52 protein-coding genes (1 of these 52 only partly in view) are annotated in these 56,416 nt (G+C 70.6%); 28 read left to right on the top strand and 24 right to left on the bottom strand.

Features of this window, described 5'->3' with window-relative positions:
* Positions 1 to 40 precede the first annotated feature (40 nt).
* From pgl to tkt, 5 genes are read right to left on the bottom strand one after another with little or no spacing between them, the layout of a single operon-like run.
* Entirely contained in the window at positions 41 to 823 is a 783-nt protein-coding gene (gene pgl / locus WJM95_RS07140) for a 6-phosphogluconolactonase (RefSeq protein WP_339128674.1), read from the bottom strand.
* Positions 820 to 1,881 (bottom strand): glucose-6-phosphate dehydrogenase assembly protein OpcA, encoded by a 1,062-nt coding sequence (gene opcA / locus WJM95_RS07135; protein ID WP_339128673.1) that lies wholly within the window; start codon positions 1,879 to 1,881, stop codon positions 820 to 822. Before opcA ends, pgl begins: the two co-directional genes overlap by 4 nt.
* Positions 1,878 to 3,401 carry a glucose-6-phosphate dehydrogenase gene (gene zwf, locus WJM95_RS07130; protein ID WP_339128672.1) on the bottom strand — a complete coding sequence of 508 codons (1,524 nt, stop codon included), beginning with the start codon at positions 3,399 to 3,401 and terminating at the stop codon, positions 1,878 to 1,880. Before zwf ends, opcA begins: the two co-directional genes overlap by 4 nt.
* 4 nt (positions 3,402 to 3,405) lie before the next feature.
* A complete protein-coding gene (gene tal / locus WJM95_RS07125) occupies positions 3,406 to 4,524 on the bottom strand; it encodes a transaldolase (RefSeq protein WP_339128671.1) in 1,119 nt (372 codons plus the stop codon).
* Positions 4,525 to 4,558: 34 nt separating this feature from the next.
* Positions 4,559 to 6,646: a transketolase gene (gene tkt, locus WJM95_RS07120; protein ID WP_339128670.1), complete on the bottom strand. Its 2,088-nt coding sequence runs from the start codon at positions 6,644 to 6,646 to the stop codon at positions 4,559 to 4,561.
* Positions 6,647 to 6,999: 353 nt separating this feature from the next.
* Between tkt and WJM95_RS07115 the strand changes: the two genes are divergently transcribed.
* The 3 genes from WJM95_RS07115 (at position 7,000) to WJM95_RS07105 (ending at position 9,636) form a co-directional block, all read left to right on the top strand.
* Positions 7,000 to 7,953 (top strand): heme o synthase, encoded by a 954-nt coding sequence (locus tag WJM95_RS07115; RefSeq protein ID WP_339135402.1) that lies wholly within the window; start codon positions 7,000 to 7,002, stop codon positions 7,951 to 7,953.
* Between the two features lie 92 nt (positions 7,954 to 8,045).
* Positions 8,046 to 8,402 carry a hypothetical protein gene (locus WJM95_RS07110; RefSeq protein ID WP_339128669.1) on the top strand — a complete coding sequence of 119 codons (357 nt, stop codon included), beginning with the start codon at positions 8,046 to 8,048 and terminating at the stop codon, positions 8,400 to 8,402.
* A 127-nt stretch (positions 8,403 to 8,529) separates the two neighbouring features.
* Complete coding sequence (locus WJM95_RS07105; protein WP_339128668.1) at positions 8,530 to 9,636, top strand: amidohydrolase family protein; 1,107 nt, start codon at positions 8,530 to 8,532, stop codon at positions 9,634 to 9,636.
* Between the two features lie 52 nt (positions 9,637 to 9,688).
* Here WJM95_RS07105 and WJM95_RS07100 read toward each other — a convergent pair whose 3' ends face one another.
* The 4 genes from WJM95_RS07100 to WJM95_RS07085 form a co-directional block, all read right to left on the bottom strand.
* A complete protein-coding gene (locus WJM95_RS07100) occupies positions 9,689 to 10,696 on the bottom strand; it encodes a COX15/CtaA family protein (RefSeq protein WP_339128666.1) in 1,008 nt (335 codons plus the stop codon).
* A 58-nt stretch (positions 10,697 to 10,754) separates the two neighbouring features.
* Positions 10,755 to 11,570: an ABC transporter permease gene (locus tag WJM95_RS07095; RefSeq protein ID WP_339128664.1), complete on the bottom strand. Its 816-nt coding sequence runs from the start codon at positions 11,568 to 11,570 to the stop codon at positions 10,755 to 10,757.
* A 273-nt stretch (positions 11,571 to 11,843) separates the two neighbouring features.
* A complete protein-coding gene (locus tag WJM95_RS07090) occupies positions 11,844 to 12,767 on the bottom strand; it encodes an ABC transporter ATP-binding protein (protein WP_339128663.1) in 924 nt (307 codons plus the stop codon).
* A gap of 11 nt (positions 12,768 to 12,778) precedes the next feature.
* The gene (locus WJM95_RS07085; protein ID WP_339128662.1) at positions 12,779 to 13,621 is read right to left on the bottom strand and encodes an AAC(3) family N-acetyltransferase; all 843 of its coding nucleotides are present in this window, start codon (positions 13,619 to 13,621) and stop codon (positions 12,779 to 12,781) included.
* Between the two features lie 161 nt (positions 13,622 to 13,782).
* Between WJM95_RS07085 and WJM95_RS07080 the strand changes: the two genes are divergently transcribed.
* The 8 genes from WJM95_RS07080 to WJM95_RS07045 all read left to right on the top strand — a co-directional run bounded on the left by WJM95_RS07080 (position 13,783) and on the right by WJM95_RS07045 (position 20,455).
* On the top strand, positions 13,783 to 14,526 hold the full coding sequence (locus tag WJM95_RS07080) for a metalloregulator ArsR/SmtB family transcription factor (RefSeq protein ID WP_339128661.1): 744 nt from the start codon (positions 13,783 to 13,785) through the stop codon (positions 14,524 to 14,526).
* A complete protein-coding gene (gene sufB / locus WJM95_RS07075) occupies positions 14,523 to 15,944 on the top strand; it encodes a Fe-S cluster assembly protein SufB (protein ID WP_037625848.1) in 1,422 nt (473 codons plus the stop codon). The genes WJM95_RS07080 and sufB overlap by 4 nt, the downstream gene beginning before the upstream one ends.
* A 57-nt stretch (positions 15,945 to 16,001) precedes the next feature.
* Positions 16,002 to 17,183, top strand: coding sequence for a Fe-S cluster assembly protein SufD (gene sufD / locus WJM95_RS07070; RefSeq protein ID WP_339128659.1), 1,182 nt, complete (start codon positions 16,002 to 16,004; stop codon positions 17,181 to 17,183).
* A complete protein-coding gene (locus WJM95_RS07065) occupies positions 17,183 to 17,506 on the top strand; it encodes a bifunctional 3-phenylpropionate/cinnamic acid dioxygenase ferredoxin subunit (RefSeq protein WP_339128658.1) in 324 nt (107 codons plus the stop codon). Before sufD ends, WJM95_RS07065 begins: the two co-directional genes overlap by 1 nt.
* 8 nt (positions 17,507 to 17,514) lie before the next feature.
* A complete protein-coding gene (gene sufC, locus WJM95_RS07060) occupies positions 17,515 to 18,288 on the top strand; it encodes a Fe-S cluster assembly ATPase SufC (RefSeq protein WP_339128656.1) in 774 nt (257 codons plus the stop codon).
* Positions 18,285 to 19,541 carry a cysteine desulfurase gene (locus tag WJM95_RS07055; protein ID WP_339128654.1) on the top strand — a complete coding sequence of 419 codons (1,257 nt, stop codon included), beginning with the start codon at positions 18,285 to 18,287 and terminating at the stop codon, positions 19,539 to 19,541. Before sufC ends, WJM95_RS07055 begins: the two co-directional genes overlap by 4 nt.
* Before the next feature lie 15 nt (positions 19,542 to 19,556).
* Positions 19,557 to 20,021, top strand: a complete 465-nt coding sequence (gene sufU, locus WJM95_RS07050) for a Fe-S cluster assembly sulfur transfer protein SufU (RefSeq protein WP_151470345.1) — start codon at positions 19,557 to 19,559, stop codon at positions 20,019 to 20,021.
* Between the two features lie 113 nt (positions 20,022 to 20,134).
* On the top strand, positions 20,135 to 20,455 hold the full coding sequence (locus WJM95_RS07045; protein WP_339135400.1) for a metal-sulfur cluster assembly factor: 321 nt from the start codon (positions 20,135 to 20,137) through the stop codon (positions 20,453 to 20,455).
* Between the two features lie 93 nt (positions 20,456 to 20,548).
* Here WJM95_RS07045 and WJM95_RS07040 read toward each other — a convergent pair whose 3' ends face one another.
* Positions 20,549 to 21,508, bottom strand: a complete 960-nt coding sequence (locus WJM95_RS07040) for an AbfB domain-containing protein (RefSeq protein ID WP_339128650.1) — start codon at positions 21,506 to 21,508, stop codon at positions 20,549 to 20,551.
* A 388-nt stretch (positions 21,509 to 21,896) separates the two neighbouring features.
* Here WJM95_RS07040 and WJM95_RS07035 point away from each other — a divergent pair, with 388 nt between their 5' ends.
* A complete protein-coding gene (locus tag WJM95_RS07035) occupies positions 21,897 to 22,262 on the top strand; it encodes a VOC family protein (RefSeq protein ID WP_339128649.1) in 366 nt (121 codons plus the stop codon).
* Here WJM95_RS07035 and WJM95_RS07030 read toward each other — a convergent pair.
* Positions 22,251 to 23,348 carry a hypothetical protein gene (locus WJM95_RS07030; protein ID WP_339128648.1) on the bottom strand — a complete coding sequence of 366 codons (1,098 nt, stop codon included), beginning with the start codon at positions 23,346 to 23,348 and terminating at the stop codon, positions 22,251 to 22,253. The two genes, WJM95_RS07035 and WJM95_RS07030, sit on opposite strands and share 12 nt — an antisense overlap.
* Positions 23,349 to 23,529: 181 nt before the next feature.
* Between WJM95_RS07030 and WJM95_RS07025 the strand changes: the two genes are divergently transcribed.
* From WJM95_RS07025 to WJM95_RS07005, 5 genes are all read left to right on the top strand, one after another.
* Positions 23,530 to 23,850 carry a multidrug efflux SMR transporter gene (locus tag WJM95_RS07025; protein WP_326788478.1) on the top strand — a complete coding sequence of 107 codons (321 nt, stop codon included), beginning with the start codon at positions 23,530 to 23,532 and terminating at the stop codon, positions 23,848 to 23,850.
* A gap of 31 nt (positions 23,851 to 23,881) precedes the next feature.
* Positions 23,882 to 24,457, top strand: coding sequence for a TetR family transcriptional regulator (locus tag WJM95_RS07020; RefSeq protein ID WP_339128647.1), 576 nt, complete (start codon positions 23,882 to 23,884; stop codon positions 24,455 to 24,457).
* A gap of 236 nt (positions 24,458 to 24,693) precedes the next feature.
* Positions 24,694 to 25,683, top strand: coding sequence for a 2,3,4,5-tetrahydropyridine-2,6-dicarboxylate N-succinyltransferase (dapD, locus tag WJM95_RS07015; RefSeq protein ID WP_339128646.1), 990 nt, complete (start codon positions 24,694 to 24,696; stop codon positions 25,681 to 25,683).
* A 646-nt stretch (positions 25,684 to 26,329) separates the two neighbouring features.
* Positions 26,330 to 27,265 carry a hypothetical protein gene (locus tag WJM95_RS07010; RefSeq protein ID WP_339128644.1) on the top strand — a complete coding sequence of 312 codons (936 nt, stop codon included), beginning with the start codon at positions 26,330 to 26,332 and terminating at the stop codon, positions 27,263 to 27,265.
* Positions 27,266 to 28,416: 1,151 nt separating this feature from the next.
* Positions 28,417 to 28,620, top strand: a complete 204-nt coding sequence (locus WJM95_RS07005) for a hypothetical protein (protein ID WP_339128643.1) — start codon at positions 28,417 to 28,419, stop codon at positions 28,618 to 28,620.
* A 1,493-nt stretch (positions 28,621 to 30,113) separates the two neighbouring features.
* On the opposite strand, the gene WJM95_RS07000 is transcribed toward WJM95_RS07005, so the two are convergent.
* Positions 30,114 to 30,611 (bottom strand): hypothetical protein, encoded by a 498-nt coding sequence (locus WJM95_RS07000; protein ID WP_339128641.1) that lies wholly within the window; start codon positions 30,609 to 30,611, stop codon positions 30,114 to 30,116.
* 137 nt (positions 30,612 to 30,748) lie between these two features.
* Here WJM95_RS07000 and WJM95_RS06995 point away from each other — a divergent pair, with 137 nt between their 5' ends.
* Positions 30,749 to 31,318 (top strand): SigE family RNA polymerase sigma factor, encoded by a 570-nt coding sequence (locus WJM95_RS06995; RefSeq protein WP_339128640.1) that lies wholly within the window; start codon positions 30,749 to 30,751, stop codon positions 31,316 to 31,318.
* Positions 31,315 to 32,553, top strand: coding sequence for a WD40 repeat domain-containing protein (locus WJM95_RS06990; RefSeq protein WP_339128639.1), 1,239 nt, complete (start codon positions 31,315 to 31,317; stop codon positions 32,551 to 32,553). The genes WJM95_RS06995 and WJM95_RS06990 overlap by 4 nt, the downstream gene beginning before the upstream one ends.
* Before the next feature lie 57 nt (positions 32,554 to 32,610).
* Here WJM95_RS06990 and dapA read toward each other — a convergent pair whose 3' ends face one another.
* Entirely contained in the window at positions 32,611 to 33,585 is a 975-nt protein-coding gene (gene dapA / locus WJM95_RS06985) for a 4-hydroxy-tetrahydrodipicolinate synthase (RefSeq protein WP_339128638.1), read from the bottom strand.
* 174 nt (positions 33,586 to 33,759) lie between these two features.
* Between dapA and WJM95_RS06980 the strand changes: the two genes are divergently transcribed.
* Positions 33,760 to 33,894 (top strand): hypothetical protein, encoded by a 135-nt coding sequence (locus WJM95_RS06980; RefSeq protein ID WP_339128636.1) that lies wholly within the window; start codon positions 33,760 to 33,762, stop codon positions 33,892 to 33,894.
* A complete protein-coding gene (locus WJM95_RS06975) occupies positions 33,891 to 34,553 on the top strand; it encodes a hypothetical protein (protein WP_339128635.1) in 663 nt (220 codons plus the stop codon). Before WJM95_RS06980 ends, WJM95_RS06975 begins: the two co-directional genes overlap by 4 nt.
* 192 nt (positions 34,554 to 34,745) lie before the next feature.
* Here the strand turns inward: WJM95_RS06975 and WJM95_RS06970 are convergent, their stop codons facing one another.
* Positions 34,746 to 35,888, bottom strand: coding sequence for a YihY/virulence factor BrkB family protein (locus WJM95_RS06970; protein ID WP_339128634.1), 1,143 nt, complete (start codon positions 35,886 to 35,888; stop codon positions 34,746 to 34,748).
* Positions 35,889 to 36,069: 181 nt separating this feature from the next.
* Between WJM95_RS06970 and WJM95_RS06965 the strand changes: the two genes are divergently transcribed.
* Together WJM95_RS06965 and WJM95_RS06960 are read left to right on the top strand one after the other, a co-directional pair.
* Positions 36,070 to 36,867: a winged helix-turn-helix domain-containing protein gene (locus WJM95_RS06965; protein WP_339128632.1), complete on the top strand. Its 798-nt coding sequence runs from the start codon at positions 36,070 to 36,072 to the stop codon at positions 36,865 to 36,867.
* A 19-nt stretch (positions 36,868 to 36,886) separates the two neighbouring features.
* A complete protein-coding gene (locus WJM95_RS06960) occupies positions 36,887 to 37,618 on the top strand; it encodes an SRPBCC domain-containing protein (protein ID WP_339128631.1) in 732 nt (243 codons plus the stop codon).
* A 61-nt stretch (positions 37,619 to 37,679) separates the two neighbouring features.
* Here WJM95_RS06960 and WJM95_RS06955 read toward each other — a convergent pair whose 3' ends face one another.
* Positions 37,680 to 39,506 (bottom strand): endonuclease/exonuclease/phosphatase family protein, encoded by a 1,827-nt coding sequence (locus WJM95_RS06955; protein ID WP_339128630.1) that lies wholly within the window; start codon positions 39,504 to 39,506, stop codon positions 37,680 to 37,682.
* 365 nt (positions 39,507 to 39,871) lie between these two features.
* Here WJM95_RS06955 and WJM95_RS06950 point away from each other — a divergent pair, with 365 nt between their 5' ends.
* The 3 genes from WJM95_RS06950 (at position 39,872) to WJM95_RS06940 (ending at position 45,075) form a co-directional block, all read left to right on the top strand.
* The gene (locus WJM95_RS06950) at positions 39,872 to 41,296 is read left to right on the top strand and encodes a hypothetical protein (protein ID WP_339128628.1); all 1,425 of its coding nucleotides are present in this window, start codon (positions 39,872 to 39,874) and stop codon (positions 41,294 to 41,296) included.
* 212 nt (positions 41,297 to 41,508) lie between these two features.
* The gene (locus tag WJM95_RS06945; RefSeq protein ID WP_339128627.1) at positions 41,509 to 42,966 is read left to right on the top strand and encodes an alkaline phosphatase PhoX; all 1,458 of its coding nucleotides are present in this window, start codon (positions 41,509 to 41,511) and stop codon (positions 42,964 to 42,966) included.
* Between the two features lie 516 nt (positions 42,967 to 43,482).
* Positions 43,483 to 45,075, top strand: coding sequence for a TROVE domain-containing protein (locus tag WJM95_RS06940; RefSeq protein ID WP_339128626.1), 1,593 nt, complete (start codon positions 43,483 to 43,485; stop codon positions 45,073 to 45,075).
* Between the two features lie 379 nt (positions 45,076 to 45,454).
* Here the strand turns inward: WJM95_RS06940 and WJM95_RS06935 are convergent, their stop codons facing one another.
* The 7 genes from WJM95_RS06935 to WJM95_RS06905 form a co-directional block, all read right to left on the bottom strand.
* Positions 45,455 to 46,642 (bottom strand): TerD family protein, encoded by a 1,188-nt coding sequence (locus WJM95_RS06935; protein ID WP_339135398.1) that lies wholly within the window; start codon positions 46,640 to 46,642, stop codon positions 45,455 to 45,457.
* Positions 46,643 to 46,767: 125 nt separating this feature from the next.
* Positions 46,768 to 47,757, bottom strand: a complete 990-nt coding sequence (locus WJM95_RS06930; protein WP_339128625.1) for a zinc-dependent alcohol dehydrogenase family protein — start codon at positions 47,755 to 47,757, stop codon at positions 46,768 to 46,770.
* The gene (locus WJM95_RS06925; RefSeq protein WP_339128624.1) at positions 47,754 to 48,605 is read right to left on the bottom strand and encodes a carbohydrate ABC transporter permease; all 852 of its coding nucleotides are present in this window, start codon (positions 48,603 to 48,605) and stop codon (positions 47,754 to 47,756) included. Before WJM95_RS06925 ends, WJM95_RS06930 begins: the two co-directional genes overlap by 4 nt.
* The gene (locus tag WJM95_RS06920) at positions 48,602 to 49,540 is read right to left on the bottom strand and encodes a sugar ABC transporter permease (protein ID WP_339128623.1); all 939 of its coding nucleotides are present in this window, start codon (positions 49,538 to 49,540) and stop codon (positions 48,602 to 48,604) included. Before WJM95_RS06920 ends, WJM95_RS06925 begins: the two co-directional genes overlap by 4 nt.
* Positions 49,537 to 50,907, bottom strand: coding sequence for a sugar ABC transporter substrate-binding protein (locus WJM95_RS06915; RefSeq protein ID WP_339128622.1), 1,371 nt, complete (start codon positions 50,905 to 50,907; stop codon positions 49,537 to 49,539). The genes WJM95_RS06920 and WJM95_RS06915 overlap by 4 nt, the downstream gene beginning before the upstream one ends.
* A gap of 124 nt (positions 50,908 to 51,031) precedes the next feature.
* The gene (locus WJM95_RS06910; protein WP_339128621.1) at positions 51,032 to 51,802 is read right to left on the bottom strand and encodes a DeoR/GlpR family DNA-binding transcription regulator; all 771 of its coding nucleotides are present in this window, start codon (positions 51,800 to 51,802) and stop codon (positions 51,032 to 51,034) included.
* Positions 51,803 to 52,062: 260 nt separating this feature from the next.
* Positions 52,063 to 52,872, bottom strand: coding sequence for an NAD(P)-dependent oxidoreductase (locus WJM95_RS06905; RefSeq protein WP_339128620.1), 810 nt, complete (start codon positions 52,870 to 52,872; stop codon positions 52,063 to 52,065).
* Positions 52,873 to 53,143: 271 nt separating this feature from the next.
* Between WJM95_RS06905 and WJM95_RS06900 the strand changes: the two genes are divergently transcribed.
* Together WJM95_RS06900 and WJM95_RS06895 are read left to right on the top strand one after the other, a co-directional pair.
* On the top strand, positions 53,144 to 54,085 hold the full coding sequence (locus WJM95_RS06900) for a 5-dehydro-4-deoxyglucarate dehydratase (protein WP_339128619.1): 942 nt from the start codon (positions 53,144 to 53,146) through the stop codon (positions 54,083 to 54,085).
* The gene (locus WJM95_RS06895) at positions 54,082 to 55,260 is read left to right on the top strand and encodes a hypothetical protein (RefSeq protein WP_339128618.1); all 1,179 of its coding nucleotides are present in this window, start codon (positions 54,082 to 54,084) and stop codon (positions 55,258 to 55,260) included. The genes WJM95_RS06900 and WJM95_RS06895 overlap by 4 nt, the downstream gene beginning before the upstream one ends.
* Before the next feature lie 132 nt (positions 55,261 to 55,392).
* Here WJM95_RS06895 and WJM95_RS06890 read toward each other — a convergent pair whose 3' ends face one another.
* Complete coding sequence (locus WJM95_RS06890) at positions 55,393 to 56,064, bottom strand: hypothetical protein (protein WP_339128616.1); 672 nt, start codon at positions 56,062 to 56,064, stop codon at positions 55,393 to 55,395.
* 266 nt (positions 56,065 to 56,330) lie between these two features.
* Positions 56,331 to 56,416 carry the 3' end of a serine hydrolase domain-containing protein gene (locus WJM95_RS06885; protein WP_339128614.1) on the bottom strand. Its footprint extends 1,096 nt past the window's final position, so the window shows 86 of its 1,182 coding nt (coding positions 1,097-1,182); its start codon lies beyond the right edge, outside the window; it ends in the stop codon at positions 56,331 to 56,333.

Below are 56,416 nucleotides of genomic sequence, written 5' to 3'. Positions count from 1 at the left end.
GACCCTGCCGCCCCGTTCGGCGTTTCCGTGGTTCAGCCGCTCACGCGGACGCCGGTGGATACAGCGACCGCGGGAGCTGGGACGCGGCCGCGGCGTCCAGCAGCCACAGCGTGCGGGAGCGGCCGTACGCTCCCGCGGCCGGGGCCTGGATCTCGCCCGCGCCCGACAGGGCGATCGCGGCCGCCTCCGCCTTGTCCTCGCCGGCCGCGAGCAGCCACACCTCGCGGGCGGCGCGGATCGCGGGCAGGGTCAGCGAGATCCGGGTCGGCGGCGGCTTGGGCGCGCCGTGCACGCCCACCACCGTCCGCTCCGTCTCCCGCACCGCGGGCAGCTCCGGGAAGAGCGAGGCCACGTGCGTGTCCGGGCCGACGCCCAGCATCAGCACGTCGAAGGCCGGGACCGGACCGTGGTTCTCGGGCCCGGCGGCCTTCGCGAGCTCCGCCGCGTACGACTCCGCCGCCGCCTCGACGTCGGCGCCGTAGGGACCGTCGGACGCGGGCATGGTGTGCACCCGCTCCGGGTCCAGCGGCACCGCGTCGAGCAGGGCCGCGCGGGCCTGCGTGTCGTTGCGGTCGGGGTCACCCTCGGGGAGGTAGCGCTCGTCGCCCCACCACAGGTCCAGACGCGCCCAGTCGACGGCGTCCCGGGCGGGCGCGGACGCGAGCGCCGCGAGGAGCCCGTTTCCGTTGCGCCCGCCGGTGAGCACGATCGACGCGTAGCCGCGCGAGGCCTGCGCGTCCACGATCTTCGTGATCAGCCGCGCCGCCGCGGCCTCGGCCATCAGTTCCTTGTCGCGGTGGACGACGAGCTGCGGAGTGTTCACTCGGCGGCCGCCTTGTCCGCCGCCTTCTTGGCGAGCGTCTCGGCCACTCCGGCGGGGGAGTCCTTGGCGACAGGGGCCGCCTTCGTGGCGGTCGCGGTACCGCCCGACGCCCTGGAACCGCCGGTGTCCGCCGGGGCGTTCAGCCGGTCGACGCCGAAGCGCAGTGCCGAGGCGTAGGTGTCGTCCGGGTCCAGGCGGCGCAGCTCCTCCGCCATCAGCTCGGCCGTCTCCCGGCGCTTGAGCGCCACCGCGCGGTCGGGCTGCCCCTGGATGGACAGCGTGGCGAGGGTGCCGTCCGCGCGGTCCAGGACGATCGGGCCGCAGCTCGTGTCCAGCCGGACCGCGGTGAGACCGGGGCCCGAGGACAGCGACCGCTTGACCGGGACCTCCAGCCGGTCCGCGAGCCACATCGCGAGCAGCTCGCAGCTCGGGTTGAACTCCTCGCCCTCCACCTCGACCGCGTCCACGTCGCAGGTGACCTGGTCCAGGGCCGCGGCCAGCATCGAACGCCAGGGCGTGATGCGGGTCCACGACAGGTCCGTGTCGCCCGGGGTGTAGGCCTCGGCGCGGGCGTTGAGCTCCCGTACCGGGGCCTCGGCGGCGTAGGTGTCGGTCACCCGGCGCTGCGCGAGCGCGCCGAGCGGGTCCTTCGCCGGGTCGAGCGGCGCGTTGACCGGCCACCAGACGACGACGGGGGCGTCCGGCAGCAGCAGCGGCAGGACGACCGACTGGGCGTGGTTGATCACCTCGCCGTACAGGCGCAGCACCACCGTCTCGCCGGTGCCCGCCTCCGCCCCGAGCCGCACCTCGGCGTCGAGCCGCGACGTCGTGCGGTCGCGGGGGGAGCGGGAGACGCGCTTGATGACCACGAGGGTGCGCGAGGGGTGCTCGCGCGAGGCCTCGTTGGCGGCCTTCAGGGCGTCGTAGGCGTTCTCCTCGTCGGTGACGATGACGAGGGTGAGCACCATGCCGACGGCGGGTGTGCCGATGGCGCGGCGGCCCTGGACGAGCGCCTTGTTGACCTTGCTGGCCGTGGTGTCCGTGAGATCGGTCTTCATGGGCGACGCCAGCTCCGTCCGTCTCGTTCGAGCATCTCGTCGGCCTCGACGGGTCCCCAGGTGCCCGAGGGGTACTGCGCGGGCTTGCCGTGCTTGTCCCAGTACTGCTCGATCGGGTCGAGGATCTTCCAGGACAGCTCGACCTCCTCCGTGCGCGGGAAGAGGTTCGAGTCACCGAGCAGCACGTCGAGGATCAGACGCTCGTACGCCTCAGGGCTCGACTCCGTGAAGGACTCGCCGTACGCGAAGTCCATCGAGACGTCCCGGATCTCCATGGAGGTGCCGGGCACCTTGGAGCCGAAGCGGACCGTGACGCCCTCGTCGGGCTGGACACGGAAGACGATCGCGTTCTGGCCCAGCTCCTCCGTCGCCGTGTGGTCGAAGGGGGAGTGCGGGGCGCGCTGGAAGACGACCGCGATCTCGGTGACGCGGCGGCCGAGCCGCTTGCCGGTGCGCAGGTAGAACGGGACGCCCGCCCAGCGGCGGTTGTCCACCTCCACCTTGATCGCGGCGAAGGTGTCGGTCTTCGACTTGGGGTCGATACCGTCCTCCTGGAGGTAGCCGACGACCTTCTCGCCGCCCTGCCACCCCGCCGCGTACTGGCCGCGGACCGTGCTCTTGCCCAGGTCCTTCGGCAGCCTGGTCGCGCCGAGCACCTTGGTCTTCTCCGCCGCGAGCGCGTCCGCGTCGAAGGAGGAGGGCTCCTCCATGGCGGTCAGCGCCATCAGCTGGAGCAGGTGGTTCTGGATGACGTCACGGGCTGCGCCGATGCCGTCGTAGTAGCCGGCGCGGCCGCCGATGCCGATGTCCTCGGCCATCGTGATCTGCACGTGGTCGACGAACGACCGGTTCCAGATCGGCTCGAACATCGTGTTGGCGAAGCGCAGCGCCAGGATGTTCTGGACGGTCTCCTTGCCCAGATAGTGGTCGATGCGGAAGACCTGGTCCGGGGCGAAGACCTCGTGCACGATCGCGTTGAGCTCCTCGGCCGACTTGAGGTCGTGGCCGAAGGGCTTCTCGATGACCGCGCGACGCCAGGAGCCGCCCGACTGCTCCGCCAGCTTGTGCTTCTTCAGCTGCTGGATGACCACCGGGAACGCGGACGGCGGCACGGACAGGTAGAAGGCGAAGTTGCCGCCCGTGCCCTGTGCCTTGTCCAGTTCCTCGATGGTGGAGCGCAGCCGGTCGAAGGCGTCGTCGTCGTCGAAGGTGCCCTGGACGAAGCGCATGCCCTGGACGAGCTGCTGCCAGACCTCCTCGCGGAAGGGGGTGCGGGAGTGCTCCTTGACCGCGTCGTGGACCTCCTGGGCGAAGTCCTCGTGGGCCCACTCGCGGCGGGCGAACCCGACGAGGGAGAAGCCCGGCGGGAGCAGACCCCGGTTGGCGAGGTCGTACACCGCGGGCATCAGCTTTTTACGTGACAAATCGCCCGTGACGCCGAAGATGACCAGGCCCGACGGCCCCGCGATACGCGGGAGCCGTCGGTCTGCGGGGTCACGCAGCGGGTTGCTGCTCGACAAGGTTTCAGCCCTCCGAAGGGGCGAGGCGCCGGAGCTCCGCCTCGGTCGACTTGAGCAGGTCGTTCCAGGCGGACTCGAACTTCTCGACGCCCTCGTCCTCAAGGAGCTGGACCACGTCGTCGTAGGAGATCCCGAGCTTCTCGACGGCGTCGAGCTCGGCACGGGACTGCTCGTACGTACCGGCGATGGTGTTGCCGGTGATCTGTCCGTGGTCCTCGGTGGCCTCCAGCGTGGCCTCCGGCATGGTGTTCACGGTGTTCGGCGCGACCAGCTCGTCGACGTACAGGGTGTCCTTGTACGCGGGGTCCTTGACGCCGGTCGATGCCCACAGCGGACGCTGCTTGTTGGCCTGCGCCCGGTCCAGGACCGCCCAGCGGTCGGTCGAGAAGACCTCCTCGTACGCCTGGTACGCGAGCCGGGCGTTGGCGACGCCCGCCTTGCCGCGGGCGGCCTTGGCCTCGGGGGTGCCCTGGGCGTCGAGCCGCTTGTCGATCTCGGTGTCCACGCGGGACACGAAGAAGGACGCCACGGAGTGGATCTTCGAGAGGTCCAGGCCGCGCTCCTTGGCCTTCTCCAGGCCGGCGAGGAACGCCTCCATGACCTCGCGGTAGCGCTCCAGCGAGAAGATCAGCGTGACGTTGACGCTGATGCCGAGGCCGATGACCTCGGTGATCGCTGGCAGACCCGCCCTGGTGGCCGGGATCTTGATGAGCGTGTTGGGGCGGTCCACCAGCCAGGCCAGCTGCTTGGCCTCGGCGATCGTCGCCGTGGTGTTGTGCGCCAGACGGGGGTCGACCTCGATGGAGACCCGGCCGTCCTGGCCGCCGGAGGCGTCGAAGACGGGGCGCAGGATGTCGGCGGCGTCGCGGACGTCCGCCGTGGTGATCATGCGCAGGGCTTCTTCGACGGTGACCTTGCGGGCGGCGAGCTCGGTGACCTGCTGCTCGTAGCCGTCGCCGCTGCTGATCGCCTTCTGGAAGATCGACGGGTTGGTGGTGACGCCCACGACGTGCTGCTGGTCGATCAGCTCGGCAAGGTTGCCGGACGTGATCCGCTTGCGCGACAGGTCGTCCAGCCAGATCGCGACGCCTTCCTCGGAGAGGCGCTTGAGTGCGTCTGTCATGGAAATTGCATCTCCTACGTGTCGTATGTCGGCGTCAGCGCTGGGCTGCGGCGATCGATTCCCGGGCGGCTTCCGCGACGTTCTCGGCAGTGAAACCGAATTCGCGGAAGAGCACCTTGCCGTCGGCCGAAGCACCGAAGTGCTCCAGCGAAACAATGCGTCCGGCGTCCCCGACGAATCGGTGCCAGGTGAGACCGATTCCGGCCTCGACCGAGACACGGGCCTTCACCGAGGGCGGCAGGACGCTGTCCCGGTACCCCTGGTCCTGCTCGTCGAACCACTCCACGCACGGCATGGAGACGACCCGGGTGGGGATGCCCGCGGCCTGGAGCTGCTCGCGCGCCTCGACGACCACGTGCACCTCGGAGCCGGTGCCCATCAGGATGACCTCGGGCGCGCCGCCCTCGGCCTCGAACAGCACGTACCCGCCCTTGGCGGCGTCCTCGTTCGCCTCGTACGTCGGTACACCCTGACGGGTGAGCGCGAGGCCGTGCGGGGCGCCCTTGCCGTACACCTTGGTGTAGCGCTTGAGGATCTCGCGCCAGGCGATGGCCGTCTCGTTGGCGTCCGCGGGACGGACGACGTTCAGGCCGGGGATGGCGCGCAGCGAGGCGAGGTGCTCGACCGGCTGGTGGGTCGGACCGTCCTCGCCGAGGCCGATCGAGTCGTGCGTCCACACGTACGTCACCGGCAGGTGCATCAGGGCCGACAGACGGACCGAGTTGCGCATGTAGTCGGAGAACACCAGGAAGGTGCCGCCGTAGATGCGGGTGTTGCCGTGCAGCGCGATGCCGTTCATCTCCGCGGCCATGGAGTGCTCGCGGATGCCGAAGTGGATCGTGCGGCCGTACGGGTTCGCCTCGGGCAGCGGGTTGTCCGCCGGGAGGAACGAGCTGGTCTTGTCGATCGTGGTGTTGTTCGAGCCGGCGAGGTCGGCGGAGCCGCCCCACAGCTCGGGGATGACCGCGCCGAGGGCCTGGAGGACCTTGCCGGACGCGGCGCGGGTGGCGACACCCGTGCCCGCCTCGAAGACCGGGAGCTTCTCCTCCCAGCCGCTCGGCAGCTCGGTCGCCGCGATGCGGTCGTACTCCGCCGCGCGCTCCGGGTTGGCGGTACGCCAGGCGGCGTAGCCCTTCTCCCACTCGGCCTTGGCCTGGGCGCCGCGGTCCAGCGCCTGACGGGTGTGGGCCAGCACCTCGGCGGCGACGTCGAAGGACTTCTCCGGGTCGAAGCCGAGGACGCGCTTGGTGGCCGCGACCTCGTCGTCGCCGAGCGCCGAGCCGTGGGCGGCCTCGGTGTTCTGCGCGTTCGGGGCGGGCCAGGCGATGATCGAGCGCATCGCGATGAAGGACGGCTTGTCCGTCACCTTCTTCGCGGCCTCGATCGCGTTGTAGATGGCGTGCGGGTCGAGGTCGCCGTCCGGCTTCGGGGCGATCCGCTGCACGTGCCAGCCGTACGCCTCGTAGCGCTTGACCGTGTCCTCGGAGACCGCGGTCTCGGTGTCGCCCTCGATCGAGATGTGGTTGTCGTCCCACAGCAGGATCAGGTTGCCGAGCTCCTGGTGGCCCGCCATGGAGGAGGCCTCGGCGGAGATGCCCTCCTGGAGGCAGCCGTCACCGGCGATCGCGTAGATGAAGTGGTCGAACGGGGACTCGCCCTTCGGCGCGTCGGGGTCGAACAGGCCGCGCTCGTAGCGGGCGGCCATCGCCATGCCCACCGCGTTGGCGACACCCTGGCCGAGCGGGCCGGTCGTGGTCTCCACGCCCGGCGTGTGACCGTACTCCGGGTGTCCGGGTGTCCTGCTGCCCCAGGTCCTGAAGGACTCCAGGTCGTCCAGCTCCAGGCCGAAGCCGGCCAGGTAGAGCTGGGTGTAGAGGGTCAGGGACGAGTGGCCGGCGGACAGCACGAAGCGGTCGCGTCCAACCCAGTCGGTGTCCGCCGGGTCGTGCCGCATCACCTTCTGGAAGAGGGTGTAGGCGGCGGGCGCCAGGCTCATGGCCGTACCGGGATGGCCGTTGCCGACCTTCTGTACGGCATCGGCGGCCAGGACGCGGGCGGTGTCCACGGCCCGCTGGTCCAGCTCGGTCCACTCGAGGTCTGTGGTGGTCGGCTTGGTGCTCACCCTGGGTCAGGGCTCCTCTCCACATGTCACACATGTCGAATTGCCGGTGCACTGGGCGCCCCGGCCGTTGTCGAGCCTACCCCCGTGAGTACGCGCGTTTTTTCGAGTCATTCCAGACTGCCGGGACTCATCGGGATCCGCCTCCCGACTGGGCCGTTCCGTGTTCGGCACATGAATACGGAGCCGCTCGTCCGAGTGCTCAATCGAGTCTCGATCAGCTCTTCCGGCCGCACTGCCCAACACGGGCGCACCCCCGCGAATGCCGGGGTCTGGGCAACGTCTACAGTGGCGTGGTACGCGCGGGCCTTTACGGGGAATTCATCCCGGGGCTCGCTGGGATGTCTCTGTCAGGGGTGTGCGTGACGGCCGTCGAATCCCGTCCAGCGGGTGTTCTCGGGACGAGCAGCAGCCGGGGCCAGCGGCCGTTCGGGGCCCGACTCAAGGCGTTCGTGGCGCTGACCAAGCCGCGGATCATCGAGCTGCTGCTGATCACCACCGTTCCGGTGATGTTCCTGGCCCAGCAGGGTGTGCCCGATCTGAAGCTGGTGCTCCTCACCTGCCTCGGCGGCTATCTGTCCGCGGGCGGCGCCAACGCGCTGAACATGTACATCGACCGCGACATCGACGCCCTCATGGAGCGGACCTCCCAGCGTCCTCTCGTCACCGGCATGGTCAGCCCCCGTGAGTGCCTCGCCTTCGGCATCACGCTGGCGGTCGTGTCGACCCTGCTGTTCGGTCTCGCCGTCAACTGGCTGTCGGCCTGGCTGTCGCTCGGGGCGCTCCTCTTCTACGTCGTCGTCTACACGATGATCCTCAAACGGCGTACCTCGCAGAACATCGTCTGGGGCGGCATCGCGGGCTGTCTGCCCGTGCTCATCGGCTGGTCGTCCGTCACGGACTCCATGTCCTGGGCGCCGGTCATCCTCTTCCTCGTCATGTTCTTCTGGACGCCGCCTCACTACTGGCCGCTGTCCATGAAGGTGAAGGACGACTACGCGCGCGTCGGCGTGCCGATGCTGCCGGTCGTCGCGAGCAACAAGGTGGTCGCCCGCCAGATCGTCCTCTACAGCTGGGTGATGGTCGCGGTCTCGCTGCTGCTGACCCCGCTCGGCTACACCGGCTGGTTCTACACCGTGGTCGCGCTGGCCGCGGGCGGCTTCTGGCTCTGGGAGGCGCACGGCCTCCAGAACCGCGCCAAGGCCGAGGTGACGGGCGGCAAGCTGAAGGAGATGCGGCTGTTCCACTGGTCGATCACCTACGTGTCGATCCTCTTCGTGGCCGTCGCGGTGGACCCCTTCCTGCGCTAGACCGTACGAAAGCCCTGACGGGAGGGGTGCGTGGTCAAGGCCACGCACCCCTCCCGTCGCCGTTCGATCTACTCGTCGGTAGCATCCTGGCCATGGCAGACACCGAGCAGATCGACGAGACCCCCGGCACCGTCCAGGACCCCGGGGCCGACCGCGCAGCGGCCAAGCTCGCGCGGCGGATCACCGCCTTCTCCAAGGCGCACGGCGGCGCCGAGGCCCAGGTCGCGTACATCGGACAGCGCGGCGCCCGTATCGTCCTCGTCGGCGAGGACGGCGGCTGGGGCGACCTCGTGGCGACGAGCTACGAGATCGCCGAGAACGCCGTGAAGAAGGCGGGGATCACCGTCCACGAGACCTTCGACGGCGAGTTCGCGGCCAAGGTGAAGACCGGCCCGTACGAGTGGAAGCGCATGGCCGGCATCCAGCTCGGCGGTCCCTCGAACGACTGACACGCCACCCCTCGCACGGACGGCCGACAATCGTCGGCTGTTCGCACGGGGTGCGCGCGACCAACACCTGACACCCGGCTCAGCCGTTAGGACCTGAAAAGCAACGGTCCATTCGCGGGGAGTCCGGATGATCGAAACGCCGTCCCTCGTGGACCAGTACTGCCACGGCGTACTGCGGACGGAGCTGGGCCTCGGCACGTTCGAGGCCCACCTCTCCAGAACCGGGGGCCCGCCGGCCGCGGGCACCACCTTCTTCGACACCCAGACCGGTTTCGCCGTACGGCGCTGGTGCCCGCCCCTGCTGGGACTCGAACCGCACTGCACGCCCGCCCGCTATCTGGCCCGGCGCCGTGAACTGGGCGTCCTGGAGTCGGGGCGAAGACTCCTGCGCGGCAGCGGCGTCACCACGTACCTCGTCGACACGGGGCTGCCCGGCGATCTGACCGGGCCAGGGGAGATGGCCTCCACCGGAGCCGCCAGCGCGCACGAGATCGTCCGGCTGGAGCCGCTCGCCGAACAGGTGGCCGACACCTCGGGTACCGTCGAGGCATTTCTGGCCAATCTCGCCGAATCCGTCCACGGAGCCGCCGCGAACGCCGTGGCCTTCACCTCCGTGGCGGGCGTGCGGCACGGTCTGGCCCTCGCGCCCGAACCGCCGGGACCCGGGGAGGTGCGGGGCGCGGCGGGCCGCTGGCTCGCCGGCCGGCGGGTGGGCGGCACGCTCACCGACCCGGTCCTGCTCCGCCATCTGCTGTGGATCGCGGTCGCGTCGGGCCTGCCCCTGCAACTGCACGCGGGACTCGGCGAACCGGGGCAGCGCGTCGACCGCACCGACCCCGCGCTGCTCACCGACTTCGCCCGCGCGACGGCGGGCCTCGGCACCGATCTGGTCCTGCTGCACGGCTACCCCTACCAGCGGCACGCGGCCCATCTCGCCGAGGTGTTCCCGCACGTCTACGCCGACCTGGGCGCGGCCCTGGTGCGCACCGGCGCGCGGTCCGCCGCCGTCCTCGCCGAGATCCTGGAGCTGGCCCCGTTCGGCAAGCTGCTCTTCTCCAGCGGGGCGCGCGGCCTTCCCGAACTCCACGTGATCGGCGCCCACCTCTTCCGCGAGGCGCTCGCACGGGTCCTCGGCGGCTGGGTCGCGGAAGGGGCCTGGTCACGGGCCGACGCCCAGCGGGTCGCGGGCCTGATCGCGGCGGGCAACGCACGGCGGGTGTACGGGCTGGAGTGAGCGCGCCGGGGCGGGAGAGGTCCGGGGTCGCCCGGAGGCGTCCCCGGAGCGGCTACGCGCGCGTGAGGGCCGACGCGGTCGCGGGACCCGGCAGATCCGCCACGGTCTCCGGGCGCTCGCGCAGGGCCAGCAGGACCCGCAGCACCCCGATCCACACGAGGCAGGAGCCGAGCATGTGGAGGGCGACCAGGGCCTCGGGCAGGTCGGTGAAGTACTGGACGTAGCCGATGACGCCCTGGGACAGCAGGATCAGGAACAGATCGCGCGTGCGCCGCAGGGGACCCTGGGGGGCGTCCACCGCCTTCAGGACGAACCAGAGCGCGAAGGTCAGCGTGACGACGATCCAGGCCAGCACGGCGTGCAGCTTGGCGACGGTCTCCCAGCCGACGGGGATGCGCTCGACCTCGCTGGAGTCACCCGCGTGCGGTCCGGCACCGGTGACGACCGTGCCGACCGCGATCAGCAGGACCGCGGCGACGACCAGGAACCACACGAGCTGCTGCACCGACTTGCCGACGAGCGGACGCGGTGCCGCGTCGCCCTCGCGGGTGCGCTGCCACATGAGCGCGGCCACCGTGATCAGCGCGGTGGACAGCAGGAAGTGGGCGGCGACCGTGTACGGGTTCAGACCGACCAGGACGACGATCCCGCCGAGGACCGCGTTGCTCATGACGATCCAGAACTGGGCCCAGCCGAGCCGGGTCAGACCGCGCCGCCAGGGCTTCTGCGAGCGTGCCGCGACGATGGCCCAGCCGACGGCGGCGCACAGCACGTACGTCAGCATGCGGTTGCCGAACTCGATGGCGCCGTGGAAGCCCATCGCGCTCGTCGCCGTGAGCGAGTCGTCGGTGCACTTGGGCCAGGTCGGGCAGCCGAGGCCGGAGCCGGTGAGCCGCACGGCACCGCCGGTCACCACGATCACGACCGACATGACGAGCGCGGCCAGGGCCGCGCGCTGCACCGTCCGGGCGGCCGGGGTCCAGCGTTCGGCGATGAAGGCGAGCGGGTTGCGCACCGCGCTGAGGGCGTCGGCTCGGGTCAGGTTCTGCACGCGCACCATCGTAGGGGCCCGCTTGTGCACGCTTTCACGAGGGTCCGCCCCGGACGGGACGGTCCGCTCACTCCCAGCGGAAGAACCGGCCTGCCGCGCCGAGGCCCAGGACCGCCCAGACCGCCAGGATGCCCAGGTCTCCCCAGGGCATCGCGGCACCGTGCTGGAGCACCGCCCGCAGACCGTCGGAGAGCGCCGAGATGGGCAGCAGGCCCAGCACGTCCTGGGCGCCCGCGGGGAACTTGTCCATCGGCACCATCACTCCGCCGCCGACCAGGAACAGCAGGAAGACGAGGTTCGCGGCGGCCAGCGTCGCCTCCGCCTTGAGCGTGCCCGCCATGAGCAGGCCGAGCCCGGAGAAGGCGGCCGTGCCGAGGACCAGCAGGAGCAGGACGGCGAGCGGGTTGCCGTGCGGCGACCAGCCCAGCGCGAAGGCGATCGCGGTGAGCAGGATCACCTGGAGGATCTCGGTCACCAGGACCGACGCCGTCTTCGCGGTCATCAGCGCCCAACGCGGGAGCGGCGAGGCGGCCAGCCGCTTCAGGACGCCGTAGCGGCGCTCGAAGCCGGTGGCGATGGCCTGGCCGGTGAACGCCGTCGACATCACGGCCAGCGCCAGGATGCCCGGCGCCAGGAAGTCGACCGCCTTGCCCGGACCGGTGTCGATGATGTCGGCCGAGCTGAACAGCACCAGCAGCAGCGTCGGGATCACGACCGTCAGCAGCAGCTGCTCGCCGTTGCGCAGCAGCATCCGGGTCTCCAGCGCGGCCTGCGCGCGGATCATCCGGGGAAGCGGGGCGGCGCCCGGCTTCGGGGTGTACGTGCCGGCGGTGGTCACGGACGCGGCTCCTCGCCGGTCGGCTCCAAGCTGTGCCTGACTCATGAACGCAGCTCCTTGCCGGTCGGCTCCAGGCTGTGCTTTCCCGGGGGACAACCCCCGGATTTCCGGCCGGGCTCCGGTCGCACGTGGTTCATGAGCGCAGCTCCTTGCCGGTCGGCTCCAGGCTGTGCTTTCCCGGGGGGACAACCCCCGGACCCCCGGCCGGGCTCCGGTCGCACGTGGTTCATGAGCGCAGCTCCTTGCCGGTCAGCTCCAGGCTGTGCTTTCCCGGGGGACAACCCCCGGACCCCCGGCCGGGCTCCGGTCGCACGTGGTTCATGAGCGCAGCTCCTTGCCGGTCAGCTCCAGAAAAACGTCTTCGAGGGTGTGGCGTTCGACCGAGATCTTCTCCGGCATCACACCGTGCTGGGCGCACCAGGACGTCACGGTCGCCAGCAGCTGCGGGTCGACCTTGCCGCCGACCCGGTAGGACCCGGGGGTCAGCTCGGCCGCCGTGCAGTCCGCGGGCAGGGCCTTGAGCAGGGAGTTCACGTCGAGCCCTGGGCGGCCGGTGAAGCGCAGGGTGTTCTCGGCGCCGCCGCGGCACAGCTCCTCGGGGGAGCCCTGGGCGACGACCCGGCCCGCGTCGATGATCGCGACGTCGTCGGCGAGCTGCTGGGCCTCGTCCATGTGGTGCGTGGTGAGGATCACCGAGACACCGTCGGACCGCAGGTCGCGGACCAGGTCCCAGGTGGCGTGGCGGGCCTGCGGGTCGAGACCGGCGGTCGGCTCGTCGAGGAAGACCAGTTCGGGACGGCCGACGACCGCCATGGCGAGCGCGAGGCGCTGCTGCTGGCCGCCCGAGAGCCGCCGGTACGTCGTACGGCCGCAGCCGTCCAGGCCGAGCCGCTCGATGAGCGCGTCCACGTCCAGGGGGTTCGCGTGCAGCTTGGCCACATGGCGGAGCATCTCGTCCGCGCGGGCGCCCGAGTAGACGCCGCCGGACTGGAGCATCACGCCGATGCGGGTGTGCAGCTCGCCGGACTGTCTCACCGGGTCGAGGCCCAGGACGCGCACGGTCCCGGAGTCCGGCTTCCGGTATCCCTCGCAGGTCTCGACGGTCGTCGTCTTGCCCGCGCCGTTGGGTCCGAGGACGGCGGTGATGCCCGCCGCGGCCACCAGGTCGAGGCCGTTCACCGCGGTCTTCGTTCCGTACCGCTTCACCAGGGCCTGGACCTGGACCACGGGCTCGCTTCGCATGAGGAGCAAGTCTAGGGACGTCTGAGCGGCCCGGAACCGCCGGGGGCGGCCGCGGTCTCCACGGCCAGGTCCCGCGGCCGGTGCACCGGCAGCCACCGCTGCGCGTACGCCACCGCGTCGGCCACCGGGAAGAGCCGCGCCGGGGCAGCGCCCACGGTGCCCCGTACGACGGGACGGTCCCGTTCGAAGTCGGAGCCCAGCTCCTCGAACATCTCGGAGGTGATCGACACCTCTCGCACGGTCTCCCAGCCGGTGGGGGAGGGCCGTCCGACCTCCACGACGGGCGAGGGGACGCGGTACTCGGCGAGGTGGAAGCTGGTGCAGCTGTCGTAGCCCGCGCCGAGCAGCAGGACCCGGGCGCCGCGGGCCTCCAGCCGGGCCAGCGGGCTGCGCTCGCCGAGCCGGCAGTCGACCGCGTGCCCTCCGACGACCGCCGCCGCGGCCGGGCCGAGCGCCGCGAACGAGGTCTCGGGGTGGTCGCTGCGCAGGGCGCCGGGCCAGGTGCGGACGGTCTCGGGTATCACGCCGACCCCGCGGGAGGGGGTCACGCGGGGGTCGTAGGCGGGCATGGTCGCCCGGATCGCCGGCCACCACTCCTCGGGGACCGGCGGGCGGCTCCAGAGCGCGGGGTCGGAGAGGTCGCCGGACTGGGTCGGGACCACCAGGGTGCCGTCGGGACCCAGGGCGTCGAGCAGTCCCCGGACGACGGTCACGGCACCGCCGTTGACCCATCCGAGGGCGCTCAGCGAGGAGTGCGCGAGCAGCGTCTCCCCAGCTCGGACACCGAGTGCGCGCAGGTCCGCCGCGAGGGTGTCCCGGGTGACGAGTGGGCCGGTCGGAGGGGGTGTCGACATGGTCCGGGAGTCTCCCGCAGGGAGGGCCCGCGTGCCACCGAATTGATCGATCAAAGATCGTTTGCCCAGGTCACCTTAGGTATGCCTAAGTGACACAGCGCACCGCCCGCCCGGGAGGGCGCGGCTTGTCAGGCCCGGAGGAATTACGCAACAATGGTGTTGTGAAAAACGTTGGCGAGGCTCGGGAGACCCCCGCGGGGGCCCCGCAGGAGGAACTCGCGACCGGTGAGCGCTCGACGCGCAACCGGGTCGTGCGCTCCATCCTGGACCACGGCCCGTCGACCGTCGCCGACCTGGCGGGCCGACTGGGCCTGACCCATGCCGCCGTGCGCCGCCATCTGGACGCGCTGGCCGCCGACGACATCGTGGAGGCACGCGAGCAGCGGGTCTACGGAGCGCGGACGCGCGGCCGTCCCGCCAAGGTGTTCGCCCTGACCGACTGCGGCCGGGACGCCTTCGACCAGTCCTACGACAAGCTCGCCGAGGACGCCCTGCGCTGGATCGCCGAGCGCGAGGGCGGGGACGAGGCGGTTCTCTCCTTCGCCCGCGCCAGGATCGCCGCACAGGCCGGGGCGTACCGCGAGGCCATAGAGGCCGCGACCCCCGAAGAGCGCACCGAAGCCCTGGCGAAGGCCCTCAGCGCGGACGGGTACGCTGCCACGGCGCGCAGCGCACCGGTCGGCGAGCAGCTCTGCCAGCACCACTGCCCGGTCGCGCATGTCGCCGAGCGCTTCCCGCAGCTCTGCGAGGCGGAGACGGAGTTCTTCTCCCAGCTGCTCGGCACGCATGTGCAGCGACTGGCCACCATCGCCCACGGCGATGGGGTGTGCACGACATTCATCCCCAAGATCTCGCACGACACTCAGAACGCATCCGCAAGCACGGCCGGGAGGAACCCCGCATGACGCTCCCCACGGAGACTGCCCACCCCGAACTCGAGGGTCTGGGCAAGTACGAATACGGCTGGGCCGACTCCGACACGGCCGGTGCCTCTGCCAAGCGCGGCATCAACGAGGACGTCGTCCGCGACATCTCCGCGAAGAAGAGCGAGCCGGAGTGGATGACCAAGCTCCGTCTCAAGGGCCTGCGCCTCTTCGAGAAGAAGCCCATGCCCAACTGGGGTTCCGACCTGTCGGGCATCGACTTCGACAACATCAAGTACTTCGTGCGTTCCACGGAGAAGCAGGCGGAGTCCTGGGAGGACCTGCCTGAGGACATCAAGAACACGTACGACAAGCTCGGCATCCCCGAGGCGGAGAAGCAGCGCCTCGTCGCCGGTGTCGCCGCGCAGTACGAGTCCGAGGTCGTCTACCACCAGATCCGTGAGGACCTGGAGGAGCAGGGCGTCATCTTCCTGGACACCGACACCGCTCTCAAGGAGCACCCGGAGCTCTTCAAGGAGTACTTCGGCACGGTCATCCCGGTCGGCGACAACAAGTTCGCGTCGCTGAACACCGCGGTGTGGTCCGGCGGCTCCTTCATCTACGTGCCGAAGGGCGTGCACGTGGAGATCCCGCTCCAGGCCTACTTCCGTATCAACACGGAGAACATGGGCCAGTTCGAGCGGACGCTGATCATCGTCGACGAGGACGCCTACGTCCACTACGTCGAGGGCTGTACGGCGCCGATCTACAAGTCGGACTCCCTGCACTCCGCGGTCGTCGAGATCATCGTGAAGAAGGGCGCCCGCTGCCGCTACACGACCATCCAGAACTGGTCGAACAACGTCTACAACCTGGTCACCAAGCGCGCCGTGGCGTACGAGGGCGCGACCATGGAGTGGATCGACGGCAACATCGGCTCCAAGGTCACGATGAAGTACCCGGCCGTCTACCTGATGGGCGAGCACGCCAAGGGCGAGACCCTGTCCATCGCCTTCGCGGGCGAGGGCCAGCACCAGGACGCCGGCTCCAAGATGGTCCACATGGCGCCGAACACCTCCTCGAACATCGTGTCGAAGTCGGTGGCGCGCGGTGGCGGCCGTACGTCCTACCGCGGTCTCGTCGAGATCGGCGAGGGCGCCCACGGCTCCAAGTCGAACGTCCTGTGCGACGCGCTGCTCGTCGACACCATCTCCCGCTCCGACACGTACCCGTACGTGGACGTCCGCGAGGACGACGTGTCCATGGGCCACGAGGCGACCGTCTCCAAGGTCTCCGAGGACCAGCTCTTCTACCTGATGAGCCGCGGTCTGACCGAGTTCGAGGCGATGGCCATGATCGTGCGCGGTTTCGTCGAGCCGATCGCCAAGGAACTCCCCATGGAGTACGCCCTCGAACTCAACCGGCTGATCGAGCTCCAGATGGAGGGCGCGGTCGGCTGACGCCGAACACCGCCCCCGTCAAGCCACTCACGTAAGAAAGCGAGCAGACCGACAGCCATGGCTGAGGCTCAGAACATCCCGGTCGGATCCACGACGGCCGGCCAGATCGCGGTGGCCGCCGAGTCGACCGTCGCCACGCGCATGAGCGCGCCCCCGTCCTTCGACGTGGCGGACTTCCCCGTCCCCCACGGCCGCGAGGAGGAGTGGCGGTTCACCCCGCTGGAGCGCCTGCGCGGGCTGCACGACGGCACCGCCGTCGCGACCGGCGAAGGCGTACGGGTCGACGTGCAGGCACCCGAGGGCGTCACCGTCGAGACGGTCGCCCGTGACGACGCCCGGATCGGCCGCGCCGCCACCCCCGTGGACCGTGTCGCCGCCCAGGCGTTCTCCGCGTTCGAGAAGGCCGGCGTCGTCACCGTCCCCAAGGAGACGGTGCTGACCGAGCCCATCCGGATCGCCGTGCACGGCGAGGGCGGTGTCGCCTACGGCCACCAGGTCGTCGAGCTGGGAGCCTTCGCCGAGGCCGTCGTCGTCATCGACCACACCGGTGACGCGGTCCTCGCCGCCAACGTCGACTACGTCCTCGGCGACGGAGCCAAGCTGACCGTCGTCTCCGTCCAGGACTGGGACGACACGGCCGTCCACGTCGGCCAGCACAACGCGCTGATCGGCCGCGACGCCACCTTCAAGTCCTTCGTGGTCACCTTCGGCGGCGACGTCGTACGCCTCCACCCCCGCGTCGCGTACGCGGGCACCGGCGGCGAGGCCGAGCTGTTCGGCCTGTACTTCACGGACGCCGGCCAGCACCAGGAGCACCGTCTCCTGGTCGACCACAACACCCCGCACTGCAAGTCCAACGTCATGTACAAGGGCGCGCTCCAGGGCGAGGGGGCGCACGCGGTCTGGATCGGCGACGTCCTCATCGAGGCCAAGGCCGAGGGCACGGACACCTACGAGATGAACCGCAACCTGGTTCTGACCGACGGTGCCCGCGTCGACTCCGTGCCGAACCTGGAGATCGAGACCGGCGAGATCGTCGGCGCCGGCCACGCCTCCGCGACCGGCCGCTTCGACGACGAGCAGCTCTTCTACCTGATGGCCCGCGGCATCCCGGCCGACGAGGCCCGCCGTCTGGTGGTCCGCGGCTTCTTCGCCGAGCTGGTCCAGCAGATCGGTGTCGACGACATCGAAGAGCGCCTTCTCGTGAAGATCGACGAGGAGCTGGAGGCGTCGCTCTGATGCCCGGCACCTTCGTGCGCGCCTGTGGACTGAGCGAGCTGGAGGAGAACACCCCCAAGCGGGTGGAACTCGACGGCACGCCGGTCTCGGTCGTGAAGACCGAGGGTGAGGTGTTCGCGATCAACGACATCTGCTCGCACGCGAACGTCTCGCTCTCCGAGGGCGAGGTGGAGGACTGTCAGATCGAATGCTGGCTGCACGGCTCCGCGTTCGACCTCCGCACCGGCAAGCCGTCCGGCCTTCCCGCGACGCGCCCCGTCCCCGTATACCCCGTTCAGATCGAAGGGGACGACGTGCTCGTCTCCCTCAACCAGGAGTCCTGAGGCAATCCATGGCAACGCTTGAAATCCACGACCTGCACGTCACCGTCGAGGCCGACAACGCCACGAAGGAGATCCTCAAGGGCGTCGACCTGACCGTGAAGCAGGGCGAGACGCACGCCATCATGGGCCCCAACGGCTCCGGCAAGTCGACCCTCGCCTACTCGCTCGCGGGCCACCCCAAGTACACGGTCACCGGCGGCACCGTCACCCTCGACGGCGAGGACGTCCTCGCGATGTCCGTCGACGAGCGCGCCCGCGCCGGCCTGTTCCTCGCGATGCAGTACCCGGTCGAGATCCCCGGCGTCTCGGTCTCCAACTTCCTGCGCACCTCCGCCACCGCCGTCCGCGGCGAGGCCCCCAAGCTGCGCACCTGGGTCAAGGAGGTCAAGGAGACCATGGAGCGCCTCTCCATGGACCCCGCCTTCGCCGAGCGCAACGTGAACGAGGGCTTCTCCGGCGGCGAGAAGAAGCGCCACGAGATCCTCCAGCTCGAACTGCTCAAGCCGAAGATGGCGATCCTCGACGAGACCGACTCCGGCCTGGACGTCGACGCCCTGCGCATCGTCTCCGAGGGCGTCAACCGCGTCCGCGAGACCGGTGAGGTGGGCACCCTGCTCATCACGCACTACACGCGCATCCTGCGCTACATCAAGCCCGACTTCGTCCACGTCTTCTCCGGTGGCCGCATCGTCGAGTCCGGCGGCGCCGAGCTCGCCGACAAGCTGGAGAACGAGGGCTACGAGTCGTACGCAGTCGACACGAAGGGTGGCGTATCCGCGTGACGCAGCTGCCGGGCCTCCTCGACACCGAGGCGATCCGCAAGGACTTCCCCATCCTGGATCGCCAGATCCACGACGGCAAGAAGCTCGTGTACCTGGACAACGCGGCGACCTCGCAGAAGCCGCGCCAGGTCCTGGACGCCCTGAACGAGTACTACGAGCGCTACAACGCCAACGTCCACCGCGGTGTGCATGTGCTCGCCGAGGAGGCCACGGCGCTGTACGAGGGTGCGCGGGACAAGGTCGCCGCGTTCATCAACGCGCCGAGCCGCGACGAGGTGATCTTCACCAAGAACGCCTCCGAGTCGCTCAACCTCGTGGCCAACATGCTCGGCTGGGCCGAGGAGCCCTACCGGGTCGACCACGAGACCGAGATCGTCATCACCGAGATGGAGCACCACTCCAACATCGTTCCGTGGCAGCTGCTCTCGCAGCGCACCGGCGCGAAGCTGAAGTGGTTCGGCCTCACCGACGACGGCCGTCTCGACCTGTCGAACATCGACGAGGTCATCACGGAGAAGACGAAGATCGTCTCCTTCGTGCTGGTGTCGAACATCCTGGGCACCGTGAACCCGGTCGAGGCGATAGTGCGCCGCGCCCAGGAGGTCGGGGCCCTGGTCCTGATCGACGCGTCCCAGGCCGCGCCGCACATGCCGCTCGACGTCCAGGCCCTCCAGGCCGACTTCGTGGCCTTCACCGGTCACAAGATGTGCGGCCCGACGGGCATCGGCGTCCTGTGGGGCCGCCAGGAACTCCTGGAGGACCTCCCGCCGTTCCTCGGCGGCGGCGAGATGATCGAGACCGTGTCGATGCACTCGTCGACGTACGCACCGGCCCCCCACAAGTTCGAGGCGGGCACGCCCCCGATCGCGCAGGCGGTCGGACTCGGCGCGGCGATCGACTACCTGTCCTCGATCGGCATGGACAAGATCCTCGCCCACGAGCACGCGCTCACCGAGTACGCGGTGAAGCGGCTCGCGGAGGTCCCCGACCTCAGGATCATCGGCCCCACCACGGCCGAGGACCGCGGCGCGGCGATCTCGTTCACCCTGGGCGACATCCACCCGCACGACGTGGGCCAGGTCCTCGACGAGCAGGGCATCGCGGTCCGGGTCGGTCACCACTGCGCCAGGCCGGTCTGCCTGCGGTACGGAATTCCCGCGACCACGCGGGCGTCGTTCTATCTGTACTCCACGCCGACCGAGATCGACGCTCTGGTCGACGGCCTGGAGCACGTACGGAACTTCTTCGGCTGAGGGGCTGGCTGGGACGTGAAGCTGGATTCGATGTACCAGGAAGTCATCCTGGACCACTACAAGCACCCGCACGGGCGCGGTCTGAGGGACGGCGACGCCGAGGTGCACCACGTCAATCCCACGTGCGGTGACGAGATCACCCTGCGCGTGAAGTACGACGGCGAGCGCATCGAGGACATCTCGTACGAGGGCCAGGGCTGCTCGATCAGCCAGGCCTCGGCCTCCGTACTGAACGACCTCCTGGTCGGCAAGGACGTGTCCGACGCGCAGAAGATCCAGGAGACCTTCCTGGAGCTGATGCAGTCCAAGGGCCGGATCGAGCCCGACGACGCGATGGAGGAGGTGCTGGAGGACGCGGTCGCGTTCGCCGGTGTCTCCAAGTACCCGGCCCGGGTCAAGTGCGCCCTCCTCAGCTGGATGGCGTGGAAGGACGCGACGGCCCAGGCTCTGGGCGAGAGCGCCGAGAGGAAGACGGCATGAGCGAGAACACAGTGACATCGGACGAGACCGTCGTGACGTCGGACGAGTCCGCGGTCGCGCGGGCCGAGGCCACCGCGGCTCCGGCCGAGGCCGCCGCGGCTCCGGCCGAGGGCCTGACGACGAAGCCCGCCTCGGAGGAAGAGGTCCGCGAGGCGCTCTACGACGTCGTCGACCCCGAGCTGGGCATCGACGTCGTCAACCTCGGCCTCATCTACGGCATCCACATCGACGACGCGAACATCGCGACGATCGACATGACCCTGACGTCCGCGGCCTGTCCGCTCACCGACGTCATCGAGGACCAGGCCAAGTCCGCCACGGACGGCCTCGTCAACGAGCTGCGCATCAACTGGGTCTGGATGCCGCCGTGGGGCCCGGACAAGATCACGGACGACGGCCGCGAGCAGCTTCGCGCGCTCGGGTTCAACGTCTGATCCTCCGGCTCCGGGGCCTTCGCTCCCGAGCACGACGGGCGGGGCGGCACCTTCGGGTGCCTCCCCGCCCGCGTTTCCCGGTGGGTCCCGGTCTCAGGCCAGGCCCCGCACCAGACGGAACGCCGAGTCCTGCTCGTAGAGCCGGTCGCGCTCCTGACGCCCGAGGACGAGCCGGAAGTTGCGGTGGCGCAGGAAACGGCCCGGGTAGTTGACCGACTCCAGCATGACGGCGCCCGAGCGGGAGGCGGTGCGGGGGCAGAAGGTGGCGTCCTCGCGGAAGAGGGCCGAGCCGTCGTCGCGGTCGGCGCGCAGGACGAAGTCGCGGTGGCGGAGATAGGAGCCGTCGACGGTGGCGAAGGAGTAGCAGGAGGACTTCGCCAGCCCCGGAACCAGCTTGAAACTGGCGGCCCGCCGGGTCGAGGCGGCACTCGACGGACTCACCGGATCGAGCAGGACCTGACCGTCGCTCAGATGCCAGTACCTGTCAGGGTAGTTGACCGCCTGGACCGACCTCAGCCGCGAGGCCGTCCCGGGCCGGGAAGCGGTTCCGGACGCGGCGGGCGCCGGCTTCCCTGAGGCGGACCGGCCACCGGAGCCCTCGTCGGACGGCTTCGGCGACACTGGGCTCCCCGACGGCGAATCCGGTGACACCGAGGGTGAACTCCCCGGTGAGGACAGCGCGTTCTTGCCGGCCGGGGGCGTGGTCGCTCCCGCCGGCGCGAGGGGGGCGCCGAGGAAGGGGTTCGCCGTGTCGGCCGTCGTCCTGTTGCCCGTCTGATGTGATGAGACGTCAGAAGTGCCTGTCTGTACGGAGATCACGGCTATGACGGCGATGGTGACGGCCACCGCGAGTCCACCGGCCAGCCAGAGCCGCCGTGTCCCCGGCAGCCGGACCTCGTCGTCCGCGCCGATGGCCTGCCAGGGCCTCGCGGACACGGGCACGAGGTCGGTCGAGCCCGGGTAGGGGGCGCCGTGCGCGGTGGGGCGCCAGGGAACGATCTCCCTGGAGGGGGTGGATCCGTCGGGACCGGATCCCGGCGTCACTTCTGGCATGCGCGTTCCTAAGCGGGGGAGGGCGAGCGCGTGAGAGGGCCGAGCGGAGGGCGAGGGTGCGCGTGGCACACGGAGCGGAGTGGTCATGGAGAACCGGTGCGCGGCTGGTGAAACAGTAGTGGAACCGGTGACTACCGAGCAGTCGTTTCCCGCGGCGATGCAAGTAGTTACCGGCGGTTCTTTTCGGGCAATCGGCCACAGAGGTAAGGGAGTTGGGCAGGGGAGGCGGCCGGGGCTCCGGGCGGGGGGCTCCGGGGGCGGCCCACGGGTGGCCGGCGGGGGCGTCCAGAGGGGGCGCCCGGCGATGTGTGCCCGTGGGTGCGGCGGGGTGTACCGGGTGCTGCGGACGCGGTGGCGGAGCGTTCGTCGCCGGGGGAGACTGCCGTTCATGGCTGTCTCCCTCTACCAACTGACCGTCGACGCCCACGATCTGCCGGCCCTCGCCCGTTTCTGGTGCCAAGTCCTCGACTGGCAGGTGCTGTTCGAGGACGAGCACGAGATCGTCATCGGCGCCGACGCGCACGCGCTCCCCGGAATCTGCTTCGTGCCCGCGGGTGAGCGCAAGACCGTCAAGAACCGGCTCCACATCGATCTCGCCCCGGACGACCGGGACGCCGAGGTCGAGCGGATCCTCGCCCTCGGGGCGCGCCGGGCCGACGTGGGGCAGGGCGAGGACGTCACCTGGACGGTCCTCGCCGATCCCGAGGGCAACGAGTTCTGTGTGCTGCGGCCGAAGAAGTCCCTACTCGACTGAGCCGGGCGCCGGCTGGGCGGACGCGCGCGCGAGCACGTCCGCCAGGCCCTCCCTGCGGATGCGCTGGTCCATGTACAGGAGATTCGACACCAGCGGCATGAACGCCAGGCAGAACATCTGGACGAGGACGCTCGTGATCGCCGAGAGCACCAGGTGGGATCCCATGCTGGGCAGGAACTGGACGTAGAAACCGACCTCGTGGACCTGCTGCTGTCCCGTGGGGCCGTACGGCTGCGGGGTCGGCGTCGCCAGGGTGAGCGGCAGATTGACCACGACGGAGACCATGAACGCGACCAGGCCGCCGAGCAGCGTGATCCCGAACGTACGCCACCACGCGCCGCGCACCAGCCGCGCCGACCGCCGTATCGCCGTCACGGGGGACGCGCCCTCGAGCACGGCGGCGGCCGGGGCGAAGCTGAACAGGACGAGCGGCCATGTCGTCAGCGGCACCGCGAGCAGCCAGAGCAGGAAACTGGTGCCGAACGACATGAGGGGTTCCACCGACGCGGCCGTGGCGACCAGCGCGAAGGACATGAGCAGGAACAGCGATGTCGGTACGGCGGCGATCAGGGCGAGCAGCAGCATCACCCCGAGCACGGACGGGACGCGCGGCCGGGCCCGCTTCCAGACGGCACCGAGTCCCGCCCGCCGGCCGAGTACGGCGTCGTGCAGGGTCGCCGCGGACGAGGCCTGGACGAAGGCGCTCGCCACGAGCGTGAGCAGCGACGTCGCGACCAGCACGGCACCGGAGGCGACGAGAACGGTCCGCACGTCGGTCCAGTCGACGGACCGGGGCGCCCCGGAGATGATGCGGTCCAGCCGGGCCGCGGTCACATGCCGGACCAGGACCTCCATGCCCAACGTCGCGCCCGCCAGGACCAGCCCGACCAGCGCGCTGAGCCCGAGCAGCGGCTTCGCGTAACGGCGCAGGGTGACGAACGCGCCGCCGAGGATGTGGTCCACGCCGAGCGGGGCCAGGGGGATCACACCCGGCCTGGGCGGCGGTGGCGGCGGTGGCATCCAGCCCCAGCCGCCCGGAGCACCCCCGTACGGTCCCGACGGTCCCCACCCCGAACTGTCCGACATGACCCTCGCGCTCCATGTGTTGTTGGGAATCTGTTCGACTCCGCCCCCTTGTGATCGCGAACGATATCCGCTGAGGCGCATGGTGCCCACGGCATATACGGGATCCGTACGAGGCCGGTCGCGGCCGTCGGATGCGTTCGCCTGTTCCGGTCCGGAGCGGGCGATGTGTACAGTCGTACGCATGGGATACGTACTGCTCGCCGGTGCCATCGCGGCGGAGGTCGGGGCGACCACCGCGATGAAGTACACGGAGGGTTTCAGCAGGCTGTGGCCGTCCCTGCTGACCGTCCTCGGATACGTCGTCGCCTTCGCGCTGCTGGCGCAGACCCTGAAGACCGTCTCGGTCGGTACGGCCTACGCGATCTGGGCCGGCGTCGGCACCGCGGCCATCGCCGCGATCGGGATGCTCTTCCTCGGCGAGGGACTCACGGCCGCGAAGGCCGCCGGAATCGTGCTGATCATCGGCGGGGTCGTCCTGCTGAACCTGGGCGGGGCGCACTGATGGCCCGGCCCGGCACCCCGGACGGCGGACCGTGACGACGCGGCGGTACGACCCCGAGCGGCGCCAGCGGATCATCGACGCGGCGATCAGGGTCGTCGGCGTCAAGGGCATCGCCGGGCTCGGCCATCGCTCCGTCGCCGCCGAGGCCGACGTACCGCTCGGCTCCACCACGTACCACTTCAAGACCCTCGACGAACTCATGGTCGCGGCCCTCCGCCAGGCCAACGAGGGCTTCGCCAAGGTGCTCGCCGCGCGCGGCACCCTGGAGGACACCCGCACGGACCTCGCCGCCGAACTCGCCGGACTGATGGGCGAATGGCTGGCCGGCGACCCCACGGGCGTGGAGCTGGAGTACGAGCTCTACCTCGCCGCGCTCCGCAGGCCCGCGCTGCGCCCGGTGGCCGCCGAGTGGATCGACAGCCTCGTCGCACCGCTGACCCGCCGCACGGACGCGGTCACCGCACGGGCGCTCGTCGCCCTGCTCGACGGCATCTGCCTCCAGGTGCTGCTCACGGGGACGTCGTACGACGAGGGGTACGCGCGCGAGGTGTTGGGACGGATCCTGCGGGGCGGGGCGGGAGGCTCGGAGGACGGTCCGGAGCGGTGAGCCTGACCGGCAGGGCGGTGGCGGCCGACGGCCCGGCGGTGGCATCCGACGCCCTGCCGGTGGCGTCCGTCCAGCCCGGCGGTGGCAACTGGGTGGTCCGGCGGTGTCGGCAGGGTGGTCAGTCGCGGTGACCGGGATGGCTCGGGACGGTCTGCCGCGGTGACCGGGCGCCCGGTCGGCGAGACGCCCCGCGCATCGGTTCGCCCGCGCGGCCCCCGTCAAGTTAGGTTGCACTCATGACCGACACGACTGCTTCTCGTACCACCGGCGCCGTCGCCGCCGGGCTCGCCACCCTCACCGCCGACGGCACCGTTCTCGACACCTGGTTCCCGGCCCCCGAACTGTCCGCTGAGCCCGGCCCCGCCGGCACCGAGCGCCTGTCCGCCGAGCGGGCCGTGGAACTGCTCGGCGAGGGCGCCGCGCAGGCCGTCGGCCCCGACGCCCGCCGGGGCGTCGAGGTGGTCGCGGTCCGTACGGTCATCGCGTCGCTGGACGACAAGCCGCTCGACGCGCACGACGCCTACCTGCGCCTGCACCTCCTCTCGCACCGCCTGGTCAAGCCGCACGGCCAGAACCTGGACGGCCTGTTCGGGCTGCTCAGCAACGTCGCCTGGACCTCGCTCGGCCCGGTCGCCGTCGACGACGTCGAGAAGGTCCGGCTGAACGCGCGCGCCGCGGGCCTGCACCTCCAGGTGACCTCCATCGACAAGTTCCCGCGCATGACGGACTACGTCGCCCCCAAGGGAGTCCGTATCGCGGACGCCGACCGGGTCCGCCTCGGCGCGCACCTCGCCGAGGGCACGACCGTCATGCACGAGGGCTTCGTGAACTTCAACGCTGGCACGCTCGGCACCTCCATGGTCGAGGGACGTATCTCCGCCGGTGTCGTCGTCGGCGACGGCTCGGACATCGGCGGCGGCGCGTCCACCATGGGCACCCTCTCGGGCGGCGGCAACGTCCGCATCACCATCGGCGAGCGCTGCCTCGTCGGCGCGGAGGCGGGCGTCGGCATCGCGCTCGGCGACGAGTGCGTGGTCGAGGCCGGGCTGTACGTCACCGCCGGCACGCGCGTGACGATGCCCGACGGCGAGATCGTCAAGGCCCGTGACCTGTCCGGCGCTTCGAACATCCTCTTCCGCCGCAACTCGGTCACCGGCACCGTCGAGGCCCGCCCGAACAACGCGGTCTGGGGCGGCCTGAACGAGATCCTGCACAGCCACAACTGACCTTCGGCGGCCGTGACCTGCGGCCGCCGAATCGATCACCGCTCTGACCTGCCGCTGAGCTGTCGGCAGTTGTCGACGCTGGTCACCATCGAGCGCCCTTCCACGGCCCCAGGACGGCCCGGGAGGGCGCTCGTGCGTTACGGGAGACATCGGCCTTGTAAGGGCGGACGTAGCCGGTGGTGAAGGCGCTCAGGTCAGTCCGGCTGTAGCCGCAGTCCAAGCGAACGGCGCATCTCGACCGCGGCAAGCCGTCGTTGACCGTGGTTGACCGCACGATGTGGCACGGCTGTGGCACGGGGACCGCTTCGTCCCGAAGCAACTTGTACGGGCGTGCTGCCTTGGGCTGGTGTGGTTCTCACCTGCGCCGACGGTCCACAGACGTTCGCGGGCGTCCGCTGGTGTCCGTCGGCCACGTCACGCAGTTACTGAGATTCTTCGCGTGATGTCGTGGAGCCCGGCTGCCGAACAGCAGCAATGCTCGATCCACGAACCACTCCACCCAAAGATCATCGGTAGGAGCGGGACAAGGGAAGTCCTTCGAGCCGCGTTCCCGTGCGTTGTCGGCGGCTGCCCGTACGCTCCCGCCATGGATTTGGTGACGTCACCGTGGGAGTCAGCTGCACGAGTCGACTACATAGGGGAGCTGGTGAGCAAGGGCGACCTTGCCGAGCTGTCGCGCGCCTTGATCCTTGCGAAGGAACCATGGCACGAGGGCTTCGGAGTGACGACGATGCTGCGCGGTCTGCCAGAGGCAGACCGAATTGCACTGGCCCGGTCTTTCGCCGAGCACGCAGTAACGACACCGGCAGGCAGTGAGGTTGGTAACCGCGGGCTGGTACTGCTTGCCGCAGTCTCGCGTGACATCGTCGACGCCGACTGGTGCGAGGCATGGGAAGCCCTGCTGATGGAGATGGCAGATCAGTTCTGGTCCTGTGGAATCAGCGACGAGCTGTGGGCGTGCAGTCAGGCTCTGCTGGACGCCGGCAGGCACGTACCCGAAGCGGTTGTCGCCCTGCTTCGCCGCTCTGCGCTGGAGCACGCCTGGCCCACGGAATGCGTGACACCGGTGCTCGACCGCCTTCGTGGCCCCGTACTCAACCCCGGCGAGCCGTGGGCCGATGCATTGCTCACCGACTTGCCCTCGCTCGGCGAGCCCTGGCCCGGCGTCATCGGCCACGCTCTGCTCGCGCCGGTGGCGCGTCCCACGCGCGCCTGGGACCGCAGGGCGCTGGCCCTCACCGCCCCGATCAGCACCGAGGAGATCCGCCGGACGGTGACGCCCTGGCTGGACCTCGCCGCCGACGGCGGGGGCCGCTGGGACGGCGCCTACGACCCGTACAACTTGCCTGCACTCGCCGGGTTCACCTGGATGCTCTCCTTGCTGCCGCCGCACCCCGCATCCATCCGCACCCTAGGAGACCTGGTCGAACGTGCTCCCTTGCGAACCCCGCTGACCGGCACTGCCGTACGCGCCCTGGCCCGCGTTCCTCAACAAGCGGGTCACTCCGAGCTGGAGCGGCTTTCCGGTCGCGTCCGGCACAAGGTGACGCAACGACAGATCCGTAAGGCGCTGGACGCTTGAGCCGAGAGGGTCTACTGGTGATCTTTGGGCAGAGCCGTTCATGGATCGAGCATTGTTGCTGTTCGGTAGCCGAGCTCCGCGACATCACGCGAAGAATCTCAGTAGAAACACAGGGTGCCAACCCCTTTGTACGTGTCGTGGATCAGCGTTGAGACTGACCCGTGGCTCCCCGCCCGCGCTGATACGAGAGTGGCACGGTCCGGGGATCGTGCCATGCCCCTCCATGTGGACGTTTCTTCGCTCGCCCTCCCAACTCGCGGCCTTTCACCGTGGGCAACTTCCGGGCCGAGCAGTCGGGAGCACACTCGGACGGCGATTGCGCCTGTCTACGACAAGGCCCTCCAGCGTTCGGCATGACGGCCGGGTTGGCGGTGATCTAAAGCATCTACGCAACGAGTAATCGGTAAAACCAGCCCCCTGCATCTTCCCTGGTGGTCGATTTAGGGCGATGTAGGGGGCTGGTACATTGCGCAGGTTCGCTGCTTGCAATCTGGAGACGCTGTGATATCCGATCTTTTCAGAATATTCTGTATTGCCGTTCCAACGTTCTTCTTCTTGCTCGTTGCAATTGACTACCGCAACATCGGGCTGCGATTCTTCGCTCTCATGGACATGTTGACCTCCGCTGCGCCGTCCACCATGACGCCGAGCCGGTTCAGGTTCGTGGCCGGCGTCGTATCCCTCATCGGATTCGGTGCCGTTGTCTACCTGTCCAGTCGCCTCTGATTGCCGAACCGCCGAGTGGACCAGCGGAGCACCTGGCGGACGCCAGACGGCGCGAAGGCGACTGGCGAATCATCTTCATGGCTCCCGGCAGCAGTCACGTCCGGCGTACCGTGCTGAACGAAGGCGTGGAAACCTGCTCCGACCCCGAGAAGGCGAACGCCTACCTGGCTTCGGTCACCGGGGCGTGATGACCCTCTACTCTGTAGTCCAGCCGTTGTTAGCCGTCGACGTTCTTCTCGGACGGCCCAGGGGTTACCCCTGGACCGTCCGCGCTGCCGTTGTCAGGCCACCTCGATGCGAACTATGGGCACTACGGTTACTGAGGGTCGATTGCCTGACAGCTGGCTTGCCAGGAGTCTTACTCGGTTGACTGCGGTCTGTGCGGTTGCTGTACTCCGCTGCTGTACAGCGACTTCGGAGGAGCCGTGACCGCACTGCCGGCGAGCGTAGACCGCGACATCCTCGATCACCGGATCATATTTGCGATCATGGCGATCCGTGAAGCGCTGGGCTGCACAATTCATGAAGCCATTGACGTGTTCGCGGCACGGTATGAGGAACTGCGCCGCGATCGTCCGGACGACTTCACCGTCGGGCCTGTGGAGTACGGCCAAGGCTTCTACTCCTGATTGGCGGCGGACCGGTAGGCCGCGCGGTGCCGTCGATCACCGCTTTAGGAGCGAGGTTGGGCGATCTTGGGTGTGACCTGCGGATTCCCTAGCCTGACGGAGCCCGGCGGAACTCACGCCCATGAACCTCGGTTCCCCGTAAGTTCCGGCACGAGAGAGGCGCAGCCCGGGGGTCGCGCCCTGTCTCCTCTATGTGAACCTTGGGCACGAAGGTTGCAGAGGCATGCTCGCCTTGCCAGACGGCCGTGAGCGGCTACTGCCGGTCGGCTGCGGGCTTCGCCACTGTGCGGCACCTTCTGGGCGTGTGCGGACCTCAGGTGTGTTTGCCCTGGTACCCGCCAAGGCGGGTGCGGCTGCCCTGCTGCGAGCCAGGGTCTGGCCGAGCCCCGGGCGCTTCTGGTGCGAGCCGTCCCGCCTGGCCTCTGGCGACACACGCCATCGCGTGTCCAGTCAGCAGAAGATCAAGGAGGCAGCCGACGCTCAACCACCAATAGAGGGCCGGGAGTACATGGGCAGTGAGCGCCGAGTATATGAAAATCGCGGAAAAAAGGGCATTTGTGGAAAAATTGAGCACCAACAGCGGCCAGCCGGAATCCGTTTTAGCTCTCAGGAATCTCTGCCAAGTCGTTCGTGGCACTTGAGTGGGATGCGGGCTGAAGCGGCGTTTAAACCCGCCTACAAATGATCGCTGCGTCATGGGGGTATGGAACAGTCGAAGACAACATCTGCGCAAGCACCTGCTACGGAAGATACCGGCGCGACCAGTTGAGTCTCAACACCCGAGTCAAGCCAGTGATGCATCGTGGGCCGATTGAAGTCCCGAGTCGTCGGCTGAGCGTGGGTTTTCCCTCTGCCTACATCCTTATCAGGTCGATCACGGGGAGCTGGCGACGCCGGTCCTCGTGTGCTGCACCGCGGCTGGTCAGTCGCTCAGGTTCGGCCTCGACCGCTGTCGTTCGCGGCTGTTGGTGTCAGCTGCTGATGTCATGGTTAGAGGCGGCCTTGTCACGCGCCCACCGGCGAGGGCCATGGTCGGGCACAGCGCTGTGGAGAGCCAGTGGAGCGGAGCGATGTGGCCGAGCTCCGCGGCCATGATCCAGCTGGTCCCGCTGCCCGCCAGAAGCGCCAGGGGCAGTCCCCTCCTCCACAGGGGCAGGGCACGCATGCGCCACACGGAACGGGCCATCCAGAGGAAGACCCCCCAGATGAAGAGCGCGAAGATCGTCACCGTCGTTCCTGATGGGCGAAAGGGAGTGGGGGCGTCGTCCGCGTCCGGGTGACTGGCCGGAGGCCTCGACGCGCCGTCCCGACGGCAGCGGTGAGCGTTTGTGCGCCGGTCGGCGCGATCGTCGAACCCTTCATGGCCGGGGATCGTGTACGCCCAGGTGAGCCCCGTCGGCAACGGCGCCCACCGGCACGATGCCGCTCGGCACGATGCCGGGCAGCCCGGGCGGTCGGCTCGCGTTAAGATCCGCTGCCATGCCCCGTGACCCTCACAGCCCGCACGCGAACTCCTTCAGCGCCTCGAAGTCCGGATCGCGCAGGCCGAGTCGGGGGCTGACGTGACGCAGCAGCGCGGGGGCCGGGTGGTGGGTGGCCACGTACGTGTCGTCGGCCGGGCTCTGTTCGTCGTCCACCCAGGCGAACGGGCGGCCCTCGGCATGGGCCACGATGCGTTCCGTCTTCCAGTGGACCCCGTCGGGGCGCTCCGCGAACAGCGCGCCGGTGAAGTCGACCCAGGGGAGTTCGGGCAGGCCGATCACGGGGGCGATCCAGCGGTTGGCGGAGTCCATCCACGTGGTGGCCCAGCACAGCTCGTAGCCGAGGGCGAGGAGAGTGCGGCCGTGCCCGGGGTGCAGCCACACACGCAGCGGCCGGCCGGGCTCCAGGGCGACCCGGATCGTCGTGTACCCCGCGGGCCGGCGCTCCTTCTGGGCCGCGTACGGATTGAGCGGGCCGTCGACGTCGAGGAACAGCAGGGGTCGGCTCATCGGGTCACGGTAGAGGACACCGGCTGCGGGAGCGGGCGTAATTTTCTCGGCCCGGAGGCATAGCGGGGCGTGGCGGCGCGCGTCACCAGGGGCACAGGGGTGCGTCACAAGGGGCCACCGGAGACGAGAAGGTGACGATGGATGCCGAAGCGGATGAGAACTTCCGGGACTTCGTGGCGAACCGGTCGTCGACACTGCTGAAGACGGCGGTGCTGCTGAGCGGGGGAGACCGGCACGCGGCCGAGGACCTGCTCCAGAACGCGCTGATCAAGGTGGCGGGCCGCTGGAACCGGGTCGACGAACCCGAGGCGTACGTACGGCGGATCCTTTACCGGCAGCAGGTCAGCCGCTGGCGGCTGAAGTGGCCGAGAAGGGAACTGAGCGTCGCCGAACCGCCCGAGACGTCCGGCCGTGCGGTCCCCGGCGCGGACACCTCCTCGGCCGCCGAACTGCGGGTCGTCATGCGGGGCGCGCTGGCCCGGCTCACCGCGCGGCAGCGCACCGTGCTGGTGCTGCGCTACTTCGAGGACCTGCCCGAGAGCGAGGTGGCCCGCCTCCTCGGCTGTTCCGTCGGAACCGTCCGCTCCACGACCCACCGCTCGCTCGCCCGGCTGCGCGCCCTCGCCCCCGAACTGGCCGCGCTCGGCCCGGGGAACGAGCCCCGGCAGGCGGCCCGTGACTTCTCGCCCGTGGAGGTACACCGGTGAACGTCGAAGAACTTCTGCGCGACACGCTCCGCGAGCAGTCCGAGGACGCCCAGCGCACACCGCCGGGATTCGCCGACCGGGTGTTCGCCGTCCGCCGGCGTCGGCGGACCCGGCGCGTCGCGTCCGTCGCGGTCGCCGCGGCCGCGGTGCTCACCGCCGCGATCGCGGTGCCGGGCCTGGACTCCGGCGGGCATGACGTACGGCCCCTGGGCGGGGTGCATCCCAAGCCGGCCACCACGCACCCGGCGCCCTCTGCGCACCCGGGACAGTCACCGGTGCACTCGCTGGTCGCGGCCGGGAGAACGGCGCTGGCCGCGTACTACACCCAGAAGACGGACTGGCAGAGCGTCCACGACGGCGTCCACAGAGGCATCGACGTGCGCACCTACTGGCTGCTCGACCCGAAGTCCGGCCACTACGAGAAGGACACCCGGTGGTCGTGGGTCGCCGTGGCCCCCGGACTGCGCACCGCCGCCGTACTGGAGCGGAATCTGCCCGCACACCGGATCGGGCTGCTCGACCTCGGGAGCGGCAAGGTCGAGCGGTGGATCCCGGTCGACCACCCGGTGGGCGGGCTGGAGTTCTCTCACGACGGCACGAAGCTCCTGGCGACCACGTACAGCGCGAATCCCGACCAGCGCATCAAGATGGACGACATCGACAGGATTCCCGTGTCGCTGAACTCCTCCCGCACCGGCTTCTATGCCTTCGACGTGTTGTCGGGGAAGGGCTCTTGGGCCGACGTGGGGGTGAAACGGGACGATCAGGGCAACGAGATCAACCTTCGCCAGGACTTCGGGTTCTGCCGCGACGGGAAGACCATCACGGGCCAACAGCCGATCACCCCCGGCGATCGCTTCTACGACGTGTCCGGACGGGAGGTGAGCGCGCCCCGCGGAGAGCGGTACCGCACCTGGTTCGTGACGGCCGGCCTGTCGCCCGACGGCACCAAGATGGCCGGGGACTTCGCGGGCGAGAAGTGGTACACCTCCTCATGGATCCTCGACCCGCGCACCGGCAAACACCTGGCCGAGGTCCACGGCCAGCAGCTCCTCGCCTGGGCCGACGACAAGTCCCTGATCGCCTGGGACATCGCCAAGGGCGAGAAGAACGAGTTCCACACTCGGCTGGTGCTGGTCACCATCGGCAGTGACAAGGAGGTGCCGCTCAGCGGCTTCCTCAAGGGCACCGACGTCTCGGTGGGGCGCTGGGAGCCCCTCTTCGTCGAGCGCTGAGCCGACGTCGGTGGTCCGCTCCGCCGGGGCCTGCCCGAGATCCCCGTCCGACCGGCCCTAGGCCGCGGCGGCAGCGTCCGTGACCCGGGCGAGTACTGCCAGCAGCCCGTCGGCCGTCTCCCGGCCGGCGGGTCGCAGCGGTGCGCGGACCGGGCCCGCCGGCAGCCCGAGCGCGGCCAGCAGTGCCTTCGCGGTGACGGTGCCGGGCAGCCCCGCCGCCATCATCGCCTCGATCAGCGGCATGGCCCGCAGCATCAGCCCGGCCGCCCCCGCCGTGTCGCCGCCGTCGAACGCGTCGAGCACGGCCCGCATCTGGCCCGGGACGACGTTCGCCACCGTGCTCACATACCCGGCCGCCCCGATCGCGTACAGCGCGAGGACGTACTCGTCGCAGCCCGCGTAGTACGCCAACTCGGTCCGGGACAGGACCCGTTGCGTACCGAGGAGGTCGTACGCGCAGTCCTTCACGGCCGCGATCCTCGGATGCTCCGCGAGCCGGATCATCGTCTCCGGTTCGATCCGTGTCCCGGTGCGCCCCGGGATGTCGTACAGCATCAGAGGCAGCCCCGAGGCGTCCGCGATCTCCCGGAAGTGCGCCTCGACCGCGTCCTGCGGAGGCCTGCTGTAGTACGGCGCGACCACCAGCAGCCCGTCCGCGCCCGCCTTCTCGGCCGCGCCGGCCAGCTCCACCGTGTGCCGGGTGTCGGCCGTCCCCACCCCCGCCACGATCGCGACCCCGTCGCCCACGGCCTCCCGCACCGCCCGCACCAGCGTGGCCTTCTCCGCGTCCGTCGTGGTCGGCGACTCGCCTGTCGTCCCGGAGAGCACAAGGCCGTCGCACCCCTCGGCCGCCAGCAGGACGGCAAGCCGCTGCGCGCCCTCGGTGTCCAGCGTGCCCGATTCCGTGAACGGCGTGACCATGGCGCACAGGGCGCGACCGAAGGGCGCTCGCGCTCGCGTCGGCGGGGCCCCGGCCGCGGTGCTCGGGGCGGGCGGGACGGCGGTTGCGGGAGTGCTCCTCGGAACGGTCATGTCCGTAGTGTCGGCCACCCCACTGTGAAGCTCCACTTAAATCTTCTACGAGATATCGTCCACGAATGCTACGCGGTTCTGGGTGTGACGACGAGGGAGGCACTGGTGCCAAACCGGGGCGTCATGGGTCACCATGGCCTGAACGGCAGTCTCGTCGGTACAGCGGGAGGCGTCATGAGGCTCGGCAAGGCACTCGCCACCGGAGTGGCGGAGGAACAGGCTCACGTACACGAGGAAGTGCCCGAACTCCCGCACGTCGTCGAGGAGTCCGAGGTGTCCGTGCCCGAAGAGGTCCCGGCCGGGCGATGAGGCCGCGGCTCCCCGAGGAACGCCCGACGGAGCCGCCGGCCGGATACAAGATCGCCCACCCGGTGCTGTCCCAGGACGGCGCCCGGGCCGGGTTCACCGGCGTGTCCCTGGGCGGCGCGCTGCCGTACGGAGTGCTGGACGAGGCGCGCTGCGTCTACGGACGGCGGCACCGCGCCCCGCACCGCCGCTGCGACTGCGGCTTCCACTGCGTGCACGAGTCGGCCGTCGCCGAGGCGATGCTGTGCACCGCCGAGCACCGGGCCGCCGTACTGCTCGAAGTCTCCGTCCTCGGTGCCTACATCCGCTTCGAGCGCGGGTTCCGCTACGCCCGTCAGCGGGTGCGGAGCGCCACCGTCGGCCCGTGCGGCTGCGGTGCCGTCGCCGCGGCCCTGGCCGACGCCGGCTGGGGGCGTCCGGGCTGGCGCGCCCTGTCGGCCGCGTGCGCGGGATGCGTACGCGGCCGTACGTCGCTCTCGCTCGCCTCCTTCGCGCGGCTGGCCGGCGAGGGGCTGCGGGTCAGGGCCACCGGCGGTCCCGTCGTCGCCGCGACCGGCCTCGGAGTCTCGGAGCTGGCCGCCGAGGCCGCCCTGCTCCAGGCCCGACTCGACTGGTTCCAGGGACAGTTGGCCAGACTGCACGACCGGGACCCGCAGGGGTAGCCGGCGCCGGCCCGGGTACACGGGCCACCGCCGGCCTGCTCCCGTGATGGTCCCGTGGTCGTCGACGGCACGGCCGGGGCCCGTCGTGGGAGTCGGAGGGGAATGATGCGGCGGCGGACCGGACACCGGTCCGCCGCCGCATCGTGGACGCCGCATCGTGGACACCTCGCCCGGGTCACACCCGCCCGGGCGTCACACCCTCCCGGCGCCGTCCCCGCCGCTCTTCGCCCGCAGCGGCGCGATCCCCGTCTCCACCTTCTTCCGGGCCGCGCGCAGCGCCCGCAGCCGAGGAGGCCACGTACGGGTGTCGCGGGGTTCGACGTACGGCTCCTCGGTCGGGGGCCGGCCATGGGTGATGGCGCGCTGCCTGGCCAGCTCCGCGTCGAACTCCAGGCCCAGGAGGATGGCCAGGTTGGTGAGCCAGAGCCACACGAGGAACACGATGGCGCCCGCGAGCGTGCCGTACGTCTTGTTGTACGAGCCGAAGCCGGCCGCGTAGACGGCGAATCCCGCGGACGCGGTCAGCCAGATCAGCGTGGCGACGACGCTGCCCGGGCTCGACCAACGGAAGCCCCGGCCGGAGACGTTGGGGGCCGCCCAGTACAGCAGGGCGATCATCAGCTCGACGAACACCAGCAGGACGGGCCACTTGACGATCGACCACGCCGTGATCATCGCCTTGCCCAGTCCGACCGCGGCACCGGCGCGCTCGGCGAGTGGCCCGGTGAACACCACGATGACCGCGCTGCCGGTGAGGAGCAGCATCAACGTGACGGTGAGCCCGAGCCTCAGCGGCGTGATTTTCCAGACGGGACGGCCCTCGGGCAGGTCGTACACGGCGTTGGACGCGCGGATGAACGCGCCGACGTACCCCGACGCGGACCAGAGCGCCGCGAGCAGTCCCACGATCGCCAGCACCCCGCCCGTACCGCCGCTGTGCCCCAGCTGGGAGACCGCGTCGCGCAGGATGTCGCGGGCCGGTCCCGGCGCGAGGTCCCCGACGCTCTTCAGGAGCCGGTCCGTCACGCGCTCGCCCATGACCCCCAGCACGGAGACCACCACCAGCAGCGCGGGGAACAGAGACATCACGCCGTAGTAGGTCAACGCGGCGGCGCGGTCGGCGAGTTCGTCGTCGCGGAACTCCTTGACCGTGCGCCAGGCCACGGGCCACCACGCCCGGGCGGGGACTCTGGCGGGGGCGTCCTTCTCCGTGGACCCCGCCGCGCCCGCGCCCCTTCCCGCCTTGGTGCCGGCGTCCGCGCCCCGGTCGGCGCCCGTGTCCCCGCCCGTGTCCGGAAGAGCCCTCTGCTTCGATTCCGGTCGCTTCTCGTCCATGACGGCCGTGTTGCCCGGATCCCGCTCCTGAAGCCCGCCGCGGCGTCCTGGGGTTTCCGCGCCGACGACCCGTCTCGCGACGACCCGCCTCGCGATGACCCTCTCGCGACGCCCCGTCCCGCGACGCACCGACGATTCGAACCGTCTGGACAAGAAAAGTTTTCGGTGCGACTCTGGAGTCATGTTGGACGTGACCGTGATCGAGGACGCCGAGGCCGCCGCCGTGTCGCTGGACCCCATACGGGCCCGGCTGCTCGCCGAACTGGCCGCAGGACCCGCGTCGGCCGCCATGCTGGCCGGAAGGGTCGGCCTGCCCCGGCAGAAGGTGAACTACCACCTCAAGACACTGGAGCGGCACGGGTTGGTCGAGCTGGCGGGGGAACGCCGCAAGGGGAACGTCACCGAGCGGATGATGCGCGCGACCGCTGCGTCGTACGTCATCTCGCCGGCGGCGCTGGCCGCGGTGCAGCCCGATCCGGACCGCTTCCGGGACCAGCTGTCCGCCCGCTGGCTCCTCGCGCTCGGCGCCCGGCTCGTCCGGGACGTCGGCTCGCTGCTCACCGGAGCCGCGAAGGCGCGCAAGCCGCTGGCGACGTACGCGCTCGACGGCGAGGTGACCTTCGCGTCCGCGGCCGACCGGGCCGCGTTCATCGAGGAGCTCACGGCCGGGGTGAGCGCGCTCATCCGCAAGTACCACGACGGGGACGCGGAGGCCGGGCGCCCGCATCGGATCGTCGTCGCCGTCCATCCCACGCTCAGGCCCGCGACCGATACCCGGGCCGGAGCCGGGCTCGACGCCGGGCTCGACGCCGGGCCCGATGCCCGGACCGGGGTCGAGATCGGGGCTGGAGTCGCAGCCCGACCCGAGACCGGGCCCGAGACCGGGCCCGAAGCCCGACCCGAGACCGGGCCCGAAGCCCGACCCGAGACCGGGCCCGAAGCCGGGGAAGCCCCCTCGGGCGCCCCGTCCACCTACTGATCATCCAGGAGTCGTCATCATGTCCAAGGAATTCGAGGTCGCCCGCGAGTACGAGGTCGACGTCCCGCCCGCGACGGTCTGGGACGCGATCACCAGCGGCAGCGGCGGCTGGCTGTGGCCCATGGAGTACGAGGCGCGCGAGGGCGGGGCCGGCCCGTTCGGCAGCGTCATCACCACCTGGGACCCGCCGCACCGGCTGACCGTGCGCACCGAGGACGTCGGGTTCCCGACGCAGAGCCTCAACCAGATCGACCACACCATCGAGGCCCGCGGCGACGGCCGGAGCTCCTGGGTCCGCTACGTGCACAGCGGCATCTTCACCGACGACTGGGACACCCAGTACGACGGCGCGGACAAGCACACGGACTTCTATCTGCACACCCTGCGCGAGTACGTGACCCACTTCGCGGGCCGCCCGGTGGCCTTCGCGACCTTCGACGGGCCCGGCGCCTCCGTGGGCGGCGACGCCTTCGCGGCCGTCGGACGGGGCCTCGGTCTCGCGGACGACACCGCGAAGGGCGCACGGGTACGGGCCACGGGCCCCGGCGGCGAGGAATTCGATGCCGTGCTCGACTACCGCGACCCGTACTTCATCGGGCTGCGTACCGACAGCGCGCTGATCCGCTTCTTCGGGCGCGGCCGCTGGGGCGCGCCGGTCGGCATGAGCGTCCACGACTTCGCGCCCGACGCCGACGCCAAGGGCAACGAGACCGCCTGGAAGGGCTGGCTCGACCAGGTCTTCCCGGGCTGACCCGGGCGTGCGAGGAGCCCGGCCCCCCGGACGAAGGGGCCGGGCTCCTCACCTGCGGGGACTACGGACGGAACCGCAGCACCTGCGGGTCGTGGTCGCTGATCTGGTCGGAGAACTCCGCATTGATGTGCACGCTGTCGTAGTCCAGGTCGCAGCCCTTGCGGATCGAGGGGCTGACCAGGATCTGGTCGAGCACCTGGGCGTTGCCCTGGTAGTCGTACGTGTAACGCTGGCTCCTGGGCAGCGACTTGATCGCCGACCAGAGCTCGCCGTGACCCTCGAGGATCTTGGCGGTCTCGGAGAACTCGAAGTCGTTCATGTCGCCGAGCGCGATGACGTCGGCGTTCTTCTGCGTCTTCAGGATCTCGTCGACGAACGCGTTCACCAGGGTCGCCTGGGCGTGCCGCTGAACCTCGGAGCTGCGGGCCGGGGGCTGGTACTGCGCGGTCAGCCCCTGGTCACCGCCCTTGGAGTTGAGGTGGTTGGCGATCACGAAGACCGTCTGACCGCGGAAGACGAACTCGCCCGCGAGGGGCTTGCGGCTGCTCTTCCAGGCGTCGTTCGCCGGGTCGATACGGCCGGGGGACGCGGTGAGCTGCGCCTTGCCGTGCACCTTCGTGACACCGACGGCGGTCGTCGAGTCGCCGCCCGCGCGGTCGGTGAAGGAGACCCGCTCGGGGTTGAAGAGGAAGACCTGGCGGATGTTGCCGCCGGGCTCGCCGCCGTCCTGGTCGTTGACCGGGTCGATGGAGCGCCACTGGTACTGCGGGCCGCCCGCCGCGACGATCGCGTCGATCAGCTTGTTCACCGTCTGGTCGGCGGCGACCGTGCCGTCGTCCGTCGCGCCGTTGTTGTCCTGGATCTCCTCCAGGGACACGATGTCGGGCGAGTTCAGGTTGTTCACGATCGCGGACGCGTGCGCGGCGAACGTGCCGTCGCCCGGGTCCAGGTTCTCGACGTTGTACGTCGCCACCGCCAGCTCGCCGCGCGCCTGCTTGCGCGTCGTCTCCCGTTCCAGGCCGCCCTTCTGAAGGGTGCCCAGCTGGTTGGCGACCAGGGTGTAGCCGCCGAACTGGTTGTAGTCGAGCGGGCCCGCCGTGACACCGGTGAGCTTGTCACCGACGTTCGCGGTCGGGAAGTCGGCGGTCGCACCGAGCGACTGGATCTGTATGCGTCCGGTGTTCTGCGAGGTGTACGAGCCGTACACGGTGCCGCCGCGACGCGTGGCGTGCTCGTGCGGCTTCACCGTGACCCACAGCTCGCTGTACTTGTCGGTGGCGGTGACCACGCGGGTGTCCGCGACCTGGACGTTCATGCCCTCAAGGGACTCGTAGTAGTCCAGGGCGTACTGCGCAGGCTCCAGCGGGAGGGCGTTGACCGAACCGGCCGCGGCGGTGTCGCCTGCCGGGGCGTAGTCGTCCGGCACCGACCGGGCGTCGACGACCGTGGCGGCCGGGACGGGGTTGCCGCTGGAGACGACGGTGACCGTCGGCTTGGTGACCTCGGTGACCGACTGGTTGCCGGTGGAGACGCCGCCCGGGACGTACTCCGAGACCGTGCCCGTCACCGTGACCGAGTCGCCGACGGCGACCTTGGGGGCGGAGCTGGTGAAGACGAAGACGCCCTCACTGGTGGCGGGGTCGGCGTCCGGGGTGGGGTCCTGGTACCAGAAACCCTTGGACGAACCGTACGTCCGCACGCCGGTGACGATGCCGGGCACGTCGGTGACCTTCGTGCCCGCGAGGGGGGAGGTCCGGGTGGTGCCCTGGATGTCGTGGATGTGGACGGTGTCCGCCTGGGCCGGTGCGGTGAGCACTACGGCGGAGACGGTGGAACAGACCGCGGCGACGGTCAGCGCGCCGATGCGCGCGGTTCTCTTGCTCGGCAAGGGAATCCCTCCGGGGACGTTCGTGAGCGCCGGGACGAGGGTGGACTGGTGGGGGGGAGCGCGACCTGCTTGCGGGCCAGTGACGCGCGTAGAAGCGGTTCGACCGCACGGCCGTTGAACTTCTACGCGCGTCAATCTCGTGTGTGGCGAGGGGAGTTGTCAAGGTTTCGGTGGTGTACGAGACCTGTCGGACACATGAACCGGGTGGCATGGGTGGAAATCCGTCTAGGCTGAGCAGTTGGCACGGATCTCCCGGTCCGCCTCCGGGCCCTCGGGCCCCTCGGCGCCTCGTCGGGGTCCGCCGCGTGCCCTGCCCGCCCCGCCCGCCCTGCCCGTCGTGGTTGTCCCGGAGGAGAACCCAGCCGATGTCAGACAGCTCTTCCCTGCCGCCCGTGCGGCTGCACTCCGAGGCCCGGCTGGCGCGGGACGCACTCGCCGCGCCGCTGCTCTCCCGCGCCGCGCGACTGGCCCGCTGGGCAGGCCCCGCCACCCGGGTCGGCGCCGGCGGCGAACTCGACGAGGAACAGCTCCCCGAGGCGGCCGGCGTCCTCGGACTGTCCGGCGACGACGCGGCCGCCCTCGCCTCCGAGGCGTGGCGGGTGGCCGTCGACACCGGGCTCGTCGACATCGTGGACGAGGAGGAGGGCACCGTCACCGCGGGCGAGGACCTCGCCCTGCTCACCTCCGGCGCCCCCCAGGACGTCCTCGGCGTCTGGCTCGTCGCGCTCGACGTGGTCCTGGCCGACGCGAGCGTGCCCGACCTCGGCGAACTCGTCGACGCCATGGACGAGGAGGGCGAGATCGACCTGTCCTCGCTGGACTGGGACCCCGAGGCGGAGTCCGAGTTCCTCGACGGGGTGCTCGGCAACCTGTATCTGCTGACCGTCGGCGAGGACGCGCTCGGAGAGGTGTCGGTGCCGCTGCCCGCGCTCGCCGCCTCGATGATCCTTCCCGACGACATGGGAGAGCCCACCAACGACGTCCTGGAGCAGGTCTCGGACGCCATGATGCGGCTCGACGACCAGTTCCGGCTCCTCGAGCCCATCGGGCTCGTCGCCTTCCAGCCGGTCGACGAGGCCCTGATGGCGGACACCGCCGAGGAGCCGGCCTCCGTCGACGACATGGACGTGTCGCGGTACGGGGTGGTGCGCCTGACACCGCTCGGGCTCTACGGACTGCGCGCCCGGCTGATCGAGGCCGGGTTCTCCGTCCCCGCGGTGGGCGAGCTGGCCGACAAGGGCGCCGACACGCTGCTGGACGGCACGGCGGGATTCCCCCCGACCGCCGCCCAGGCGGAGATCGAGCAGTGGCTCGCCCGACGCGAACCGCTTTCCGCCGCACAGGAGTTGCTCTCCGCGGCGCGCGGCGCCGACCAGGGCGCCCCGCTGCGCCGCCTGCACTGCCAGCAGGCCCTCGCGCTCGTCGGCGCGCAGGCCGAACCCGCGCTGCGCGAGGTGCTGGGCGACGCCGAACTGGGCGGTCTCGCCCGGGTCTGGCTCTCCGAACGCGGCGCGTCCGACGTGCCTCCGCCGTCCGAGGCGATGGTCTTCTGGCTGACCATCGACACGGTCGCCGCCCAGCTCGCCGCCGAGGGGAACTCCGCCGAGCTCCAGGCCCTGGTGGAGGGGCTGGCCCAGCAGCACAGCGGCTTCTTCGACACGGCCTGGAGGGTCGAGCACCCCGCCGCCCCGGACGTCCTGGAGGCCATGGGCCGGCTGCACCCCGACAAGCGGATCGCCAAGGAGGCCCGCAAGGCGGCGTTCAAGGCCCGGTCGCAGCAGGGAGTGTGAGACGCCGGTGAGGTGACCCGGACGCGGGGCGGGGCGGGGCGCGGAGCGCCCCGTTCCTCTGCGCCGGTCGAGTGGATTCACGCAAGCGGGGCCCCGGAAGTCGGCGCGCGTTCAACTTGTGTTCAGGCGGGGGCGGCACGGTGTGGCCGCGAACCGAGATTGCCGGCCGCCCCCCCACGACAGTCCGAGTCCACCGTCACAGGAGACATCACATGTCGCTCTCTCGCAGGGACTTCGCCAGGCAGTCCGCGATCACCGGTGCAGGCGTCGTCCTGATCGGCAGCGTGGGCGCGCTCGCCACCGCCCCGAACGCGCTCGCCGCCGCCGAGACGGAGACCGAGGGCGTGGGCGAGGACTCGGCGGAGGCCCGCCACGGCGGCGTCGGCTACGGCCCCCTCGTCACCGACCCGAAGGGCCTCCTCTCGCTGCCCGCCGGGTTCTCCTACCGCGTCATCACCCACAGCGGCCGTACGAAACTGGACTCGGGCGAGTTCACGCCGTCCAACCACGACGGCACCTCCACCTTCCCCGGCCCGCGCGGCGCCACCCTCCTCGTCAACAACCACGAGCTCAAGGGCCCCCGCTCCGGCTGGACGTATCCCGTGCCGCTCACCGAGGGACTCGTCTACGACCCCGCCGCGTCCGGCGGCTGCACCGTCGTGGAGGTGCGCCACGACAAGGTCGCCGAGTGGGTCGGCATCGCCGGCACCTCCACCAACTGCGCGGGCGGCAACACCCCTTGGGGCACCTGGCTCACCTGCGAGGAGACCGAGGACAAGGCCGGCCAGAACGGCATGACCAAGGACCACGGCTACGTCTTCGAGGTCGACCCGCAGGACCGCCGCCGCAACCGGAACCCCGAACCCCTCAAGGCGCTGGGCCGTTACGCCCACGAGGCCGTCGTCGTCGACCCCAGGCGCGGCCGGCTCTACCTCACCGAGGACGCCTCCGGCCCCAACGGCCTGCTGTACCGCTGGACGCCCCCGCAGGGCTTCGAGCACGGCCACGGACAGCTCGCCACCCTGGCCGACGACGCCGGAGCGCTCCAGGCCTTCAAGTGCTTCGACTCAGGCGGCAAGTTCGTGGACGACCTCTCCCGCGCCACCAGGATCGGCACGGTGTACGGCGTGGACTGGGTCGACGTCCCCGACCGCGACGCCAGGACCGTCTCCGTGCGCAAGCAGTTCACCGATGGCCAGGTCACCCGCGCCCGCAAGCTCGAAGGCATGTGGTGGGGCGACGGCGGCGTCTACATCGTCTCCTCGTACGCCCGCGCCGAGAGCCCCGGCCAGGCCCACGACGGAGCGGTCTGGTTCTACGACCCCAAGCGCCGCACCCTGACGCTGAAGGTCCTCATCGGCGTGAACCCCGCCCCGTCCGTCGACGGAGCCTTCGACGGGCCGGACAACATCACCGTCTCCCCGTACGGCGGCCTCGTCATCGCCGAGGACGGCGAGGGCGTCCAGCACCTCTTCGGCGCCACCGAGAGCGGCCGCACGTACCCGATCGCTCGCAACGAGCTCAACATCGGCACCGCCGAGGCACCCGCCTACAGCGAGTTCACCGGCGTCACCTTCTCGCCCGACGGCCGCACCCTCTTCGCCAACATCCAGGAGCCGGGCATCATGCTCGCCATCACCGGCCCCTGGAAGCGGCAGAAGCGCGGCTGAACTCCCCCCGCATTCCCCGCGGATTAATTCGCTCGCCGGGTTCGCGGCCGCCCTCCTACAGTGGTGCACGTCCAGGTGCGAAGGCAGGACCTACTTCCACTGATAATGGGGCGGTCGCGGGTTCGAGTCCCGCCGTCGGCACAACGCGCCGATGTAGCTCAGGGGTTAGAGCACCTACGTCGGTTCCGCCGATCTCGATCTCTGGACACCACAACTTCATGCACCTCCCGGTGCGCGGGCCGCGGCTACTTCTCTCTCAAAGAATCCACGCCGCGGCCGACTTGATCTCGGGAGGCGCAGCTCATGGTGGGTGCCCGGTGCGCAGGCAGCGGATACTTCGGGAACTGGTGGGGCCACGGTCTCGTGCGGGTTCAAATCCCGTCATCGACTTCGGGTCGGTGTGGCGGAAACGGAAGACGCGCCAGTTTATAAGCAACCGTCGCCGTCCCTGATCTCGGGCACCCTCCATTTGCTGTGCCTCCCTCCGAAACACTCATGAATTCGGGGGAATTCACCATGGCACGCTTCAACAACAACAAGACGACGAAGGCACAGCCCGTCTCCCGGGTGACGTCCACCGGCCGCGTGCTGCGGACGCACCAGGGCGGCCTCGGCCGCGAGCGCGACGCGCGCTCCGAGCTCTTTCTGCTGGCGATCGCCAACTTCGTCTCGCAGCAGACCTTCTACGAGACCGGCGACGCCCGCGACGACCGGTTCGCCGCGCTCGTGCGTGAGCTCGCCGTCGCCGACCCGTCCTGGACCGCCGGCCTGCTGGCCTGGCTGCGCGGTGAGGGAAACCTCCGTACCGCCTCGCTCGTGGGCGCCGCCGAGTACGTGAAGGCACGCCTCGACGCGGGCGCCACCGACGGCCCGTCCAACCGGCAGGTCGTCGCCTCCGTACTGCGCCGTCCCGACGAGCCGGGCGAGCTGCTCGCCTACTGGACCTCCCGGTACGGCCGCAACGTGCCCAAGCCCGTCAAGCGGGGCATCGCCGACGCCGTACGACGCCTCTACAACGGCAAGTCGCTCCTGAAGTACGACACCGCGTCCAAGGGCTACCGCTTCGGCGACATCCTCAACCTGGTGCACGCGGCGCCGGACCCGGACAAGCCCTGGCAGGGCGACCTGTTCCAGTACGCGCTGGACCGGCGCCACAACCCGGACACGGCCGTCGTGCCCAAGTCGCTGCCCGTGCTTGCCGCCCACCGCGACCTGATGGCCCTGCGGCCCGCCAAGCGGCGCAAGGTCGTCACCGGCGCGCAGGGGGCCCGGCGCCTCGCGGACGCCGGGATGACGTGGGAGGCGCTGGCCGGGTGGCTCCAGGGGCCGATGGACAAGGCGGCCTGGGAGGCCGTCATCCCGTCCATGGGCACCATGGCGCTCGTCCGCAACCTGCGCAACTTCGACGAGGCCGGTGTCAGCGACGAGGTCGCGGCACAGGTCGCCGCGAAGATCAGCGACCCGGCGGAGGTCGCGCGCTCGCGGCAGTTCCCGTTCCGCTACCTCGCGGCCTACCAGCACGCGCCGTCGCTGCGCTGGTCGTACCCGCTGGAGCAGGCGCTCGGCCACTCGCTGGCCAACGTGCCCGCGCTGCCCGGCCGGACCCTGGTGCTCGTGGACCGTTCGGGCTCGATGTTCTACTCGCGGCTCTCGGAGCGCTCCGAGCTCAACCGGGCAGACGCGGCGGCGATCTTCGGCACGGCGCTCGCGCTGCGGGCGGCGGACGCGGATCTCGTCGAGTTCGGCACCACCAGCAAGCGGGTGGAGTTCAGCGCGGGCGAGTCGGTGCTCAAGGTCATCGGGCGGTTCGGTGACCTCGGCGGCACCAACACGACCGAGGCGGTGCGCGAGCACTACAAGAAGCACGACCGGGTCCTGATCGTCACCGACGAGCAGGCCATGTACAGCCACTACGGCGACCCGACCGAGCAGGTGCCGGCGCACGTTCCGGTCTACACGTGGAACCTCGCCGGCTACGCCCCGGGCCACGGTCCCTCGGGGAAGGGCAACCGCCATACGTTCGGCGGGCTTTCGGACGCGGCCTTCCGGATGGTGCCGCTGCTGGAGTCGGCGCGGGACGCGGACTGGCCGTGGGGGCAGGCGGGCTGAGGTCGGCTTTGGTCCGGTCCGGTCCGGCTCCGGTCCGATGGGTGGGTCGGGGCCGTGCCGGTGCATCAGCCCGTCGCCGTTGGGTGAGGGGTGGGCGTCGGTGGCGACGGGCATCGATGTACCGGCACGGCCCCTCGCGTCCGATTCCGGGTGCGGGTGCGTCCACATTTCCAGCTCCGGCCGGCGAAAGATTCAGCCCGGCCCATCACATTTCAGCCCCGGCCGGGGAAGGGTTCAGCCCCTCCGGCGTTTGGGGAGCGGGGTCCGGGGGCGGCGCCCCCGGGTACGGGTCGGGAGGGGGCGAGGAACGTGGTGGCGGCATCGGTGCCCATGCCGATGCCGGACCCGCTCGCCCCCGGCCGCAGGGGACTGCCTTGGATCAGAGGGACTCGGCCGCCGGCTTCACCATGCCGCGGACCGTGCGGGACTTGACGAAGGTGCCGAGGGCCGTCATGTCCCATTCGCCGGAGAACTGCTTGATCAGCTTGGCCATCATGACGCCCGTCTGGGCCTCGGCGTTGGTGAGGTCGAAGCGGACGAGCTCCTCGCCGCTGGCCGCGTCGACCAGGCGGCAGTAGGCCTTGGCCACCTGGGTGAACTTCTGGCCGGAGAACGAGTTGACCGTGAAGACGAGGCCGGTGACCTCCTGGGGGAGGCGGCCCAGGTCGACGGTGATCACCTCGTCGTCCCCGCCGCCCTCGCCCGTGAGGTTGTCGCCGGAGTGCTTGATCGCGCCGTTCACGATGGAGAGCTTGCCGAAGTAGCAGCTGTCGATGTGGTTGCGCTGCGGCCCGTACGCGATGACCGAGGCGTCCAGGTCGATGTCCGAGCCGTGGAACGCGGGCTCCCAGCCCAGGCCCATCTGGACCCGGGACAGGAGCGGGGCGCCGCCCTTGACCAGGGACACCGTCTGGTTCTTCTGGAGGCTGACCCTGCCCTTGTCCAGGTTGATCTTGCCCGTGGCGGCGGGGGGCGCCGGGGGCGCGGCCGGGACCGGGGGCGCGGCCGGGGGCTGCGTGACGGGAGCGGCCGGGGGCTGCGCGGCGACGGGGGCGGGCTGGGCGGCCGGGGCGGGCTCCTCCACGCTGACGCCGAAGTCGGTGGCGATGCCGGCCAGTCCGTTCGCGTAGCCCTGGCCGACCGCGCGGGCCTTCCAGGCGCCGTTGCGGAGGTAGACCTCGACGATCACCAGGGCCGTCTCCGTGCCCAGCCGGGGCGGGGTGAAGCTGGCCAGGACCGTGCCGTCGTCCGCGTTGCGGATCGTCGCGGTGGGTTCGATGCCCTGGAACGACTGGCCCGCGGCGTCGGGGCTCGCCGTGACGACGATCTTCTCGATGCCCGGGGGGACCGCTGCCGTGTCGACCGTGATCGTGTCGGGGCCGGTGCCGCCGCCCGAGCGGTAGGTCACGCCGGGGCCGGCGGGCTGGTTGTAGAAGATGAAGTCGGCGTCGGAGCGCACCTTGCCGTCGGCGGTGAGCAGCAGGCTCGACACGTCGAGCCGCACCGGGGCGGTGACGTCCACCGTCACGCGGGAGACGGGGAGAGGGATGTTCGAGCCGGGCGTCATAGCTGTCATGACTGGGGTAACGAGCGGGGGCGCTTTACCGTTCCCTTACTCAAGGGTAGGGATGCGGGCCTGGCCCCCGGGTGGGTGAGCGGGGGCGCGCACCGGGGCCCGGTGCGCGCCCGTCCTCAGGGGACCACGACGATCTTGCGTCCCACACCCGAAGCGAACTGGTCCAGTGCCTTCGGGTAGCTCGCCAGGGGGAGGCGGTCGCTGATGAAGACGGACGGGTCCAGGACACCGGCGGCGAAGAGCTCCGCGGCGCGTTCGAAGCTGTGCAGGACGGCCATCGAGCCGGTGATGGTGATTTCCTGGTTGTAGATGCGGTACGGGTCGACGGTGACCCGGGTCGCGTAGTCGGCGACGCCGAACTGGAGGAAGGTCCCCGCCTTCGCCACCCGGTCCAGGCCGTCCTGGATCGCCGCCGCGTTGCCCGTCGCGTCGACGACGACGTCCCAGCCCTGCGGGCGGTCCAGTTCGGCGGGGCTCGCCGCGGCCCCGGAGACACCCAGCAGCCGGGCGGTGGCCAGCCGTTCGGGGTTCACGTCGACGACGTCCACGCTCGCCGCGCCGGTGCGTTTGGCGAGCTCCAGCATCATCAGGCCCATCGTTCCCGAGCCGTAGACCAGGACGTGGGCGCCGAGCCGGGAGCGCAGGACGTCGTAGCCGCGTACGGCGCAGGAGAGCGGTTCGATCAGGGCCGCGTCCTGGGTGGCGATGTGTTCGGGGAGCTTCACGCAGTTGGCGACGGGCGCGGTCGCGTACTGGGCGGCGCCGCCCGCGGTGGTCACGCCGATCGCGGCCCACCGCTCGCAGAGGTTGTTGTGGCCCGTACGGCAGTAGCGGCACTCGTGGCAGTACAGGGAGGGGTCGACGGCCACCCGGTCGCCGACCGCGAGCTCCGTGACCCGGGTGCCCACACCGACCACCTCGCCGGCGAACTCGTGACCCGGCACGATCGGCAGTGTGGGCGCGAACTCGCCCTGGAGGATGTGCAGATCGGTGCCGCACAGGCCGCAGGCGGCCACCTCGACCACGACCTCGCGGGGGCCCGGCGCCGGGTCGGGGACCTCGGCCACGACGGCTCGGCCCACGGACTCGATGACTGCGGCCTTCATTTCACGGCTCCCAACGACAGGCCCTGGACCAGCTTGTCCTGGGCGGCGAACCCCGCGGCGAGCACCGGCAGGGAGACGACGAGCGACGCGGCGCACACCTTCGCCAGGAACAGGCCCTGGCTGGTGATGAACCCGGTCAGGAAGACGGGGGCGGTCTGGGCGACCACTCCCGTCAGGACCCGGGCGAAGAGCAGCTCGTTCCAGCTGAAGATGAAGCAGATCAGTGCCGTCGCCGCGATGCCGGGCAGGGCGATGGGCGCCACGACACGGGCCAGGATGGTGGGCAGCCGGGCGCCGTCGATCCGCGCGGCCTCGATCACCGCGACGGGGACCTCGGCGAGGAAGGACTGCATCATCCACACCGCGATCGGCAGGTTCATCGAGGTGTAGAGGACGACCAGCAGCCAGATGTTGTCGAGCATGCCGGTGTTCCTGGCGAAGAGGTAGACCGGCAGGAGGCCCGCCACCACGGGCAGCATCTTGGTCGACAGGAAGAAGAACAGGACGTCCGTCCACTTGCGCACCGGCCGGATGGAGAGCGCGTAGGCCGCGGGGAGGGCCAGCAGCAGGACGAGGAGAGTGGAAGTCACCGACGCGACCGTGGAGTTGACGAGCGCGGGCCAGGGGCTCGCGCCGCCGCCCGTGCCGAAGAAGTCACGGTAGCCGTCGAGGGTGAGGGCGGCGCCGAGGGCCGGCGGGTTCTTCGCCGCGTCCGGTTCGGAGTGGAAGGAGGTCAGGGCCATCCAGGCGATGGGCAGGAAGAACACGATGCCGAGCGCCCAGGCGGCCAGGCCCAGACCGGCGCCCTTCGCGCGGCGGGGGCGGACGGGTGTCGCGGTGGTGCTCATGAACGGGACCCCTCCTCGCGGAACAGGGACGACACCACGCGCAGGGCGAAGGTCGCGATGACGATGGAACCGATGACCACCAGGACGCCCGCGGCGGAGGCGAGGCCGTTCTCGTGGGCCTGGTAGAAGCTCTGGTACACGGTGTAGGGCAGGTTGGCGGTGCCCAGGCCGCCGGAGGTGATCGTGAAGACCGCGTCGAAGTTCTGGACGATGTGGATCGAGCCGAGCAGGGCCCCCAGTTCGAGATAGCGGCGCAGGTGGGGGAGGGCGAGATGGCGGAAGATCTGCCAGTCGCCTGCGCCGTCCACACGGGCCGCCTCGATCTGCTGGTGATCGCGGCTCTGGAGGCCCGCGAGCAGGATCAGCATCATGAACGGTGTCCACTGCCAGACCAGGGACGCCTCGACCGCGAGCAGCGGGGTGTTCGAGATCCAGTCGGGCTGAGGACCGCCGCCGGCGTGCAACAGGCCGTTCAGCAGGCCGTATTCGGGGTTGTAGAGCACGTGCTTCCACAGCAGGGCCGCGGCGACCGGGACCACCAGGAAGGGCGCGATCAACAGGGTGCGGACGATGCCGCGGCCCCGGAACCTCCGGTCCAGGAGCAGGGCCAGGGCCAGGCCGAGGACCAGCGAGACGATGACGACGGTGGCGGTCAGTAGGATCGTCGTCCAGACGGAGTGTCGCAGGCCGGCGTCGCTGAGGACCTCCGTGTAGTTGCCGAGGCCGGTGAAGCGGCGGGCCTTCGGGTAGAGGGAGTTCCAGTCGAAGAACGAGATCACCAGCGTGGCCACGAAGGGCAGTTGGGTCACCGCGATCATGAAGATCAGGGCCGGGAGCAGCGGGCCGCGCCGGGCCCAGGCGCGCAGCCGGGCCGACGGCTGTCCGTGGGTGCGTACGGGAGGAGCGGCCACGCGGGCCGTCGTCGTGGCGGTCATCGTCCCTCGTACTCCTTGGAGATCTTCTCGGCGAGCTTCTGGGATCTGTTCAGGGCCGTGTCGACGGACTGGCGTCCGGCGATGGCGGCGCTGATCTCCTGCGCGACCTTGGTGCCGAGGTCCGTGAACTCGGGGATGCCGACGAACTGGATGCCGGGCGCGGGGCGCGGCTGGACGCCGGGGTCGCGCGGCCGGGCGTCCTCGATGGCCGCGCGGGTCATGTCCTGGAAGGCCGCGGCCTCTTTGACGTAGGCGGCGTTCGTGTACGTCGAGGCGCGTTTGCCCGCCGGTACGTCCGACCATCCCGCGGTGTCGCCGACCAGTTGTTCGTAGCCCTTTCCGGAGGCCCAGGAGATGAACTTCCAGGCCTTGTCCGGGTTGTGCGAGGCCTTCTGGAGTCCCCAGGCCCAGGTGTAGAGCCAGCCGGAGGAAGCGGTCTTCTCGACGGGGGCCGGGGCGTAGCCGAGCTTTCCCCTGACCGGGGAGTCCTTGGCCTCCAGCAGGCCCGCGGCCGAGGTGGCGTCGTACCACATGGCGGTCTTGCCCTGGGTCATGTCGTTGAGGCACTCGGCGAAGCCCGACTGGGCGGCGCCGGACTCGCCGTGTTCGCGTACGAGGTCCACGTAGAAGCGGGTGGCCTCCTTGAACTCCGGTGCGTTCAGGCGTGCCTTCCAGTCCTTGTCGAACCAGGTTCCGCCGAAGGTGTTGACCACGGTGGTGAGGGGGGCCATCAGTTCGCCCCAGCCGGGGAGGCCGCGCAGGCAGATGCCCTTCATGCCGGGCTCGGCGCCGTCCGCCTTCGCCGCGAGGCCGGCGACCTGCCGCCAGGTGGGGTGCGCGGGCATGGTCAGGCCCTTCGCGGCGAACACGTCCTTGCGGTACATCAGGAACGACGACTCGCCGTAGAACGGCTGGCCGTAGAGCTTCCCGTCGGCGGCGGTCAGCGACTGCCGCATGGGCTTGAGGATGTCCCGCTCGTCGTAGCCGCTGTCCTGGCGCACGTACGAGTCCATCTCGTGCAGCCAGCCGTTGCGGGCGTAGATCGGTATCTCGTAGTTGGAGAGGGTGGCGACGTCGTACTGGCCCGCCTGGTTGGCGAAGTCCTGGCTGATCTTGTCGCGGACGTCGTTCTCCGGCAGGACGGTGAAGTTCACCTTGATGCCGGTCTCGCGGGTGAAGTGGGCCCTGGTCAGCTTCTGGAGCTCGACCATCTGCGGGTTGTTGACCATCAGGACGTTGATGGAGTTCCCGCCGGAGCCCGACCCGCCCGCTCCGGTCCAGCAGCCGGAGAGGAGCGGGGAGAGCAGCGTCCCTGCGGCGGCCGCGACGAGCAGCGCGCGCGGCCTCCGTCGGCTCGGGGTTCGCATGGATCACTCCTGGAGAGAAGGGGGGTAAACGGGGAGATAAGGGGTGGGGTGTGGGTGTGCCTCGGCCGCCGCGCGGGGCGGGAGGGGGCTTCGGTGACGGCGAGGCGCCGGGTCGGTGGGGCCGTCAGACGCGGATGACCTGGGGGCCGAGGAGTGAGTAGCGGTGTGCCTCGGAGGCCGGGAGCAGGGTGCTCGTGACGATCGTCTCCAGGGCCCCGACACCGGCGAACCGGCAGAAGCTGACCGCGCCGAACTTGGTGTGCACCCCGGCGAAGACCGTGCGCCGGGAGGCCCTGATGGCCTGCGCCTTGACCTCGCTGACGGCCGGGTCGGGGGTGGTGAGGCCGTGTTCGCGGGAGATGCCGTTGGCGCCGATGAACGCGAGGTCGATGACGAAGCCGGCGAGCATCTTCGTCGTCCAGTGGTCGACGGTGGCGAGCGTGCCGGGGCGGACCCGGCCGCCGAGCAGCAGGACGCTGGTGTTGTCGGCCCCGGCCAGCGCCCCGGCGGTGGCGAGGGAGGCGGTCACCACCGTCAACGGCCTGTCCCTGGGCAGCGCTTCGGCGATGAGCTGCGGGGTGAACCCCTCGTCGACGAAGACGGTCTCCGCGTCGCGGGCCAACTCGGCCGCCGCGGCGGCGATCCGGCGCTTCTCGGGCACATGGCTCGTGGTCCGGAAGGCGAGCGTGGTCTCGAAGCCGGCGCTCTCCACGGGATAGGCGCCGCCGTGGGTGCGGCGCACCAGGCCGTGGTTCTCCAGGGTGCGCAGATCGCGCCGCACGGTCTCCTTGGCGACGCCCAGTTCGACGGCGAGTTCGGTGACGTCGACCGAGCCGGTGCGGCGCGCGGCCCGGACGATCTCGCGCTGCCGTTCCTCCGCGGTCCTGCCCGTCATCGCCGTCACCCGCTCCCTCGCGCACTGCCCGTTCGGACCCGGCGGGCCCTTGAGGGAAGTTCTACAGCGGGTGTCCGTCACCGACCAGGCCTGTTGCGGGCCCGATGCTGCCCGGCTGTGCCCGTTCGGTGCCGTCCGCGCCCGCGGCGGACCTGGGGCGGAGCGGGGGAAGCGGCGGAATCGGGCAGGGGGCGTGCCCGAACACGGGGGCCGGCGGGCCCGTTCGGCGCCCGTCCGCCCGTCGGCCCCCGATCGCCTCGTCAGTGGGGCCAGATGGGCGGGCGGGTCGTGAAGTGACCGCCCAGGCAGGCGTGTTCGGGGTTGCCGGGGTCGAGCTCGCCCTGTTCGGCGATCAGCTTCGCGGCGTACGGCTCGGAGTCGTCGCGCGGTTCGTAGCCGAGGGACCGCGCGGACGAGAGGTCCCACCACAGACGGGTGTTGGCGGACGAGCCGTAGACGACGGTGTGCCCCACGTCCGTGGCGGTCAGGGCTGCGTGGAAGAGGCGGGCGCCGTCCTCGGGACTCATCCACACCGAGAGCATGCGCACGCTGGTGGGCTCGGCGAAGCAGGACCCGATGCGCACCGAGACGGTCTCCAGGCCGTGCTTGTCCCAGTAGAGCTGTGCCAGGTCCTCGCCGAACGATTTCGACAGGCCGTAGAAGGTGTCGGGGCGGCGCGGGGTGTCGACGGGGATCAGGGGATCGTCCCCCTGGGGGCGCGGGGTGAAGCCCACCGCGTGGTTGGAGGAGGCGAGGACGATCCGGCCTACGCCCTCCTCGCGTGCCGCCTCGTACAGGTTGTACGTGCCCTCGATGTTCGCCTTGAGGATCTTGTCGAAGGAGGCTTCGAGGGAGATGCCCGCGAGGTGGAGGACCGCGTCGACGCCCCGTACCGCCCGGCGCAGGGCCGCCCGGTCGGCGAGGTCCGCGGTGATCGCCTCCGGTTCGCCCTCGACCGGGAGCATGTCGAGCAGGCGCAGTTCGTACCCGTACGCCGGCAGCAGCCCGCGCATCAGGGTGCCGAGTCCGCCGGCGGCGCCGGTGAGCAGGACGGTGCGGGGAGCGGGCATGGGGGTCTCCTCCGTGCGGGCCGGTGCGCCGGGGCCGAACCCGGTGCGCCGGGGCCGGACAGTCGTATGCGTGTACCACATTCACATCCATGGACAAGCTAAGGATCCTCGACGTGCCGCGTCAAGTGGCGCGCGGAGGGGTGATCGACCTTCGTGTTGCAGGTCCGTGTGCTTGACCGGCCCCGAGGGCGCGGCTTAGCGTGAGCGGGTTCATGAATATGGACATGGATCAGAAACATGCACTCGGTGGGCATCTTTCAAGGGAGAGTCCGTGACGTCAGCCCCTCTCGCCGCTCGGCTGGGCATCCCCAGCGGTCCGCTCTTCTTCCCCGTCACCGCGTACGGTCCCGACGGCGCCGTCGATCCCGGTGTCTGCGGGGAGCACGTGCGGCGCGGCGTCGAGGCCGGGGCCGCGGCGGTCTTCGTGTGCTGCGGCACCGGCGAGTTCCACGCGCTCGTGCCCGAGGAGTTCGAGGCGTGCGTACGGGCGGCGGTCGAGGCGGCCGGGGGCCGGGTCCCCGTGGTCGCGGGAGCCGGATACGGGACCGCCCTCGCCGTGCGCCACGCGCGCCTCGCGGAGGATGCCGGGGCCGACGGGCTGCTCGCCATGCCGCCGTATCTCGTCAACGCGGGCCAGGAGGGTCTGCTCCGGCACTACCGCGAGATCGCCTCCGCGACCTCCCTGGACGTCATCGTGTACCAGCGCGACAACGCCGTCTTCACCCCCGCGAGCGTCGTCGAACTGGCCCGTACCGAGGGGATCATCGGCTTCAAGGACGGGCTCGGCGACCTGGACCTGATGCAGCGGATCGTCAGCGCCGTACGGAGCGAGACGCCCGGCGGGTTCCTGTACTTCAACGGCCTGCCGACGGCCGAACTGACCGGGCTCGCCTACCGGGGGCTGGGGATCACGCTCTACTCCTCGGCGGTCTTCTGCTTCGCCCCCGAGATCGCGCTGGCCTTTCACCGGGCCCTGAACGCGGGGGACGACACCACGGTGAACCGGCTGCTGGACGGCTTCTACCGGCCCTTCGCCGATCTGCGGGCGCTGGGACGCGGCTACGCGGTCGCCCTCGTCAAGGCCGGTGTCCGGCTGCGCGGCCTGGACGTCGGCGAGGTCAGGCCCCCGCTGAGCGAACCGGCCGAGGACCACGTCAAACAGCTCGCGCAGCTGATCGACCGCGGGTACGCGCTCATCGAGGAGGGACGGTGAGGGCGTCCGCGTTCCTCTATCCCTGGGACGTCGACGGGGATCCGGGGGCCGCCGCCAGGACCGCCGCCCTCGGCGTCCGCCAGGTGACCCTCGCGTCCGCCTACCACTCCACGCGCGCGCTGACCCCCCGCCACCCCCGGCACCGGATCGTCACGGCCGCGCACGCCGCCGTGCTGTATCCGGTGGACGAGGCACGCTGGCGCGGCCGGAGCCTTCGCCCGTACCCGGCCGGTGACTGGGCCCCCGGCGACGCGTACGGCGAGGCCGCCGCCGCACTCGCCGGCGCGGGCCTGGACGTCCACACGTGGGTCGTGCTCGCGCACAACTCCCGTATGGGGGAGGAGCATCCGGCGACCTCCGTCGTCAACGCCTACGGGGACCGCTACCCCTGGGCCCCCTGCGTCGCCCAGCCCGACACCCGCGCCTACCTGGCGCGGCTCGCGGCGGAGGCGGCGGTGCGGCCCGGCGCGGCGGGGACGGAACTGGAGTCGCTCGGCTGGTACGGGTTCGCCCATCTGCACGCCCACGACAAGACGGGCGGGGTGGCGCTCGGGGACGCGGGGCAGTATCTGATGTCCCTCTGCTTCTGCCCCTCGTGTGCGGACGGATACGCCCGACAGGGGCTGGACGCGGAGGAGTTGGCGTCCTTCGTACGCGGAGCGCTGGAGCCGGTGTGGCGGGGGGAGCCGTCCGGCGGCGACTGGGCCGGAGTGGAGAAACTGCTGGGGGCGGGCACCGCGGCGGCCACCCGTGTCTGGCGCGACCAGGTGGCCCGCTCGCTCCAGGAGGAGACGGTCTCGGCGGTCCGCTCCGCCGCTCCGGCCGGATTCCAGGTGCTGCTGCACGCCGACCCCGCCTCCTTCCACTGCGGCGCCAACGCCGGGGTCGATCCCGGGCACATCCTGTCCGTGGCCGACGGCGTGGTCGTGCCGTGCACGGGAGGCGCGGGTCTGCTGACACCGTTCGCGGAGGCGATGCGGACGGGCGCGGGGGGCAGGGTGCTGGCCGCCAACTTCACCGTGGTGTCCGGGATGGGAGGCCGGCCGGAGGCTCTGGCGGCCGACGCGGCCCGCGCCGCCGAGCTCGGCGCGACCGAACTGCGGCTGTATCACGCGGGGTTGGCCTCGGACGCCGATCTGGCGGCCGTGCGGAGGGCGTTGGCGGCGCTGGAGTAGGGGGATGGGGTCCGGGTCCGTCCGGGATCCGTCCTCCGCCCCGTCCCGCTGGCCCGAACCCCCTCGTCCCTCCAGCGACCGGCCCCGGACGGGGCGGAGTCGGCGGAGGGACGAGGGGGGTGCGTCGCGCCTTCAGTCGGTCACCGTGCGGGCGGTGATGTCGCCGTGGGCGGTGGTGGCGTGGATGGTCAGGCCGGGGGTGCCGGTGTTCTTGAGGGTGTTGCTGATCCGGCCGAGGGTGGTGCCGGCGTCCAGCGCGGCGGAGACGCCGGGGGCTGCGCCGACGATGATGTCGCCCATCAGGGTGCTCAGCGTGAGGGTGTCGCGGGCGGCCTCGCCGATGGTCAGATCGCCCTTCTGGGTGCTGATCTCGGCCGGGCCGTGCAGACGGCCGACCGAGATGTCCGCGTCCAGGCCGGTCAGGCGCACGGTGCCGGCCTCGTCGAGCTCGACCGAGCGGTGGCCGCCCTCGAAGGTGACGTCGCCGAGCCGTCCCACGCCCCGGAACTCGGCGGCGGCCGCCTTCGCCTCGACGCGGGATCCGGCCGGCACCTGCACGGTCACCTCGACGGAACCCGAGGAGCCGAGGCCCCGGTTCCGCGCCCCGGGGATCTCGACGCGCAGCACGCCGTCCCCGTAGGAGACCTCGGTCTGCTCGGCCGCCTTCACGTCCCGGCCCTTGGAGGCGTCCGCGGGCAGGACCTCGACCGTGGTGTCCGCGCGGTCGGCGGCGATGAACCGGATGCGTCCCGCGGGGATGTCGATGACGGCGGAGACGGGGGCGGGGGTGTCGAACTTCTGCATGATGCTCTCCTTGGTCTGCGTCGCACGCGTTTCCGTGCTGCTTTCTGATAGTGGAAACGCTACGTTGCGTTCAAGGATTGGGCAACATGCTTGTTGCGCAAAAGTCGTGTCATTGCAGGTGAATGCCGCAATTTCGTTGCAATGGTTCTGGCTCTAATGCAATGCCCTCCGCTGGCGCGTTGCAATGGAAGGGGAGTGAACGCTCCGCGGGGCGCCAGGTTCGGGCCGGTGTCGGGTCCGGTCCCGGCGCCCCGTCGTGGCGCCGCTCAGTTCTTCAGCAGCGCGCAGACGAAGTTCTCCTCGACCGCGCGCAGCTTCGCCAGCAGCTCGGGCTTGTTCGTCTTGTTCACCT

This window comes from Streptomyces sp. f51 (genome assembly GCF_037940415.1).
Classification (GTDB): domain Bacteria; phylum Actinomycetota; class Actinomycetes; order Streptomycetales; family Streptomycetaceae; genus Streptomyces.
This window is presented reverse-complemented; position numbering and strand designations above follow the sequence as displayed.

Excerpts from the sequence above, each read along its gene's own strand:
- WJM95_RS07095 (WP_339128664.1), bottom strand. The coding sequence starts at position 11,570 with ATGAGTCAGGCACAGCTTGGAGCCGACCGGCGAGGAGCCGCGTCCGTG.
- WJM95_RS06945 (WP_339128627.1), top strand. The coding sequence starts at position 41,509 with ATGTCGCTCTCTCGCAGGGACTTCGCCAGGCAGTCCGCGATCACCGGT.
- WJM95_RS07040 (WP_339128650.1), bottom strand. The coding sequence starts at position 21,508 with ATGCCAGAAGTGACGCCGGGATCCGGTCCCGACGGATCCACCCCCTCC.
- sufC (WP_339128656.1), top strand. The coding sequence starts at position 17,515 with ATGGCAACGCTTGAAATCCACGACCTGCACGTCACCGTCGAGGCCGAC.
- WJM95_RS07085 (WP_339128662.1), bottom strand. The coding sequence starts at position 13,621 with ATGTCGACACCCCCTCCGACCGGCCCACTCGTCACCCGGGACACCCTC.
- WJM95_RS07030 (WP_339128648.1), bottom strand. The coding sequence starts at position 23,348 with ATGTCGGACAGTTCGGGGTGGGGACCGTCGGGACCGTACGGGGGTGCT.
- WJM95_RS06975 (WP_339128635.1), top strand. The coding sequence starts at position 33,891 with ATGAGGCCGCGGCTCCCCGAGGAACGCCCGACGGAGCCGCCGGCCGGA.
- WJM95_RS06930 (WP_339128625.1), bottom strand. The coding sequence starts at position 47,757 with ATGAAGGCCGCAGTCATCGAGTCCGTGGGCCGAGCCGTCGTGGCCGAG.
- sufB (WP_037625848.1), top strand. The coding sequence starts at position 14,523 with ATGACGCTCCCCACGGAGACTGCCCACCCCGAACTCGAGGGTCTGGGC.
- WJM95_RS07065 (WP_339128658.1), top strand. The coding sequence starts at position 17,183 with ATGCCCGGCACCTTCGTGCGCGCCTGTGGACTGAGCGAGCTGGAGGAG.
- dapD (WP_339128646.1), top strand. The coding sequence starts at position 24,694 with ATGACCGACACGACTGCTTCTCGTACCACCGGCGCCGTCGCCGCCGGG.
- WJM95_RS07000 (WP_339128641.1), bottom strand. The coding sequence starts at position 30,611 with ATGAGCCGACCCCTGCTGTTCCTCGACGTCGACGGCCCGCTCAATCCG.
- WJM95_RS07110 (WP_339128669.1), top strand. The coding sequence starts at position 8,046 with ATGGCAGACACCGAGCAGATCGACGAGACCCCCGGCACCGTCCAGGAC.
- WJM95_RS07025 (WP_326788478.1), top strand. The coding sequence starts at position 23,530 with ATGGGATACGTACTGCTCGCCGGTGCCATCGCGGCGGAGGTCGGGGCG.
- WJM95_RS06960 (WP_339128631.1), top strand. The coding sequence starts at position 36,887 with ATGTCCAAGGAATTCGAGGTCGCCCGCGAGTACGAGGTCGACGTCCCG.
- WJM95_RS06965 (WP_339128632.1), top strand. The coding sequence starts at position 36,070 with ATGTTGGACGTGACCGTGATCGAGGACGCCGAGGCCGCCGCCGTGTCG.
- WJM95_RS07105 (WP_339128668.1), top strand. The coding sequence starts at position 8,530 with ATGATCGAAACGCCGTCCCTCGTGGACCAGTACTGCCACGGCGTACTG.
- WJM95_RS06980 (WP_339128636.1), top strand. The coding sequence starts at position 33,760 with ATGAGGCTCGGCAAGGCACTCGCCACCGGAGTGGCGGAGGAACAGGCT.
- WJM95_RS06905 (WP_339128620.1), bottom strand. The coding sequence starts at position 52,872 with ATGCCCGCTCCCCGCACCGTCCTGCTCACCGGCGCCGCCGGCGGACTC.
- tal (WP_339128671.1), bottom strand. The coding sequence starts at position 4,524 with ATGACAGACGCACTCAAGCGCCTCTCCGAGGAAGGCGTCGCGATCTGG.
- WJM95_RS07035 (WP_339128649.1), top strand. The coding sequence starts at position 21,897 with ATGGCTGTCTCCCTCTACCAACTGACCGTCGACGCCCACGATCTGCCG.
- WJM95_RS07100 (WP_339128666.1), bottom strand. The coding sequence starts at position 10,696 with ATGGTGCGCGTGCAGAACCTGACCCGAGCCGACGCCCTCAGCGCGGTG.
- WJM95_RS06890 (WP_339128616.1), bottom strand. The coding sequence starts at position 56,064 with ATGCAGAAGTTCGACACCCCCGCCCCCGTCTCCGCCGTCATCGACATC.
- dapA (WP_339128638.1), bottom strand. The coding sequence starts at position 33,585 with ATGACCGTTCCGAGGAGCACTCCCGCAACCGCCGTCCCGCCCGCCCCG.
- opcA (WP_339128673.1), bottom strand. The coding sequence starts at position 1,881 with ATGAAGACCGATCTCACGGACACCACGGCCAGCAAGGTCAACAAGGCG.
- WJM95_RS06910 (WP_339128621.1), bottom strand. The coding sequence starts at position 51,802 with ATGACGGGCAGGACCGCGGAGGAACGGCAGCGCGAGATCGTCCGGGCC.
- WJM95_RS06950 (WP_339128628.1), top strand. The coding sequence starts at position 39,872 with ATGTCAGACAGCTCTTCCCTGCCGCCCGTGCGGCTGCACTCCGAGGCC.
- WJM95_RS06995 (WP_339128640.1), top strand. The coding sequence starts at position 30,749 with ATGGATGCCGAAGCGGATGAGAACTTCCGGGACTTCGTGGCGAACCGG.
- WJM95_RS06920 (WP_339128623.1), bottom strand. The coding sequence starts at position 49,540 with ATGACCGCCACGACGACGGCCCGCGTGGCCGCTCCTCCCGTACGCACC.
- WJM95_RS07090 (WP_339128663.1), bottom strand. The coding sequence starts at position 12,767 with ATGCGAAGCGAGCCCGTGGTCCAGGTCCAGGCCCTGGTGAAGCGGTAC.
- WJM95_RS06925 (WP_339128624.1), bottom strand. The coding sequence starts at position 48,605 with ATGAGCACCACCGCGACACCCGTCCGCCCCCGCCGCGCGAAGGGCGCC.
- WJM95_RS06935 (WP_339135398.1), bottom strand. The coding sequence starts at position 46,642 with ATGACGCCCGGCTCGAACATCCCTCTCCCCGTCTCCCGCGTGACGGTG.
- WJM95_RS06940 (WP_339128626.1), top strand. The coding sequence starts at position 43,483 with ATGGCACGCTTCAACAACAACAAGACGACGAAGGCACAGCCCGTCTCC.
- sufD (WP_339128659.1), top strand. The coding sequence starts at position 16,002 with ATGGCTGAGGCTCAGAACATCCCGGTCGGATCCACGACGGCCGGCCAG.
- WJM95_RS06970 (WP_339128634.1), bottom strand. The coding sequence starts at position 35,888 with ATGGACGAGAAGCGACCGGAATCGAAGCAGAGGGCTCTTCCGGACACG.
- WJM95_RS06915 (WP_339128622.1), bottom strand. The coding sequence starts at position 50,907 with ATGCGAACCCCGAGCCGACGGAGGCCGCGCGCGCTGCTCGTCGCGGCC.